The sequence below is a fragment of the Mesorhizobium sp. C399B genome (genome assembly GCF_030323185.1).
GTDB lineage: Bacteria > Pseudomonadota > Alphaproteobacteria > Rhizobiales > Rhizobiaceae > Mesorhizobium.
Genome location: NZ_CP100472.1, coordinates 2,100,028 through 2,155,768, shown reverse-complemented (window position 1 = coordinate 2,155,768; position 55,741 = coordinate 2,100,028). Strand labels below are relative to the sequence as shown.

Sequence of the window (55,741 nt, the reverse complement as noted above, 5' to 3'; positions counted from 1 at the left end):
AAGCCGACGCAGATCGAAACCGCGCTGGTTGGCCTGCGTTCCGTCGAGGACGCGATGGCACTCTATGCAAGGGCGCGGCGCGATTGCAGCGATTTGCTCACCGCCTTCGAACTGATCCTGCGCGGCGGCATCGAGATCACCATGCGCGAAGGCCAGGATTTTCCCGATCCGCTCAGCCAGCCCTATCCCGTCTATGTGCTGATCGAGGTGTCGTCGGGCGGGCTGATCGACCTCTCCAATATGCTGCTGGGGTTTCTCGGCAGCGTCGAGGACATCGTCGAGGACGGCGTCATCGCTTCGACCAGGGCTCAAGGTGAGCGGTTGTGGCTCTACCGCGAGATCATGGTCGAGCGGCAGGGCAGGGGCGGGCGCTACTTGCGCACCGATGTGTCGGTGCCGATCTCCAGGCTTGCCGATTTCGTCACCGATGCGCTGGCCGCCTTGGAGAAAGCCCGGCCCGACGCGCTGGCCGTCACCTACGGCCATGTCGGCGACGGCAACATCCACCTCAACGTCGTGCCGCCGGAAGGCATGGGCACCGAGGCGATGGAACATCTGTTCGAGCAGGCGGAAGCCGAGATCTTCACCGTCGTGGATCGCTATGGCGGCTCTATCAGCGCCGAGCACGGCATCGGCCGGGTCAAGCAGAAGGCGTTCCTCGAACGCATCGATCCGGTGACGCTCGACCTCGCCGCCGGCATCAAGGACGCATTCGACCCGCGCCACATTCTCAGCAACGGCCGCATTCTGGCGTCCGCACCCGCCGTCGACTATAGGTGAGCGATGACGCTGAAACTCGACAAGGTCAATCGCGGCCCACACCTCTCCACTCTGGTGGCCAGTTCCATCTCGCGCGAGATCGCGCAAGGCCGGCTGAAGCCGGGTGACCAGCTGCCGACCGAGGCGGCGCTGGCAACCACTTTCGGGGTCAGCCGCAACGTGGTGCGCGAGGCGATCGCGCGGCTGCGCTCGGAAGGCCGAATCTGGTCGCAGCAGGGGCGCGGCGCCTTCGTCGTCGAGAGCAACAACCCGACGGTGCTGACCATCGACCATGAGACGCTGCAGCGCGCCGACTCGTTTCGCAATCTGTTCGAACTGCGTGGCATCCTCGAAGTGCAGGCGGCGGCCCTTGCCGCAAAACGGCGCAGCGACGCCGATCTCAAAGCCATGGGCGATGCGCTGTCCGGCATGCGCGCCGCCCCCTATGGCAGCGTCGCCTGGCTGCGCAGCGACCTCGAATTCCACCGCACCGTCGCCGAGGCGACGCGCAATTCCTACATGGGCCAATTCCTGGTCTTCGTGTCCGAGCGGGTGCGCGAAAGCATTCTCGCCGCCGGCAACCAGCAAAAGTCGGACGACATGGCCCGCATCACGCTCGGCGAACATGAGCGCATCCTGAGAGCGATCCGTGCCGGCGACGCCGAAGGAGCGCAAGCGGCGATGCGCGACCACCTGGCGGGTGCGGCGTTGCGGGTGGGGTTGCATGAGGGGGAAGCTGCGGAGATAGCGCCGGGGCCCGAGGCAGCGTCTCCGGTACGGCATTCGCGGTTGCGGAAGGCTGTGCGCGGGCAGGCTTAGGGATAGCCTTGCCTTGTCCGCGCGCTGGGCCAATCGCCTATGGCAGCGCTGACCTCCACTCCGTCTCGGCTTCGCCGAGCCACCTTGCCGGGGCGAGCCACGGGTCTCGCCCGTCCTTCGGACCCCCCATTTCATGGGGGATGAGGAAATGCCAATCTCCGAGATCGCAGCCCTTCAAAAGCTTGGGTTTCCTCTCCCCCACGAATGTGGGGGTAGAGGTGGCTCGGCGAAGCCGAGACGGAGTGGGGAGCGCCATATCAGATTTCACTCGGTCGTCGGCTCAACCAGCTCAGGGCCGGAGATAGGCCGCCACCCCACCGCGCTATTTCAGCGGCAGAAACAGCTCAAGCACCACCTCACGCACCGGTCCGTTCGACGAAAAGTGCCGCTGGCAATAGATCGGAAAGTCGCGCGCCTCCTCGCCGCTGGCCGGAAGCCATTCGCGATAGAGGTAAAGCGCGGCCGGCTCGAGATTGTTGGTGTTGCCGGGGTAGCGCAGCACCGCGCAGCGTCCGCCGGGGATCACGCCGGCCTTCATCTGCGCGCCCTCGATCGGCCCATCCTCTACCGGCAGCTCGGTTCCGGCGCAGATGTCCATGCTGTAGTCGGCCGGGTTCGCCGGCTCCCTTTCGGAACGGAAGATGTTGAAGGTCGAGCTTGTCTCGGGCGACAGGCCGGCGGCCTTGCGCCAGGCGATGAAGCGCTGGATGGTGTCAGGAAGCGTCGCCCGATCGCCGCGATGCTCCAGGATCGCCACCGGCGTGGGCGGCACATCCCGGATCATCACGTCGCCGGGTTCAAAAATTATCTGCATGAGCGTGGTCCTTGCTTTGTCGAGCGGCCCGAAGGCCATGAGCCACGCCCCCCAGTCGGGAGACTTCCGGAACGACGAAGGCGATTGTCCGAACCGCTGCCGAAAAGCGCGGGCGAAGGCATCCGGTGCGTCGTAGCCGGCATCCATCGCTATGTCGGTGACGCTGTGGGCGTCGCTCTCGGCCAACCGGTACGAAGCGCGTTTCAGGCGGGCGAGCTGGACATAGCGATGCACGGACACCCCGAAGGTGGACGTGAACTGCCGGTGAAAATGGAATTTCGAGAACGCCGCAACGCCGCTCAACGCTTCCAGGCCCAGATCGTCGTCGAGATGCTGGTCGATATGATCCAGCACCCGCCGCATCCGGGCATGGTAGTTTTCAAGTGGCGTCATCAAACGTCTCGTCCTGCGTGGCGACACCAGATAGGCGCGTCAGGGCATTTCGCGCTCGACCGATATTGCGGTTTGACACGGATGGATGGCTGTTCGCTAGGCGGGTGCTTGGAGGTGCGCCAGGTCTGCTCGAGAGCGATGCGGCTGCGGAGTCGGCATCACGGGCGCGAGGGGCAGCGTCTCCGCTGCGGCATTCGAGATTGCGGAAGGCTGTGCGCGGGCGGGCTGACGGTCGAATTTCCGCCTTTGAATGTCCGGCGTTGAATGCCATATTCGTCGGATGGAAATGGATGCCTGCGAAATGAAGGTAGTCGATGGTTGGTCGTACCTCACGATCGACCAAGCGCTTGGTCTAAATCCCAAAATTCCGAAGCGTTGCCCAGAGTGCCATGGCGCTGTCCGTGCACACCGCGAAAGCAACAATGGGATGCGCGCTCATTTCGAACACATCGACGGCCATGATGGATGCTCACTGAAACCGCGAACCTTCTCAGGCAAACGGTCCATGCATCCTCACGCATTATCATGACCGATAAGCACCCGCACTGGCGACAGGTGAGACTGAGGATAAGAAGCTACTCGCCATACGCAACGCGCCGAAGCAGCTATCATAGACGCGACTGGCCAATGCCTGACCTATCAACAAACTAACCAAAACAAAGCAGTATGTTATACTTCGTGTACCCAAGACTCGATTCCGTTCGGGATGCGATGTATGCAATCCGAATTGGGATGGGTGGAGCATCATGGCTCTTGCATGTGGGGCGGTATGTCAGCCGGCGGAGGTGCGTCGGGAAATAGAGTCGTTTGGTTCAAGCACCAGCCCGATCCGGGTGGACACAGATTCAGGCGAGGGATTTCTCAAATCGATGGGAAATCCGATGGGTTCTGCGATACTTGTGTCGGAATTGGTGTCTGGAGAATTGGCTTCTTGGCTTGGCCTCAAGGTGCCGCCGTTTGCCATAGTCCACGACTGTCAAATAGACCTGACTATGGAAAGGAATGGGGCGCGCATGGTGCCGCCCATGTTCTTTTCACGCGCCGTTGATGGAACCCCACACGACGGAGGAGACACTTTTTTGTCTCGTCTCCGAGAGCCTGGTGACGTGGCGTTGCTGGTTGTTTTCGATACGTGGGTCCGCAATTGGGACCGGTTTTTTGATGGACAAGACAACGCCGACAACCTACTTTATGTGAAGGCTGAGGGGCGTCGTAAATACGATCTTGTCCCCATCGATCATTCAAGCTGTTTTATTGGGAATGACGTTGATTTTCCTATGGGGCCGGCCCCTGAGGCATGGGTCCTAGACCCAAATGTATATGGTAAGTTTCCGGCCTTCGATCCATATATCGACGCGAAGTCAGTCAAGCGCGCCGTCGAGAAGCTGTCTCAATTAAAGCGCGATTTCGTGGTTGAAGTCGTTAATTCTATTCCTGCACAATGGGGCTTTGGCCCCAACGCCGCGCTCTCGCTGGTCGATTTGATTTGTGAGCGCGGCCAATATGTGGTGAACACGATCTCAGGGCGATTGGTGGATGAACCGGAAATCCCGGGGTTGGTAAAATGATCCGAGAGTCACAAGGCTATTTTTCGCTCGTTCAATACTCAGAGTTCCCGGAGCGGGCTGAGTTTGTGAACATTGGCGTCATTGTGTTCGCTCATGCTTCGGTTTTTGTGAAGTTTAGCCATAGCCCGCGCCGCGCCGAGCAGGCGTTCAAAATCCATCTCGGTAACCATTTTCAGCACCTGAAAGAATCGATGGAAGGTCGATTGCGGTATGAATTTGGTAACGGCTGGGACAGGGAAAAGATCGAGAAATTTATAGGGCTTAGGTCTGGGAAGGTTCGCCTGTCCCCGGTTCGATCTGTGTTGGTTAAAGACCCCGAGAAGCTTGTCAGCGAACTGTTCGAAAAGCTGGTTGGTGAGGTACCCAGCTCGCCGCGCGGCCAAAGGCTGTCGACAAAACTGGCGCAAGCTTTTCGTTCTAATGGCGTCGAAGACTTCCTCGTGAAGCCTGACCCCGTCCATCTTTCCGGAGGCGTAAAGATCGAGGTTCCCTTTGCCTATCAGAATGGAGCCTTCAATCTGATTGACGCCGTGTCGCTTGCGGGTGACCCGGATAAGGCGCTCAACCGGGTCAGCCCGCATATGATAGAAGGCGAACTTCTTTACCAAGAAACCGCCCTTGATCGACCTGCTCGCTTAGTGGTGGTCGGGGACGATGCGCAGGCACAGGATGCGGAATTCGTAAACATGATTGCGGAGCAAATGGACCGCCACCATGTCCGATTCTATACCCTAAATGAGATCGAGCCGTTGGTTAGGGACATTCGCCAGAATTACGTCCTCCATCGCTAGTTCCGCGTTCGACGCCTTGCAATTTGTCAATCGCGGTTTCAAACCCCTTTCGCCTTCATATGCTTTAAGCTTCCGGGCGGCTCCGTTGAGCCGCTCGGATTTCACGCCAAGGGCTACAGGATGTAGGGACCGTTGGCTTGCGCCCGAATCCACCCGTTTTCTATTGGCCCGGTGATGTCGCCTCCACCAGCGACACCCCGTTCAACCCCGCAACAATATCCGACAGCGCCGGCACGAATTTCTCGCCGTGGCCGGTGGTGACCGCCGTGGCAAAGCCATTGCGCACCGCAGCGCCGATCGGGTTGGCGATGCCGGCTGCTTGCGCGAAGGAGGCGAGGTAGGTCATGTCCTTGAGCGCGTTGCCGATGGCGAAGCGCTGGGCGTTTTCGTTGCGGTTCAAGACGAAATCGAAGAAGGCCTGGTAGAAGCCGCAATCCATGCGGCTGCCGGAGATGACACTGTTGAAGACCTGCGGCGTCAGGCCGGCCTTGGCGCCGAGGCTAAGCGCTTCCGAATAGATCGCGGAATAGCCCATCGAGATGAAATTGTTGAGCAGCTTCATGGTGTGGCCGCTGCCGGTTGGGCCGGTGTGGACGATTCGAGCAGTGAAGGCTTCCAGCACCGGCCGTGCGCGGGCGACGATCTCGGCCGCACCGCCGACCATGACGTCGAGCTTGCCTTCCGTGGCTTCCTTGGGCGTGCGCGCCAGCGGCGCGTCGATCAGCGTTATGTCTTGCTGGGCGAGATCGGCGGCAAGCGCCGTCGTCGATGACGGGTTGGAGGTCGAGCAGTCGATGATCAGCAACGGCTTAGCTGCCGCAGCAAGGCCATCCTGGCCTTTGACCAGCGCTTCGACCTCGTGCGAGCCGGTGACGCACAGGATGACGATGTCGCAGGTAGCGGCCAGTTCGCGCGGGCTTGCCGCCTCGGTGGCGCCGGCCGCGATCAGCCGGTCGGCGGCCGTGCGGCTGCGGTGGACATGCACCGTCAGCGGCCAGCCCTTGCGCAGCAGATTGTCGGCCATGCCGGCGCCCATGCTGCCCAGGCCGATGAAGCCGATGCGTTCTTTCATGCAATCCTCCCATGGCTCGTGCCAGCGGGCCGAACTTTCGTCACCTTGCGGCGGGCACCCGTCGATGCAATTCTTTGAATAAGATTCGGCCTTCGAACAAGAATCGAACCGGAGTGCCACCGATGGCGGAGCCCATGACTTTCGACGCCATACCGCAGGCGCCCAACCTGCGGACGGGTCTGGTCAACACGCTGATTGCGCAGATCGAATCCGGTGACCTTGCGCCGGGGCAGCGGCTGCCGACCGAGCAGGAGATTGTTGCTGCCACAGGCGTCAGCCGCACCGTGGTGCGCGAGGCGCTGGCGGCGCTGCGTGCGCGCGGGCTGATTACCACGCGCCAGGGGCTCGGCGCCTTCGTCGCCAAGGATCCGCCGCCGAAGACGTTTTCCGTGCTGCCCGACGATCTCGAATCGATCGACGAGGTGCTGCGCGTGCTCGAACTGCGCATGGGCATCGAGGTGGAGGCGACCGGTCTCGCCGCCGAACGGCGCAGCGAGGCGGCGCTTCAACAGATGAGCGCTCGGCTCGACGCGCTGGAGGCGGCGGTGCGTGCCGGCGGCTCCGGCTCGGAAGAGGATTTCGGCTTCCACCGCGCCATTCTCGCCGCGACGCAGAACCCGAATTTCACCCGGCTGTTCGACACGTTCGGCAGCGCCATGGTCCCGCGCCATTGGACGCGGCTCGACCGGATGACGGAGGCCGAGCGGGAAAAATATCTCGACCGCATGCAGCGCGAGCACCGCGCCATTCTCGGGGCCATCGAAGCCAGGGACGTCAATGCCGCGCGGCGCGCCATGCGCAGCCATCTGACCAAAAGCTATGCCCGCTTCGAGGATCTGCGCAACAAGGCTGTTCACGATTAGGGGGCCAACCACGGTTGACGGACTGCTCATCCGGCGACCCCGCCGAGATAGAGTTCGTGCATCAGCGAAATGTTCCTCCCGGCTCCCACTGTTGCAGTCTTACCCCGTTGTCATACAACCCTGTAATCTGGTAAATCCAGGGAAGAGGGATGTCAATCGCGTTGCCATGCGGTATGAGGCTCCCGGAAAAATCGCAATCATGGAGCCGGCATTGCCGGCGAAGCCGCAAGTCAGGAACAGCGAGATGCATTCACGGAAATTTGGCCGTACCGGCAGATCAGTCAGCGAGATTGGCTTCGGCGCGTGGGCGATCGGCGCCGCCTGGGGCGAGGTCAATGATGACGATGCGGTCGCAGCCCTGCATGCCGCGCTTGATGCCGGCGTCAGCTTCCTCGACACCGCCGACGTCTATGGCGACGGCCGTTCGGAAAAGCTGATCGCGCGGGTGATGAAGGAACGCGGCGGCGCGCGCCCGTTCATCGCCACCAAGGCCGGACGGCGGCTGCCGAAGCAGACGGTCGAGGGCTACAGCGTCGAGAACCTCATCGGCTGGATCGACCGCAGCCTGAAATACCTCGAGACCGACACGCTCGACCTGGTGCAGCTGCATTGCCCGCCGACCGATCTCTATTACCACCCGGAAGTGTTCGAGCGTCTCGACAAGCTCACCGAGCAGGGCAAGATCCGCAATTACGGCGTCAGCGTCGAGCGTGTCGAAGAGGCGCTGAAGGCGATGCAATATCCCGGCGTCGTCAGCGTGCAGATCATCTTCAACGCCTTCCGCCAGCGCCCGGCGGAGCTGTTCTTCGACCAGGCGAAGAAGAACGACGTCGCCATCATCGCCCGCGTGCCGCTGGCCAGCGGCCTGCTGTCAGGCAAGTTCAAGGCGGACACCAAGTTCGAGAGCACCGATCATCGCCTGTTCAACAGGAATGGCGAAGCCTTCGATGTCGGCGAGACGTTTTCGGGCGTGCCCTATGAGGTCGGCCTGGCGGCCGTCGAGAAGGTGCGGCCGCTGGTGTCAGGCGACACCACGATGGCGAAATTCGCTCTGCGCTGGATCCTGATGTTCGACGCTGTGACGGTCGTCATCCCCGGCGCCCGCAATCCGGCGCAGGCGGTTTCCAATGCGGAAGCGGCGGAGCTTGCGCCGTTGTCCTCCGAGTTGATGGCCAAGGTGAAGGCGGTCTACGACGAGAACATCAAGCCCTACGTGCATCAGCGCTGGTAACCCGGCGCCTGCCGGCCTCGACCGGCTGACCGACCAGAGGTCAGCCGGGCGCAATTGCGCCCGTCGTTACAAGCTGCGCAGCGGATCCCCATGATCCACCGGGTCATTTAATCGGTCGCGCCGCTTGTTATTGTGCAGTGCAGCAACGATATTGCTGCGTGTGCGTTGTGTGCACGAGTCTGCCCATTCCGGCGCGCAAGGATACCGATTTGCGAGACATATCCGATACGATCGCCCGGCTGAGCGCGATGCGCGGCCGGCCAGCCGGTGCAGGACAGAGCAAGCACGATCACCTGTCCGAGATGACAGGGTTCGGGTCCAATCCCGGCGCCTTGCGCGCGCGGTTTTATCGTCCTGAAAACCTGCCGAAGCAGGCGGCGCTGGTCGTGGTGCTGCATGGCTGTACCCAGACTGCCGCCGGCTACGACCATGGCTCCGGCTGGACCGAACTTGCTGCCGATCAGGGTTTTGCCGTGCTTTTCCCCGAGCAGCAGCGCGCCAACAACGCCAATCTTTGCTTCAACTGGTTCGTGCCGGGCGATATAAGCCGCGACGGCGGCGAGGCGCTGTCCATCCGCCAGATGATCGAGGCGGCGGTGGTCACCCACGGTCTCGACCGCAAGCGGATATTCGTCACCGGCCTTTCCGCCGGCGGCGCCATGGCGGCGGTGATGCTGGCGACCTACCCGGACGTGTTTGCCGGTGGCGCGATCATTGCCGGGCTTGCCTATGGCAGCGCCTCGACCATCCCCGAAGCCTTCGACCGCATGCGTGGTCATGGCGGACCGTCCAGAAGCGACCTGCAGCGTCTGTTGCGGGAAGCTTCGCCGCACAAGGGGCCGTGGCCGAGGATTTCGGTCTGGCAGGGCTCGGCCGATACGACCGTGGTGCCTTCCAATGCCGACGCGGTGCTGGCGCAATGGCAGGGCGTGCACGGCCTCGCTCAAGCGCCGACACGCACGGAAAAGGTCGACGGTCAGAGCCGCAAAGTCTGGTCCGATGGCAAAGGCCGCGACGTGGTCGAGGCATACAGCATTGCCGGCATGGGCCATGGCACGCCATTGCAGGCGGGCGGCGACAATGCTCTCGGCAAAGCAGGGCCGTTCATGTTGGATGCCGGGATTTCCTCGACGCGCCACATCGCCCGTTTCTGGGGGCTGACGAAGCCAGAGGTACGACGCACGGCGAAAGCCGAGGCCGGTTCAGGCACTGCATTGCAGCCTTTCTCGCCGAAGGAAAAACCGCGAGCCGTCCGTGTCGATCCGGCCCCGGAGCCTGTCAATCCGCCAGGCGGTCCGGCGGGCGGGATTACCAAGGTCATCGAGGACGCGCTGCGGGCAGCGGGATTGATGCGCTGAGGCGGAGGCTCGCCCCGCACGAAGGACAAGGGCAAGCGCCAGCATCATTATCGCAGCAGGCCTTCGTCCTCGAACGCATCCCAGCCCTTCAATCCGGGCGCCGGGCCGTCCGTGTTCCGGGCCTTCCTCGCAGTGCGCGCCTGGCCGGTGCCCTTTCCCGCGCGCGTCAGCGCGGCCTTGCCCGCGCCGCGCCGCCTGTTCTCGGCGACTTCCTGGACATCCTGCTCTCTCCAGACGGTTGCCAAATCGCGGTCCAGGACGTCCTCGATGTGCCGCGGGTCGAAAACGTGGAAGGTGACAGACTTTGATCGACCACGCATCTTGACCGTGCGTGTGCCGGTGCTTTGCAGCCGACCGTCCTTGAGCCATTTGTGACGCTCGCGCGAAGAGATCGTAAGGATATCCTCGACCTCGCGCGGAAGCACAGGCAGCGCCTCCACTCCCTCCAGTGTTTTGGAGATACTGGCAGAGGCGGCCTTGAACGCTTCCGCTTCGGATCTCGACATTCGCAATGCGATGCGGCCCGTCTCGGCCTTGACGTGCTTCCTGACTGCCCATGGCAGCCGGGCTCTGACTTCACGTTCGATCCCCTTGGAGCGCACGGCGGACCCGAGTGTCGCTGACGGCGACAGCGGCCATTCGGCAATCAGTTGCGGGGACGGGCTCATGCTTTCCTGGGGCTGGTTTCGCTGGTTCGATGCTAACACGGCAAGAGCCGGTCAAGCCAAGGCAACAGCGAAAAGGGGCAGGTCCGAATAGAACCCGCCCCCTTACGGCCGAATCTGAACGTCGCTTGCAGCGCGCCGACAGCACCCTCGGCCCCGCCGCCGTACGGCGGCGGGGCTCGATGATCAGAGTGGGCTGGCGTTGCGCGTTTTGTCGCGCTCGGCCTCGATGTCGGTGTAGGGGTCGGCATTGGCATCGAAGCCGGTCCAGCCATCGGCTTCGTAGGCGCGTCGGCGGTCTTGCAGATCGACCGAGTTGGATTCGCCAAGAATACGCTCTGCCTCGTCGGCGAGTTCGTCGCTGACCCTGGCGGTCACCATCGTGCCACCGCGGCGAACGCCCTCCGCATAGACATGCGCATCCCTTTCGGGGACGCCTGACTCAGTCAGCGCCCCGACGATGCCGCCGGCAGCGCCACCGACGACCGCGCCGCCAACGGCGCCGACCGCGGTGGCGGCCAGCCATCCTGCGGCCACGACCGGACCGACGCCCGGAATGGCCATGATGCCGAGCCCTGTCAGAAGCCCGCCGGCGCCGCCAATGACGGCTCCGAGACCGGCGCCGCCGGCTGCATCCTCGGCGGCGTTGGAGGTGTCGCCATCGTCGTACCAGTCGTCCGAATTGTTGGCGACGATGCTGATGTCGGCCTGCGGCACGCCGATTGCCTCCAGTTCGCCGACGGCATCGGAGGCATCATCGTAGTTGTCGAAAAGTCCTGTTACGGTTTTCATGGTCTTGATCTCCTCGATCTGGTTCAGAGGTTCAGTTGGCGCCGGCAACGACGTTGCCCTGATAATCGAGCGCCACGGTCGTGGTCTTGCCATCCTTGGTGGCCTGACCGCGCCAGATGCCCTGGTCGTCTTTGGTCAGCTTGGACACGCCGGAGAAGCCGGCATCCTGAATGCGGCTCTTGGCCTGATCCTCGGTGAAGCTGTTGGCACCCGGGACCGGGGCGGCCGGATTGGTGGTGTCGGTCGTGCTCACGGCCGGGGTGGTGGAGCTGGTGGTCGACGATGCATTGTCGGTGGAAGCGATCTTCTCGACCATTTCCTGATGCATTTTGAGCGTCGGCAAGGTCTCGGAGGCGAAGGTCTTCAGCTGCGCGTTGTCGCCGTCCTTGGCATAGCTCTCGAACAGCGTGACCGCCTCCGAATGCGCATCGCGCTGCATCTGGACATAGGGCTTGTCGACGGCATCGTTGGCATTCTGCAGAGCCTCCAGATCGGCCTTGTGCTTGGCGTCCAGCTCCGTCGGCACTTTCAGCTTCTGTTCGCCGGCGATGGTCGCAAGCTTGGCGTTGGCGGCGCCGTGATCGTCGATCATCTTCTTGGCGAAATCCTTGACGCCTTGATCCTGGGCCTTGCCTTCTGCGATCTTGCTGGAGTCCACTTCGAACAGGCCGCCGATGGCAGCCTTGTCGACAAAGTCCTGAGCACTGTCGGCGGCGAAGGCGGGCAGGGCGAAGACCATGGCTGTGGCGGTGGCCAGCGAAGCTAGAAGAACACGTGTTTTCATGGACAGAGATCCTCGTTGGGGCACACATCGTGCTGTGAGCCTAACCAGTGCGGCCAAGCTTTGTTCCGCCGCCCAAGCGTTATAACCGGGAGGGCCGATGCCGCTATGGTGGCACCTCATCCTCGGAGTTTGCGCCTTTGCGATGTCGACGCGTGGCTCGGACGGCGACCCGCTCGATGGGCGCCTTGCAAGTCCATCGCAAAGGGAAACGAGGCCTTCGCCGCCCGCAATGAATAGCGCCCGCGGTGGCCTATCGAGGTTCAGCGATCGTTGCGTTCGAGGCGGCGCGCAACCTCTGTCTGGGCGACCTGCAGCAGCGTGTCTATTTCGAACATCGCCGCCGCATGGCCGCCGTCGCGAATGACACGGCGGGCGCGGTGTAGCAGATCGGAGACCGTCCGCAGCGTTTCAGCATGGCTCGATCGATTCGACAAATGCGTGCCCTCCATCAGCCACAACCGTTGGATCGGGAGAGTGTTCCCAAAGTTGGCGGCCGGCCGGGTGAATGACTGTGAGCGCAGGCAGCGGAACCATCCTTGTCCGTTGGCCGTTCCCCCTGCCTCAACGAAAGGAACAGCCATGGCCGACAACGACACCCCGAAGGACACCGCGAAGGACACCCCCAAGGACACCCCGAAGATGTCCGCCCAAGAGGCCCAGGAGGCCCTGGAGAAGCAGGTCGCATCGCTGAAGCGCGAGATCAGCAAGATCAACCGGACGCTTGCCGACCGCGCAGAAGATGCCGTCGGCGAAGCCGGCGGCTGGTACGGCAGCGCGACCGAGCGCGCGGCACGGGCAACGCAGCAGCTGAGATCGCAGGCGCAGACGGTGTCCGAAGCCGTCCAGCAAAATCCCGGCACCATCAGCAGCGCTTTCGTGCTTGGTGGCATTGCCGGGTTGTTGATCGGCATGCTGCTCGGGCAAAGCCAGGAACGCGACCGAAGCTGGTTCTAGCGGCGTATCTTATGAATATTGCGCCCGCCGGCTTTGCTGGCGGGCTTTGTATGGACGCCAGATCACTGTGGCTTTGAGTGAAAAACTCCCCGCTCGGGTAAACGGGATTTGTGGTCGGCGCCGCCTGCGCGGCGCCCTCGACAGGTGAGTTGAGTTTCCCTGCCGCGGTCGTATGTTGTTGACCGCAGTGGAGGATCACAAATGCCCATTCGACGCAAAGCCACGGAGGCCGGCGTTTTGCAGCCATCCGAACTCGAGCTGTTGGGCCGTGTATTCGAGCAGCTTAAGCGCGACGGTCAGTCGCCCGAAGCACGCGACGCCATCGCATCCCGGATTATCGCGAACTATATGGCCGGCGTGGTCGACGAAGCCGAGCTCGTCAGTCTTTCGAGGCAACCGCTGGGCCGGTAGTGCGCTTTTCATTCCGGGTTCAGAAGAGTTTCAGGTCGTCAAATCAGAGGGATAAGGCAATGCCGGCTGACCCACCGATAGAGCGACGGTCGCATATCCGTGATCTTGTTCTGAAGGAAGCGACAATCCGCGTTGGCGACGCCAGTATCAATTGTCTGGTTTGCAACCAGCACGCTCACGGTGCGGAGCTGCGGGTGAAGGCCGATATCGCAATCCCCGACCGTTTCGTCCTTCACGTGCCTGTCGATCATACCAGCTATCGCGCCGTGGTGCGGTGGAGACGGAACGAGCGACTTGGGGTGCAGCTTGATTCGGGAAGGCAGGCGTAGAGGGCGATAGCCGGGATGCAGGGTTGATGGGACAAGGCAGGGCTCGTTTGCGGAACGAACGCTTCCTTCCATGCTGCTTGCGACTTGCAATCAGTTGCTATAGCGTCTGACTGCTTGCAAATTACAAGCGGTTAATCCGTGAGCCGACTTATGTGAAGGCGCTGCTTATGGCCAAACTTATCTCGGGAATGAACGTTTCCATCGATGGCTATGTCGATGACCTTGCCGGAAATCTGGTCATGGGCGCACCAAGCCAGAAGCACTTCGAGTACTGGATCGAGACGATTCGCAACCATGCCGGCGCTGTGTATGGCCGCCGGATGTACGAGGTCATGCGCTATTGGGACGATGATCACGCGGAATGGGACGCTCCGCTTCGCCAGTTCGCGACACTCTGGCGCAAGCTGCCCAAATGGGTCGTTTCGCGCACACTTTCACGGGTAGGCCCCAACGCCACCCTCATCTCCGGCGATATTGAAACGCAGATTCGCGATATCGCGGCCCGCACGGAGGGTACCCTGAGCGTTTCCGGTCCGGAACTGGCCGGTCTTATGACCAGGCTGGGCCTGATCGAGGAATATCACCTGCACGTTAGGCCGTTCGTGCTCGGCAAGGGCAAGCCTTTCTTCCACGAGGCAAGGCCTCCGCTGCAACTGGTGTCGAGCACATTGATCGATGACGATACGGTTCATATGATCTATGTGCCGCGAGGTTGAACGATAAGGCGCTTCAGCGCCAACATGCGAACCAAGCGCGAGAGGGCGTGGTCCCGGCCTTCGCACCGAGGTCTCACATGTCAGCTTGCGTGCTGGGTACCCAAGCAGCAGAGGGTCTGCTGTCGGCCGAAAATCTGCCGGTCAGCAATGCGCCCCATGCCGGTCAAAGAGGCCTTGCCGCCGTTCCTCCATAAGCAGACATTGCAGACCTACAAGGACATCGCTTTTACGCCCGAAGCGCCGCTTCGGTTGGTCCTTCAGTGACCTGGCGGCCCAAGGGCGTCGTCCTCCACCGCCCGCCCTGGTCCGCAACTCACCGTTGCCAGCGGCTCTGCTCCTGGCCTTCCCGCGATGACCGAGCGGGTAGTGAAACATCATGGTCAAGCCTGAAAAGCAAGGTCCAACCTAGCCGCCTTTCCAGGCCTGCGTCATCATCGTCCAGCAGTTCAGGATCCTGCGTGCGCCAGCCGGGTCCGTCGGGTCGGCCGGCCGCACAGTTTTTTTCATCCCGCTGGAACATTGGCGAAGGAATGCAGTTGGTGTCGCTGCAGATGCCGCCGCGTGGTGCCTGTGGCGATTGGTGGCAACACCTGATCGGCCGCCGCTCCTTTACGAGGCGGCTTAGCGTGTGAGCCAATCCTGCAGCAAAGGCCTAGGGATTGGAACGGCCAACAGGAGGCAGTCATGAAGCACCAGACACTCGATCAACTCCAGTCAGTCGCGGACATCAGTCCACTATCGCCGGCTCTGCTGGCTACAAGGACGCAACGGATAGAGCGGTGGGCGGAACTGCTCTATCGAAATCCGACGCGCTCCCTTGTGGCTCTCACCGGGACTGAGCATCTGCATCCCTCTGTCCGCGGAGAAGCGCGCGCGGTCGCGATCAGTGTCGCCTTTGACGATCCACTGCTGCGTGCATCGGGCATGCAATCGGATACCTACGGGGAAGCCAGACGCTTCTTCGAACTCTCCGATTGGCAGTTGCATGAGATCGTCTGCAGTTGCCACACCGGCGCCACCATGCAGGCTGGCTGGGCCGCCGGACGTGTCCGCAGGGTCCTCAATGGGAGCAAGATATTGGCTTGGCTGAGAAAAGGATTCATGCCGCACTGAGACACAGCGCTTGCGCCTGAAGAAGCATGCAGGCTCCAGCAGAGATTGCGTCGGCTCCGCGAAGGCATGGCTGACCTCAATGGAGTAGGGCGGCCGAGTTGCTTGCGACTTCAGAAATGACGTTCACCATTGCTTAGTGGACCTCGTCAGGGTGATCGGCAATTTCGTGAATAGCGAGTACGAGCGCCAGTTTCGACCAACCGGTCGGCAGCGCCCGCGTGACCAAGCGGGGTTACTTATCCTCGGTGGGTCACATGTGCGCTTCGTCAGCGGTATAGCCTGCCAATCCCTCCACAGCCGTTTTGACGCTGCGAAAAGCTCGAGGCGTGAGGGGGCAATTTGACCCAGGAATCCCGACAACGGACCTTCCGCTTTCGGCCCCGAAATTGAAATTCGAGGCCCGCCCCATCACCCCGGAAAGATCGTAAACCCGCCATCGACGCGGAGCACCTGCCCATTGATAAACCGCGCCCGCGGGCCAGCCAGAAACGCCACCGCCTCGGCGATCTCTTCGGGCTCGGCATAGCGGTTCAGCGATTTCCTGCTCGAGTCCATGCGCTCGGGATCGACCACGCGGGTCGCCTGGAAGCGTGCCGTCTTCGTGGCGCCTGGGCTGACCGCATTGATGCGCACGCCGTCGTCGATCAGTTCCTTGGCGAGACAGCGCGTGTAATGCACGACCGCGGCCTTCAAGGTGGAGTAAACGACCTCGGGCGAGCAGCCGAGATGTGCCGCCGCGGAGGCGATGTTGATGACGGAGCCGCCGCCGCGCTGCTTCATCGGCGGCACGAAGGCCTGGCAGACCAGCATCGTGCCGATCAGATTGTTCTCGGTGAGCACGCGGATGTCGTCCAGTTCGATGTCGAGGGCGTTGTTCGGGTTCGGCTTGCCGCCCCTGGCGCCGATGTCGCCGCCAGCGCAATTGACCAGCACATGGACGTCGCCGAGATCGGCCTCGATCCTGCGCTTCATCTCGGCCACCGCCTTCTGGTCGCCAATGTTGCCGGTCACCGACGTGACCTTCGTGCCGTGCCGCTTCAGGCGCTCGACCACTTCGCCGAGATTGGCGAACTCGCCGTACTTCGCCGGCGCTTCCTCGTCCATGTCGTGGATCGCGACATTGGCGCCGAGTTCGGCCAGGCGCTCGGCCATCACGCGGCCGAGGCCACGGCCGGAGCCGGTTACGAAGGCGGTCAATCCATCGAGTTCACGTGCCGTCATCGGATATTCTCCATCAGTTTGCGCATGTTGGCGGCGCTGCGCCGGATCATGTCGAGCTCATAGGAAACCAGTGAGACGTCGGCTTCGCGCTCCCAAGGCGTGCGGTAGTCGGCATCTTCGGGCAGCCGGTTGCGCTGCGCGGCCGCCAGGCAGGCGGCAAATTCGCGTGCCGTCTTCTGCGGATAGCCGCGCCACCAGTCGTCGCTGAGATAGCGGACATGCCGGGCCTCCAAGGCGCCCGGTTCGAGAACGGCGGTCATGCGATCGTGGTGCTGGCCAAGAATGGCGAACAGCTCGGCAAACGGCACCGCACCGTCGCCGATGGCGCAGCGGATCAGCCGGTAACCTTCGGTCGTGAACTGCACGCGGTAATCCTTGAGGTGGACATGACGGACATAGGGGGCGATCACCTTCGTAAAATCGAGCGGCGCTTCGCCGACCGGGAACGTGTTGCCGGTGTCGAAGGTGACGCCCACACTGTCACCACCGAGGGCGCAGAAATCGACGAGTTCCCGGCTGGTAAAGTCCTGGTGGTTTTCGATCGCAAGGACATACCCTTCGGCATTCGCGCGGGGACCCCATTCCACCAATCGCTCTCGAATGATGCCGACGTACTCGCTCCATTTTTCGCCGGCCGCGTTGCGGTCGCCGCAGAGAATGGGCGTCAGCGCCGTCCGGATGATTTTGGCGTTGAGCAGGCGCGCGGCCCGAAACGCATCGTCGAGCGGTTCGCCCACCAGCAGGCCGCCGCTGACGACCGGCGCGATGCGAAGGCCGGCGAGCCGTTCGCGCAGCGCGATCACCGCGTCGTCGGAAAGCTCGGTCAGCCATGGCACCCAGATCTCCAGCACGCGCGCGCCGAGATCGGTCGCGAGCGCGATGAAACCTTCGAGCCCCGCAGGTCTAGGATTGGCGCGTGGCGTGCCGCGGCCCTGGAGGCCGAGATGATAGGTCAGGCCGTAGGGGTTCAGGCCGACCTCGAGCATGAAGCGATCCTTTGAGTCAGGTGTGGTCATCGCAGGCCGGCATCCACGGTGATCGACTGCTTGGTGATCATGCGGCTGTCGTCGGCGGCGAGGAACAGCACCGTGCGCGCGATCTCCTCGCCGAGCAGAACCTTGCGGATCACCTGGCGCTGCACGACCTGGTCGACCGAACCTTGGGTCTTGTACCAAAGCTCCCGCTGCCGGTCGGTGATGACGGCGCCCGGCTCGATGGCGTTGACGCGGATGTTGTCGGGGCCAAACGCCCGCGCCAGCGCGAAGGTCAGCCCGATAACGGCAGCCTTGGCCGCCGCATAGGGCGCCATCTCTGACGCGCCGAAACGCCAGGCGATCGAGGAAAAATTGACGATCGAACCGAAGCCCAGTTCCTGCATGTGCGGATGCACGGCCTGGGCGGCAAAGAAGTGGTGCCTGAGGTTCACATCCTGGGCGTGGTCCCAATATTCCTGCGTCACGTCGGCGACGGAGAGGCGATTGTCATCGGCGGCGTTGTTGACCAGCACCGCGACAGGCCCTAGGCGGTCGCGCACCGTGCCGATCGCGGCCTGGAGGGCGGGGATATCGGTCACATCGCAGCGCAGGAACAGGGGCGCGTGCGCTGCCGCGGCGGCGAGTTCCCGCGCGAGCGCCTCGCCGGCCTCCTGCTGCAGATCAAGAAACGCCACTCGTGCGCCATTGGCGCAGAAGGCGCGGACCGTGTCGGCGCCGATGCCCGACGCGCCGCCGGTGATCAGCACGACACGCTCGGACAGGCTCGGATAGGTGGCGAAGGACAAGGCGGAACTCTTTTCAGATCAAGCTTCGGGTCAGATCGGGTCAGATCAGGCGTCGGGTCGTCGGGTCGAACAGGCACGCCCGCGCCATGTCGATGCCGAGCGTCACCGTCTCGCCCATAAGCGGCGTGCCGTCGGGGTCGAAACGGCCGGTGATCTCCTTGCCGCCCAGGCGCAGGACGGCCATGGTCTCCGCGCCTGTCGGCTCGACCAGTTCGACCACTGCATCGATCTGCGCGATGCCCGGCTTGCGGCGCGCAAGATCCGGATCGAAGCGGTAGATATGCTCGGGACGGATGCCGAGCACGAGCTGTCGCGGCGTGTCGGATGGGAGCGCCTGGACGATGGGCAGGCTGGCCGTCTTGCCGTCGGCGGTCTGCAACACAACAGTGGCGCGACCGCCTTCCTGGCTCAGTTCGGCTGGCAGAAAATTCATCGCCGGCGACCCCATGAAGCCGGCGACGAACATGTTGGCCGGACGGTTGTAGATCGTGGCGGGATCGTCGAATTGCTGGACCTCGCCCTGGTGCATCACGGCGATGCGCGATGCCAGCGTCATCGCCTCGACCTGGTCGTGGGTGACGTAAACCGTGGTCTTGCCGACGCGGTGATGCAGCTTCTTGATTTCGGTACGCATGTCGACGCGCAGCTTGGCATCGAGATTGGAAAGCGGCTCGTCGAACAGGAACAGTTTGGGATCACGCACGAGCGCCCGGCCCATGGCGACGCGCTGGCGCTGGCCGCCCGAGAGCTGTCCGGGCTTGCGTCCAAGCAGCGGTTCGATCTGAAGGAAAGCGGCAACCCGTTTTACAGCCTCGTCCTGCTGCGGCTTCGGCACGCGGCGGCTTTCCATGCCGAAGGTGATGTTCTCGCGCACCGTCATCGTCGGGTAAAGCGCGTAGGACTGGAACACCATGGCGATGTCGCGGTCCTTCGGCGGCACCGAATTGACCAGCCTTCCGTCGATGCGGATCTCGCCGGAGGTAACAGATTCGAGCCCGGCGATCATCGCCAGCAGAGTGGACTTGCCGCAGCCGGACGGTCCGACCAGCGCGATGAACTCGCCGTTCCGCGCTTCGAGATCGATGCCCTTCAGCACCTCGACCGCGCCGAAGTTCTTGCGCAGCGATCGGATGATCAATGTCGACATGCGATGCCCCTCTTGGCGGACGGGACGATCGGCGACAGGAGACAGGCTCCGCTCACTGGATCGCGCCTCACTTGACGGCGCCTCACTTGATCGCCCCTTGGGTCAGGCCACGAACGAAATACTTGCCGCCGAAGAGATAGATCAGCAGCGGCGGCAGCGCGCCGATCAGCACGGCGGCGCTCATGACATCGTAGGCGCGCACATTGGTGCCGCTTGCCGTCAGCGCGACGAGCGCTGCCGTGATCGGCTGTTGCTGCCCGGAGGTGAAGACGACGCCGAACAGATATTCGTTCCAGATGCCGGTGAACTGCCAGATCACCGTGACGATCAGGATCGGTGAGGAGAGAGGCAGAATGATCTTGCGGAAGATGCGCCAGAAGCCGGCGCCGTCGATGCGCGCCGCCTTGATCAGGTCGTCGGGGATGCTGACGTAGTAGTTGCGACAGAACAAAGTGGTGAACGAAATGCCCTGGATGACGTGGATGAGGACGAGCCCGTAGACCGAATTGCTGAGGCCGAGATTGCCGAGGATGAACGCCCACGGCATCAACGAAATCTGGCCCGGAATGAAGACGCCGAGCAGCATGCAGGTGAACAAAGCTTCCGAACCTCTGAAGCGCCATTTCGACAGGATGTAACCGTTCATCGCGCCGACCGCCGTCGAGATGATCGTGGCCGGGATCGTCATCTTCAGGGAGTTGTAGAAGTTGCGCTGCATGCCCTCGCAGGTGCCGCCGATGCAATAGGTGCTCCAGGCCTGGCCCCAGGCATCGAGGCGGAAGCTGCGCGGCAGCGAGATCAACCCGTTGCGCGCGATCTCCTGCTGGTCGCGGAATGAATTCAGCACCACCACCAGCAACGGGACCAGGTAGATCGCCGCGAAGACGACCAGCAGCCCATAGATGGCGAAGCGGGTGAGAAAATGCCGGCGCGACGCGACTGCGGCAGCGCGACGGTCGAGCGACTGGTCCAGGGAGACGTCAGCCATGGCCGGCTTCCTTGCGCCGGCGCCAGACCACCCAGAATGAATAGGGCACCAGCACCACGGCAACAGCGGCAAGCATCATGATGGCGGCGGCCGCACCTTCGCCGATCTGGCCGCGTTGGAACATCAGGTCATAGACGTAGATGGCGGGGAAGGTGGTCGAGATCCCCGGGCCGCCTTTGGTCAGGGCCGCCACGAGGTCGAAGGTCTTGATGGCGAACTGGATCTGGATGACGGCGACCGCCAGGAAGATCGGCGCAATGGTTGGCAGAAGCACCTTGCGATAGATGCGGAACGTCGATGCGCCGTCGATCTGCGCGGCCTTGACGAGGTCCTGATCCACCGAGCGCAGGCCGGCCAGGAACAGCGCCATGGCAAAGCCCGAGGCCTGCCAGACACCGGTGATGATCACCGCGTAGATCGCATAGTGCCGGTCGCTGGCGAGTGCGAAACTGAAGCTCGCCCAGCCGAAACCGCGCACCATGGCCTGGATGCCGTCGGTCGGATTGTAGAGCCAGCTCCAGACCGTGCCGGTGACGATGAAGGAGACGGCCAGCGGATAGAGGAAGATCGTGCGCCAGGCCGCTTCGCCGCGCACGCGCTGGTCGATCAGGATCGCCAGCAGCAGTCCCACCGCCATCGAGCCGACGATGTAGAAAGCGCTGAAGAAAAACAGGTTGTTGTAGGCGATGTTCCAGCGCCGGTTCGCCCACAGCGACGCGTAGTTGTCCAGGCCGACGAAGCCGTAGGTCGGCAGCAGCGAGGAGTTGGACAGCGAGATATAGAGCGTCCAGCCGGTGAACACGAAGATGTAGACGAAGCTCGCCACGAGAGAGGGGCCGAGCACCAGCAAGGGCATCGCGGAGCCCAGCCGCTCGCGCCAGGGGCGGGCGGGCGCCGGTACCGACAGGATCAGGTCGTGATTTGACATTCAGAGCACGGAGATTGGCAGAGCACAGGACTGGCGGAGCGCGGGACCGGGATGGCGGATGGCCGGGTGCGGATGGCGCCCGGCCATTGCCATCTATTTCTGTGCTTCCGCCGCGTCGGCCATCGCGTTGGCGCCATCCTCCGGCGACATGTCCGGCGTCGCCACGAACTCGGTAATGGAGTCCATGATCGCGCCGCGCATCTTCTGCGGGATGGTCATGTTGTGGGCCATCGAGCGGACCAGCGTGCCGTCCTTGATCGAAGCCTGGAGATCCTTCTGCGAGAGCTGCTGGCACGGATTGAAGCCCTTCGACAGATCGATATCTAGGCGTGCGGGGATCGAGCCCTTGGCCTGGTTGAAGACCGTCTGGAAGTCGGGCGACAGGATCAGGCTGGCCAGCAGCTTCTGCCCGTCGATGTAATCCTGGTCCTTCTGCTTGAAGAACACGACCGAGTCCGAGTTGAGGATGAAGCCGGGTTTGCCCCAATCGGTCGGCGCCTGGGCGCAGACATAGTCGGTGCCTTCCTTGAAGCCGGCGGCGGTCAAAAGGCCGATCGTCCAGTCGCCCATGATGTGGAACGCCGCGTCGCCCTTGCCGACGAGCGCCGACATCGAATCCCAGTCGCGGCCGACCATGCCCGGATCCATGTACCTGCTCGTCATCAGGCGCATCTGCGTGAAGGCCTTGACCATCCCCGGGCTGCGCATGGACTCGACATCGCCTTCGACGAAGGCCTTGCGGTAGAGATCGATGTCCTGGCCGTAGAGCACGACCTCGAACACCGTCGAATCCGTCCAGTCGGCGGTCGAATGCGAGATGCAGATCTTGCCTGTGGCGACGATCTTGTCGCAGGCGGCATTGAACTCGGCCCAGGTCTTCGGCATTTCCGCCACGCCGGCCGCCTGCATGACCTTGGGCGAGGCCCAGAGCCAGTTGATGCGGTGGATGTTCATGGGCGCGGCGACCCATTTGCCGGTCGGCTTCATCACCGGAAGCAATTCCGGCGCCACCACTTTCTCCCACCCTTCCGAGGCCGCCAACTCGTCGAGATCGGCGGTCATGCCGGTCTCGTTCCATTCGGCGATCTCAGGGCCCTTGAGCTGCACGGCAGGCGGGGCATTGCCGGCGATCACGTCGGCGCGCAGCTTGGCCAGCGTATTGGCGGTGTGGCCGGCGATCGAGGTCTGTTCCCATTTGCCGCCCTTGGCAGTGAACATCTCGCCGAGCTTGGCGATCGCCTGGGCGTCCGATCCGGTCGCCCACTGGTGCAAAAGGTTCGTCTTGGGTTCGGCGAAGGCTGCCCCGGCGAAAAATGTGCACGCAGCAGCGGCCGCAAGCGCGGTCATGACGGACTTCATCGTTTCACTCCCATATCGTGTTGCACGGTTCGTCTCGACCGCTTATGGCCGCGGTTTGAAGCCGCCGCCGGCGAGATGCGTCAATCTCGAGTTCTTTCCAAGATGACATATTGGAGCTATCAGTCAACGATGTTTATGTTGAGCCATGACAAAACCTTCGCTTAGAACCTGGCTGATCGACAGACCCTCCGCGTCGCCGGAGAGCATGATCGTGCGCTGCCTGAGTGAGCGCGGTGCGCTCTCAGCCTTGCAGATCGCACGCGCCACCGGTCTGGCGCGCTCGACGGTGTCAACCGCGCTTAACGGCTTGAAAAAGTCTGGAATGGTGATCGAAGCCCCGACCAGCCGCGACGGCATCCGAGGCATCGGCAGGCCAGCCGCGGCGGTGACGCTCAATCCGACAGCGGGCACCTGCGTCGGCATTCACCTGGCTCTTCAGCAGATACGGCTCATCGTCGCCGATGTCTCGCATTCCGTCATTGCCGAACAAAATATTCCAATGGCGCTGGACTACCAGCCGCAACAGGCGGCCCAGGCGGTCAAATCGGCGATTGCCCAATCCTACAGGGAAAACGGTCTGCCGGTAGCGGGGCTCCTGGGGGTTGGTGTCTCCGTCTCCGGCCCTGTCAGCCGCGATGGAGTGGTGCTGCGCGCAAGCATGGTTCCAACATGGGCCGGCGTCAACATACGAGATGTGTTCGGACCCGTCCTGGAACAGCCGATCTTCGCCGACAACGAGAGCAACTGCGCGGCCATTGCCGAGCTGATGTGGGGTGCGGCCGTCGGCCAGGACGATTTCGTGCTGTTCAAGATCGATCTGGGTGTCGGCGGCGCCATTGTCCAGCATGGCCGGCTGGTGACGGGCGTCGCCGGCGGCGCCGGCGAATTCGGGCACATCAGCATCGATCCCGGCGGCGACCTTTGCCGCTGCGGCAATCGCGGCTGCCTGGAGCTCTACGCGAGTTTTACCCGGCCGCTGGAACAGATTTCGCGTGTCGTTGGGCGGCAAGTCACCATGGACGATGTCATCGCCATGGCCGAGCAGGGCGACGTCAGGGCGTTGCGGATGATCGAGGATACCGCCGAGATCGCCGGCCGGGGTCTCGGCCTCATCGGCTCGGTGCTCAATCCGCCGCTTATCATCATCGGCGGCCACATGGCTTTGGCAGGGGACATTCTGTTGACGCCGCTGATCGCGTCCTATGAACGCCATACGCTGATCAAGTCCCGCGATATCGCTCCCGCCCTGCGCACGCGCATCATCGTTGGCAGGCACACCGAGAACGATGCCTTGCTGGGCGCGGTCGGCCTCGTTTTGAGACACCAGACGAAGGAACTGTCTCCGGGGTGATCGTCAGGACCAGCCTGTGCTTGTTCAAGTCAATTGCATGTGCCCGCAGCCTTGAGCGCTTCGGCGCGGGACGATTTGGGCAAATCCGCGATCCGCCGGACAGAAGCGTAAAACCTCGGATAGTCGCCGGAACACAGGTCGAACAAGCGAAGAAAGGCCGGAACCTGTTCACCGTAGACAGAAGTTGCGGCGAGCTTGGCGTTGTTGATCGGGGCAGAGAACCAGGCGTCGTATCCCCGGTATCCCGCCCAGTGCCTGTCGCGCATCCGCCGGTAGCGCGCCCGCAACCGGTCGATGGTTGCTGCCTTGGCGGCCGCCATCTTTTCCGGGGTGCGGGGACTACCATAGACCTGCCTTAGCTCGTCGCGCGTCTTCGCCACCAGTCCGAGAAAATCGGCGCTGCGTTTGCGGTCGGCTTCGTATCGGCGCAATCCGGCCCGGTCGCCGGCGGCGCGGAGCCATTCCCTGACGCCGCTGGTTTCAACGGCAACGGCGAATGCCTCGTTGAATGCGGAATCGCCATCCACATAGAGGCGCTGATGCGCCAGTTCATGAAAAACAAGGCTTGCGAGATAGGTGTCGTCCTGACGCAGCATGGTGCTCAGCAGCGGGTCACTGGACCAGCCAAGCGTGGAATAGGCGGTGACGCCCGAGACATAGACGTCCAGCCCCTGTCTTTGAAGTTCGACTGCGTTCTCAGTCGCGGATTTCCGGGAGAAGTAACCCCGGTATGGAACGCAGCCGAAAACCGGAAAGCACCATGTTCGTGGCGCAAGCGAGAATTGCGGCGCGGCAAAAACGGCCCAGGTCACGGCATCGCGATGGATGTCGACATAGCTGCGGTAGCTGCTGTTCTCGGGCAATGCCAGTTCATCCGTCGCAAACCGTCTTATCGCGCTGGCCGACGTCAATTTCGCGCGCAATGCCTCGGGCGTCGAAGGGTCAAGGATGAGTTTCCCGACATTCCTGCGCGCGGCCATGATCTGCGCGTGACCCTGCAACGACTGCGCGTAGTAGGAAATGCTCGTGCAGCCGGTCGCCCCGGACGCGATGATCGCCGCGGCAAGCATCTGAAGAACGCGCTTCACTGTTTGCCCACCCTTGCCCATCTCCCCATGCAGCAAACGTCCTGGCCCACCTCAAACAGGAGGCACCGGTTTCCGTCAAGAGCTGCAGGGGCAGGGGGCGACACCGACCTGGGCAGGGCAATGCGGCCATTCGATCTAGGATTGACGAAAGTCCACCGCAGGGCGGAGCGGGCGAGATACGGACCGTCCGTCGAGACGCGGTTCCCCCAAGCTGCCGCGCGCTACTGGTCCGAAAACCTGACGCTCACGCCGCGCTGCCGAAAATAAGCCTGCATCAACTTACGGCCCGAGCGGTTGTTCTGGGCCAATTTGGCCGGATTGAACACCGCCTGTTTTGCGCCCTCTCGTGTCAGCGCAGCCTTGAGCTCCGCGATATGGGCGTCGATGTCGGCATTGTCCGCCCGCAGCGAGGCATAGATACTTTCGGTCGCTTCAGCCACAGTCGGTTCGCTCACAGATGTCGTCCTTTGGTTGGTTGGGCGGCGGCTTTACCACAGATTTGCGGCTCCGACGATATCGACTGAACCGTCAGAGCACAGCGCCCAGGGCGCAAAACCGCAAAACGTATGTATTCGGCCCTGCTAAACATTGCCCGGCAGGCGAATGGGTCTAACTATCGCTAGGAAACGGGGGGAATCACGTGGCTGCCAATCGTCGAAACGACATCTCATCGTCCGAGCGAGGGCTAGGACGGATTCTTGCGGCAGGCAATGCCCATCCGCGCACAGCTCTGCCTACCGTGGCAACCATCGTCACGACAGTAGCTGCGCTGTATTTCGGTCGTGAGGTGTTCCTTCCCATTGCCATCGCGCTGCTTTTGACCTTTGCGCTGGTGCCGATGGTCTCCGCACTGAAGCGTGTCGGCTTGCCTCGGCTGCCCGCAGTGCTTCTGAGCGTGATTGGCGCATTCGCGGCCCTGGGCCTGTTCAGCTTCATTGTTGCGACCCAGGTAAGCGAGCTTGCTCAGAACATTTCCGTCTACCAGACAAACATTCTGACCAAGGTACGTTCCCTCAAGGAGACGGGCGTTGGTGGCGGCATAATTGCCAGGCTGAGCGGGGTGATCGAGCGTGTCGGTCAGGAGATCGACAAGCAGGATGTGGCGCCGCCTGCGGCCGACAAGCCCCGGCGCGAGCCTGTTCCCGTCGAGATCGTCGCCCGCGAGAGACCTCTGGAGGTATTGCAGAACATCATCGGACCGTTGATCAGCCCGCTGGCATCAGCTGGCCTGATCATCATCGTCGTCATCTTCATGTTGCTTGAGCGCGAGGATCTGCGCGACCGGTTTATCCGCCTCGTCGGCTATGGCGACCTCCATCGCACAACGCAGGCATTGCAGGATGCCGGCAAACGGGTTGGCCGTTATCTGATCATGCAATTGGTGGTCAACATCGTCTACGCGATACCAATCGCAATTGGCCTTTGGGTGCTCGGCATTCCCAACGCGCTGCTGTGGGGGTTGCTGGCACTGGCGCTGCGCTTCGTTCCCTATATCGGCCCTGTTATCGGCATGCTGCTGCCCTTGTTTCTGGCCTTGGCGGTTGCGCCCGGCTGGTCGCTGGTGCTGTGGACCGCCGCACTGTTTGTCGTCATGGAATTGGTAACCGGCAACGTCATCGAACCGTGGCTCTATGGCTCGCGCACGGGACTTTCTCCTTTGGCAATCATCGTTGCGGCAATTTTCTGGACATGGTTGTGGGGGCCGCTCGGCCTGGTCCTTTCGACGCCGCTGACAGTTTGCCTCGTCGTCCTCGGGCGACATGTTCCGCAGTTCGAATTTCTCGACGTCCTGTTTGGCAACGAGCCCGTCCTTGAATCTCACGCCCGGCTCTATCAACGGCTCCTGGCCGGCGATCCCGACGAGGCCACTGACCATGCCGAGGAGATCCTCGAGGAGAAGTACCTGATCGATTTCTACGACACTGTCGCCATTCCTGCTCTCCTGTTGGGCGAGCAGGACCGCATGCGTGGCGTGATGGGCGATCAACAGCGAAGGCAGGTGGCGGCGAGCGCCCAAATTCTTGTGGCAAATCTTGCCGACGATGCACAGGAAGAGGCAAGCGAGGAAGATGCGCCGGCAACCACCGCGGAAGGGAGCGCGAGCAGGGAAACAGATGGCGTCGAAGAGGAAGAGATCGAGCTGCCCGACGGCAAGGACATGTCGGTGCTTTGTGCCGGCGGTCGCGGCGAACTCGACGATGCCGCTGCCGCCATGCTCGCTCAGGTGCTGGAGGTGCAAGGTGCTACGGTGGCGAAGGCCAGTTTTGTCGATATGGAGCCGGCAGGTATTCGTCGTCTCGAACTAGAGGCGATCGACACCGTCGTGGTCGGTTTCCTGAACCGGGATTCGCTCAAGCATGCCCGCTTTCTGGTCCGCAGACTGAAGCGCGCCAAGGCAGGTTTGAGAATTGGGATTGTGTTCTGGTCAGACGCGGAGCAGGGCGATGTCGGGCAAGAAAGGCAAGCTTTGGCCGCCGACATCAGCGCCGATTTCGTAGCCCACGGCATGGTCAACGCTGTGCTTGGCGCACTTTCTCCAGCGCCGGCCGTTCCCCTCAAAGTCGTTTCGAAACGCCGCGATCGACGCCGTCCGGCCCCTCGAAAACGGATCCCGGCCCAGGCAACGGCCGCAACAGCCTAGCCGCACCGCCATGTCTCAGATTGCCGCGCCGGCGCTGGAATGCCTGGTGCGACGGCAAGATCGTCCCCACTCGCAAACCAGGGAACAATCTCGCGGCCTTGCGGTTCCTACCATCGAAGGAGAACCCCCATGCTTAGATTACTTATCCGCCTCGGTGCGATCTACGCGGCGTTCCAGATCGGCCGAGAGTTCGGCCGCAAGGAGACCGAAATCATGCTCCTGCCGCCGCCCGTTGACTACGAGCGGCACCCGACGTCAAGAAATGAAACCGAGTTCGGAGAGGCATAGGACCGCTCAATCTGTCTGGTCGATTTGGCCCGTGCTGGCGCGCCGTCCCTGCGCGGGGCGCATTATCGTGCGAACGGACCGGCCACTTGGCTGTGCCAGGATAGATCCTGGCAACGCAATAAGCCGCTATCTCTGCCGTTCAAACGCGGCACAGCGAGGTTGACCGTGCGTCGAGGAATGAGTCTCTCGCAGATCTTGGCGTTGAGCCGATGGAGAAGGAATGATCAGCACGGGCAAGGCACGACCCTAAGAAAGTGGAAGGGGAGAAGCACTGGTGCTGTCAATTGCCAGGGAGACCGGCATCACCGAGGATCACGGGCGCGAACTTGTTCGCCTGATCGGCACCGGCCGCAATTCGCTGCTCCGTGAGGCGCGGCAGCTGCTCCGTGAGGCGCGGCAGCTGCTCCGGCAGCGCCTGGCTAATTTAGACCAAAGGTGCTCAGAGCACCGCTATCCCGTCATCTTCTGCTGCCCGGCGGTCATCGCTTTGAGAGCCCGGACCACCTCTGCCGGTCCGGCGGGTTTCATCACTCTTACGCCGGGCGAGAACGCTTCGTGGGTTTCCTCGACCCCCAGGCCGGAATAGACGACGAAAGGAACCGCCCGCGCTGCCAAGGTTTTTGCCGCGTCAACAGTCTCGCCGTCCGACAGCCTGACGTCCAGGATCGCTGCGGCGGGGGTATGGTCAGCAAGAAAACGTTTCGCCTGGGAACATGTCGCCGCTAATGCTACGGCAAAGCCCGCCTCCGAAAGAGTGGACTCCATATCCAGTGCTATCAAGGCTTCGTCGTCGACGACAAGGACCAAGGGTTTGCCCATGCGCGGATGATCGCACGTTTGTAGATGGAAGACGAGTCGAGGCTACGTCCCTTTTTAGGGTCCGGTTCCCGTACGCCGCGGGTCCAGACCCCGAGCGATGGGAACCAACTGATCCAAGCCGCATTATATTTGGTTGGACTGAAAAAGGTGTTTGGGATGCATGAAGCAACACAGGCGACTGTTGTCGCCTTCGAAAACCCGGGAGTGTCCAGCAATGACGGTCTGGATTTCGATTACAAGGATTTCTTCGAAAACGGCGCCGTTGCCCTGCATCTGGTGAACGCAGACGGCGTGATCGTGCATGCAAACCAGGCTGAGCTCGACCTTCTCGGCTATCCCGCAGAGGACTACCTCGGTTGCCACATCGCCGAGTTCTATCCCGACCGGGACGTCATAGAGGACATTTTGGGTCGCCTTGCCAATGGCGAGAAGATCGTAAGATATCCGGCGCGATTGAGGGCCAGCGATGGATCGATCAAGCACGTCGAAGTCACCTCAAGCGGACATTTCCGGGACGGCATGCTGATCAACACCCGGTGCTTCACGGTGGATGTAACCGACTTGGTGCACACCCGCTCGGAGCTCAGGCAGCATGACAGTACCTATCACCAGATACTCGACGGCCTACCCGTCGCCATCTACACGACCGATCAGGATGGGACGATCACCTACTACAACCGCGCCGCGGCCGATCTGGCAGGCAGGGAGCCTGAGGTCGGCAAGGATAAATGGTGTGTGACGTTCAAGCTGTTCACTGCCGACGGCAAGGAATTGCCGCACGATGAATGCCCGATGGCCATCGCGCTCAAGGAGAACAGGCCGGTCCGCAATCAGCAAGCTGTTGCGCAGCGTCCCGATGGATCGTTTTTTCCGTTCCTGCCCTACCCGACACCACTGCGGGACGAGCACGGCGCTCTGATTGGCGCCGTCAACATGCTGCTGGACCTGACGGACCGCCAACGCGCGGAAGAAACCAGGCAGCACCTCTCAGCGATCGTGGAATCCTCATTTGACGCGATCGTCAGCAAGGATCTCAACACCATCATAAAAAGCTGGAACCAGGGCGCCGAACGGCTTTTCGGCTATACCGCCGAGGAAGCGATTGGCCGGTCGGTGACCATGCTGATCCCCGAAAACCATCAGGACGAGGAACCCCGCATCCTCCAACGTATTCGCCGCGGCGAGCGCGTCGAACCATTCGAAACGACCCGCCAGCGCAAGGATGGCAGCCTGGTTCCGGTTTCACTGACGATATCGCCCGTGCGTAACGCAACCGGGCAGATCACCGGCGCATCGAAGATAGCGCGAGACATCACGTCGGCGAAGGAGAATGAATACCGCATCCGCATGCTGATGCGCGAGGTCAACCACCGGGTGAAAAACCAGTATTCGGTCATCCTGTCGATGATCCGGGAGACCAACAAGCGATCGGAGACGCCAAAACACTTTGAAACCCAGGTGCGCGAGCGCATCATGGCGTTGTCGCGATCTCACGACCTGCTTGTTTCGGCGGATTGGAAGGGTGCCACGATCAGCGACCTTTTGGCGGCCCAGGTCGAGCCTTTCCCGCGGGGGGATGTGATCGAAATGTCGGGCCCATCATTGGTGCTCAGTCCCAACGCAGTTCAGTATCTCGGGATTGCCTTCCACGAACTGGCGACCAACTCGGCCAAATACGGCGTGCTCTCAGGGGACAAGGGCCGGATTTCGGTCACATGGGGCATCACCGGTTCCGGTGCTTCGAGGCTCTTTCACCTCACCTGGGCCGAAACCGATGGTCCGCAGGTTCAGACTGTCGGACAAGGTGGCTTTGGAACCGTTGTGCTGAAGCGGGTTGCGCCCGCAGCGGTCAGTGGGCAGGGAATTCTCGAACACGGTCCGCATGGCATAACATGGAGCCTGGAAGCGCCTTTGGCTTCCGTGGCAGCTTCTGCCGTCCATGAAGCTTAGAAGCAGGAAGCAGCCCTGCAACGAGCATTCGTCAATTGGAAGCCCTTGATGCGGCCTTTGCCGAGCGAAAACCCCGTTTCCGCTAAAGATCGCCAGAGCCATTGCTAAAGTCGACAGAGCAAATCACCGGCAGAGGGCGCATTTCGTTGCACGGAACGGGACAGGACCGGCGTAGCCAGAGGCGAGGTAACTATGGACATCGACGAGTTCCGTGCGACCCTTCAGGGTGTAGAGCCCCCGGCGAATCTTGGGATGGCGCTCCACGCTCTATGGTGGGATAGACAGGGCGATTGGGAGCGGGCGCATGAGTGTGTGCAGGCCAACGAATCTGATCCGGCCTCTGTATGGGTTCATGCCTATCTGCACCGCAAAGAAGGCGACCTTTCTAATGCAGCCTACTGGTACCGCCGCGCCGGGCAGCCTGTGGCAACTGGCAAGCTAGACGCAGAGTGGGAGTCGATTACAGAATCACTTCTTGCAGGATAGTGAGGGTCGCCCAAGGGGCAGCCTAGCGCCTCATCGCCCCCGTAGAGGCGAAACTCACCTCCGCCCGATGGGATCGGCTGGGCCCAGGAGGTCCGAACGTTTCCGCATAAATTCATGCAGCGAGATTGTTCTCGCGATTCCGTAAGGTCTCTGTTTAATAAGCTATATCTAATATTGACTATTTTCTGTCGCTCAAAAGTCGCAGACTTCATTTTACTGATCACCGTTAGCTTCTTGGTAGCTCTCACGACTATAAACTTCTTGCGGGCGAATAGCTTTCATGCTGCCTTCGCGCACTCAGGAATCAGGGAGCTTAGGCATGGCGGAGCGGATTGCGCGTGATGGGTTTTGGGTTTTGCATCTCGCGCGCTTGCCGCAAGTCGTGTCGCTTCGCTCCGGCACTTCCGCCTTGACGATCCTAACTGTTGCCCTTGCGCTGAGCGCCGCGCCAGCTCGGGCCGATGGCGGCAATGGCAGCAGCGCAGGCGCTGGACAAGGTGGCGTTGACGGCGCGCTCGCGAGTGCCACGGGTCAGAATGCCGCCAATGGCGCGACCGCTGGTGGCGGTGGTGGCGGCATTGACCTCACGACGGGTGACGGGGCGCCAGGAGGATCGGGAGCGGTAAGTGGGACAGCCAACAACCCAAATGGCGTTGCCGGTGCCACTGGTGCTACGGGTCTGGTCATCTCGACAGACGGGACCATTGCAACCAGCATCAGCGGCGGGGCCGGCGCTTTGGGCTCCCCTGGCACGAATGGCGTCGTCAGGAGCGGCGGCGGTGGCGGTGGCGGTGTGGGCGTCAGTGCCACGGCCGACGTTACAGTCACTGGCACAGGATCGGTGAGTGGTGGCACTGGCGGCCGAGGTGGGACCAATGGCAACAGCGGCAGCGGTGGCGGCGGCGTCGGCATATTCTCGTCCGCAAACGTGTTTGTAGAGGCGGGCGGCAGCGTTACCGGCGGCACGAGTCTTTCCACAATTGGGGTCCAAGCAGGTGCTGGCGGCGGCGCAGCTGCCATCGTCCTGATGGGCGGCGGGACAATCCAGAACAGCGGGAATCTGCTCGGGGGTGCCGGTGGAAGAACAGTTCTCGGCGGCGGTGGGGACGGTGGCGCCGCTGTTCTGCTGCTTTCAGGTGGAACCGTCATCAACAAGCTAGGTGCGACGATCGTTGGCGGCAGTGGCGGTCAGGGCTCCTTGGCAGGCGGCGATGGCGCCGCAGGGATCAAGGGCGCCAACATCGCGGTCATCAATGCGGGTACGATCAGCGGCGGTGCCGTCGGCACCGGTGGCGGAACGCCGGCAGCCGGCAAAGCCATCCAGTTCACCGGCGGTGTCAATTCGCTGGAGATTCAGGCCGGCTCCACCATCACAGGCAATGTGGTCGCTTTCAGCGCCGCGGATACATTCAAGCTGGGTGGCGATATCAGCGCCAGTTTCGGTGTGTCGCAGATCGGCGCTGGCGCCAAATATGACGGGTTTGGGTTCTACGAGAAAACCGGAAACAGCACCTGGACCCTAACGGGGACGACAACTGCCGTCACGCCTTGGACCTTGTCCGGCGGGACCCTGCAAATTTCGAGTGACAACAATCTGGGCGCCCTCTCGGGCGGCTTGACCTTCGACGGCGGCACGTTGCGCACGACCACCAGCTTCGCCACCAATCGCAATGTCCTGATCAATTCGACCGGCGGGTTCGACACGGTGGCAGGCACGCAGTTGGACGTGTCAGGCCAGGTGACCGGCACCGGCACACTGGTCAAGAGCGGCGCCGGCACGCTCAACGTCAGCAATTTGTCCAACAACTATACGGGTGGCAACATCGTCAATGCAGGAACGCTTGCCGGCAACACCGTGGCGATCCGTGGCGACATCCTGGACAACGGCGCTGTCTCGTTTCTCGACCTCGGCCCCCACACCTTCGGCGGAAATATCTCCGGCTCGGGCAGCGTCGACATCGAAGGCTTCGGCACGCTGACGCTGACCGGTGCCAACACCCACAGCGGCGGCACCAAGGTCGGGACCGGCAAAAGCATCTCGGTCGCGTCGGACCAGAATCTGGGTGCCGCGACGGGCCTGCTGACACTCGACGGCGGCGAACTCGGCACGACAGCAAGCTTCGCCATGAGCCGCGATGTCAACCTCACTTCCGCCTATGGCTACTTCCGCGCGGCGGCGGGTACGACGCTGACCGCCAATGGCGAGCTGAGCGGCGTGGGCGGCGTCTACAAGGAGGGCGCCGGCACCCTGGTGCTCAAGGGCGACAGTACCTATTCCGGCCGCACCACCGTCGACAGCGGCAAGCTTATCGTCGAGGGCTCGCTCGGCAGCACCGAAACGACGGTAAACAGCGGCGGCACGCTGGGCGGCTCCGGCTCGATCGGCGGCGCGGTGATCGTCGCCGATGGCGGTGTGCTGGCGCCGGGGTCCAGCCCTGGCACGCTTACGGTCGGATCGCTCAGCCTGAGCTCCGGTTCTATGCTCGACTACGAGCTCGGCCAGGCGGGCATTGTCGGCGGCGGTGTCAACGACCTGATCGAGGTGACCGGCGCGCTGACGCTGGACGGCAGCCTCAACATCACCGATGTCGGCGGCTTCGGGCCTGGCGTCTACCGGCTCATCAATTATGGCGGCGCCCTCACCGACAATGGTCTCGAGCTCGGCAATCTGCCGGCCGGTGTCACGGCCGCCGACCTGACGGTGCAGACCTCCGTCGCCAACCAGGTCAATCTCGTCAGCAGCGTCGGCACCGACTTGCTCTTCTGGGATGGTGACGCGGCCGGCAACGCCAACAATGATCTGGTCGACGGCGGCAACGGCACGTGGACGGCGACAAGCCTGAACTGGACGACGAGCACCGGCCTGGTAACTGGCGCGATGAAGCCGCAGCCCGGCTTCGCCATCTTCCAGACGCTCGGCGGCACCGTCATCGCCGACGGCAGCGCCGGCGCGCTTGCGATTACGGGAATGCAATTCGCCGCCGATGGCTACCGCATCGAAGGCGACGCCATCACGCTTGATGGCGCTGGCGGCGAGAGCATCATTCGGGTCGGCGACGGCACGGTGGCCGGAGCAGGTTACACCGCCACCATCGCCTCCGTGCTAACCGGGACCAGCAGCCTGACCAAGACCGATGCGGGCACGCTGGTGCTGTCCGGCGCCAACACCTACACGGGCGGCACCTCCGTCCTGGGCGGCGTGCTATCTGTTTCAGCCGACAACAATCTTGGCGTTGCCGCTGGCGGCCTGACGCTCTCCGGCGGGACGCTGCGCAACACAGCGGCGTTCAGCTCGGCGCGCGACGTCACGCTTTCGTCGGCCGGCGGCACCTTCGACACTGTGGCCGACCTGACCTTGTCCGGTGCGATCTCTGGCGCTGGCAGCCTTGCCAAGACCGGCGCCGGCACGCTGACGCTTACGGGAACGAACAGCTATGGCGGCAACACGTTGGTCAGCGCTGGCACGCTGGTCGGCGATGCAACCTCGATTCGTGGCGACATCGGCAATTCCGGCACTGTCGTGTTCGACCAGGCGGCGGACGCCAGCTTCGCCGGCGATATCTCCGGCACCGGCGCAATGATGAAGGATGGCGCCGGCGTGCTGACGCTGTCAGGCACGTCGCTGCTGGACTGGACCGTCAATCAAGGCGGCCTCGTCTCGGCAGCCGAGCGCTTCGGTGGCGATGTCGCGATCGGCGCCGGCGCCTCCTTCACATTCGACCAAGTCGCCTCCGCCAGCTATGCCGGCGTGCTCTCGGGCGCCGGTACGTTCATCAAGGACGGCCAAGGCACGCTGCTGCTCGCGTTGGACAACTCAGGCTTTACCGGCGCCACTACGGTCAGCGGCGGCACCCTTGCCGCGGGCGCTGCGAACGCGTTCAGTTCCTCCTCGCAGTTTTCCGTCGCCTCGGGCGCCACGCTCGATCTTGCCGGCACGTCCCAGACGATTGCGGGGCTGAGCAACGCCGGAACGGTGCGCATCGCGGGTGGCGACCCAGGCGACACACTTACCGTCAGCGGCGACTATATCGGCAATGGCGGCGCCGTCATCCTCAACACGGCGCTCGGTGGTGACGGTTCGCCGACCAATATGCTGGTGATCGCCGGCAACACGTCAGGGACTGGTACCCTTCAGGTCGTCAATTTCGGCGGGTCGGGCGCCCAAACGGTCGGAGGCATCAAGATCGTCGACGTCGGCGGCGCCTCGAACGGCAGCTTCTCGCTCGACGGCAATTATACCTTCGAAGGCGATGCAGCGGTCGTCGCGGGCGCCTACGCATACAGGCTCTACAAGAACGGCGTCAGCACACCGGCCGATGGCGATTGGTATCTGCGCTCGGCCCTGGTCAACGGCGATCCCGATCCGCAGCCGCTCTATTCGCCCGGCGTGCCGCTGTACGAGGCCTATGAAGGGGTGCTGCAGGCGTTCAATGAACTGGGCACCATGCAGCAACGCATTGGCAATCGGTCGTGGGGCGAGGGTGCTACGCCGCAAGGTGCGGACCTGCCAGGCCAGGGCTCGGTCGACGGCAAGGCGATATGGGCGCGCATCGAAGCTGCCCATGCCGAGATCAAGCCGGAGACGTCGACCTCCGGCACGAACTATGACGTGACCACCTGGAAGCTGCAGGCCGGCGTCGATGGCCTGCTGCACGAAAGCGACGCCGGTACCCTGATCGGAGGGATTACGGCCCACTACGGAACCGCGTCGTCGGACGTCTCCTCGATCTTCGGGGCAGGGTCGATCGCTGCCACCGGCTACGGCGTCGGCAGCACGCTCACCTGGTTCGGCAGCGGTGGCTTCTACGTCGACGCGCAGGCCGAGGCGACATGGTATGACAGTGACATCCGGTCGGCCACGCTGGGCACCACGCTTGCGGACGGCAACAACGGTTTCGGCTACGGGCTGAGCGTGGAGACCGGACAGACGATCGCCCTCAACGGCAACTGGTCGCTGACGCCGCAGGCCCAGCTTGCCTATTCCTCGGTCGACTTCGACGCGTTCACCGACCCGTTTGGCGCCGTCGTGTCGCCCGGCAGCAGCAACAGTCTCGTCGGCCGCCTCGGCCTCTCCGCGGACTATGAAGACCAGTGGGTGGACGATGCGGGGCAAGTCAGCCGCACGCACATTTACGGGCTCGGCAACCTTTACTACGACTTCCTCGACGGAAATGATGTCGATGTCTCTGGCACGAAGCTGGTCAGCGAAAATCAGGCGCTGTGGGGCGGTGTCGGCCTTGGTGGCTCGTTGAGCTGGGCGGACGGCCGCTACGCAGTCTTCGGGGAAGGCACCGTGCGGACAAGTCTCAAGGATTTTGGCGACAGCCATGCCCTGGGCGCCAAGCTCGGGTTCGCTGTGAAATGGTAGCGGCGATCAAGATGGACATGTCGACCTTGGCTTGAGCGTCGTGTCCGGCACGGCTATGGAATCCGGACTAGCGGGCCACCCGGCTCGTCGGCCTCGGACGTTTCCTTACCGGCTGCCGGCATCAAGTACCAGGCTCGCATCCGAAGCACCCTGGCGCTCGATCACAGGGATGCCAGCGCGCTGGACATGCGCTCCAGCCCTTGGCGCAACAGAGCACGCGGGCAGCCGACATTCAGGCGAATGAAGCCTTCGCCGCCAGGCCCATAGACGCGGCCGTCATAGAGATTAACCCCGGCCCGATCGACAAAGAACTTCTGAATTCCACCCACTCGGCCATCGAGCGCGCACGCGTCCAACCACACCAGAAACGATGCGTCGGGCCGCATGGGCGTGATGCCTGGAAGGTGTTCACCGGCGAACTCGCAAACCAGATCGATGTTGCCGGCGATGTAGCGCGTGAGTTGGTCGAGCCACGGCGCGCCGCTGCTGTAAGCAACCTCCAGGGCCAGGCGGCCGAAAAAGTTCGCATTCACCATGAATGACGCCTGCATTGCGGCAAGAAGCGCCTCGCGGCGCTTTTTGCTGGCTACCGAAATGGTTGCCGAAGGAACCCCGGCAAGATTGAAAGTCTTCGTTGGAGCGGTGCAGATGAACGATTTCTCCGCAGCATCTTCCGAGATGGAGGAGAAGACGATGTGGGGCCGATCCGACAACCTTATGTCGCAGTGAATGTCGTCGGATATGACCAGGATGCCATGGCGCTCGCAGATGTCGTTGAGCGCCGCCAATTCTTCGAGGGTCCAGGCCATACCGGCAGGGTTGTGAGGATTGCACAGCAGGAATGCCTTGGCACCGCCGGCCGCCAGTTTCTCGAAATCCTCCAGATCAAGTTCATATCTGTTGTTCTGCAGCCTCAGCCGGTTCGTAAGCAGAACCCGCCCGTTTCCCTGAACAACTTCGAAATAGGGCGAGTACACGGGCGACTGCACAATGACGCCGTCACCGGGCTTGGTGAAGGTTCGCAGTATCGCAGCCACGGACGGCATGATCGCCGGCGCGGGAAGCAAGGTCTCCAGTTTCGGCGACCAGTTGTGCCGGTGCGCGAACCACGATTGCACGATCTCATAGTGGCGCGGATCGCGGCGTGTGTAGCCGTAAATGCCATGCTCCGCGGCCTCGCGCAGTCGCGCGATGACGGTTTCCGGAGCGCGGAAGTCCATATCCGCCGTCCACAGCGACAGCAGGTCCTGGCCCTCGACCTGGGGAGAGAACTCGTCCCACTGGTTGGCCCATTTGACGGATCCGAACTGCTGACGGTCGTGGATCTGGTCGAAATCTATTCCCGCGATATGTCGTTGCCCAAGCGCCGATGCGGGCGTGTCTGCACAAGCCATTTGATGGTCACCTTGCCGCGGGCATTGCTTGTGGCATCATCAGCGCCTCCTAGGATTTGTGGCCACGCGCCAATTGGCGCTCCATAGATTGCGAGTAACGCGACATGCCGAAGCAAAAGCTCCAGTAGACCAACCCCGCAAAGAGGTAGCCGGTTGATGAGATCGTCGGGCCTGCCCAGTTCGGATCGACGCGCGCCGTTTCAACGGCCTTCAGGAAATCCGCGATGCCGACGATGGCGACCAGAGTCGTGTCTTTGAACAGACCGATGAAGGTCGAGACGATGCTCGGTATGACGATCGTCAACGCCTGAGGGAGGACGATCAGGCGCATCATGTCGAAGTAGCCGATCCCGAGCGCCTTGGCCGCTTCGTGTTGGCCCTTCGGGATCGCCTGAAGGCCGGCTCTCACGACCTCGGCCATATAGACGGACGAGAACAACGCTATCGCGATGAGCGGGCGCAACAGTCGATCAGGCGTCAGATAATCCGGGACGAAGAGCGGCATCATGAAGTTCGCCATGAACAACACTGTGATAAACGGCACGCCGCGGACGACTTCGATGAACGTGACGCAAACCGTCTTGACGAAAGGGAGTTCCGACCTGCGTCCAAGCGCCAGGACAACCCCGATCGGAAGCGAGAAGACGATACCCACGATCGACATCAGCAACGTGATCAAGAGACCGCCCCAGAGCGTCGTATCGATGACAGGCAAATGAAGCCAGGCAACGCCGCGCACGAGAACGAACGCGGCCACGGGGTAGACGAGGAAGAACAGCAACGCCGCCACTTTGCGCCGCGGAGCCTTCGTCCACAGGAGCCAAACGATGAGGATGGCGCCGATCGCCTGCGCAAGGTCCACCCGCCACCGCTCGGAAACCGGATACGCGCCGTATCGCAGGTAGTCGAACTTCTCGGCGATGAAAGGCCAGCAAGCCCCCTGGCTGTTCGCACGGCAAGCTTCATGGCCGCCGCTCCAGACCGCGTTGAAGATCGCAAAGCTCAGGAAGTGATGCAGCAGCCACGTGGCGAGGAGGACAAAGCATATTGTCAGCGCGCCTGAAGACGGCGTCGAAAACAGGTTCTTTTTCATCCAGCTCACTGGACCCGGTCGAACGTCCGCGGGAGGCGCCATGGCTGGTATGAGCGCGCTGATCACAATTGGCGAACGCATGGACTGATCGCTCATCCGTCACCTTTCAACAATTGCAAAATGTTGGTTGCACGCGTTCATGACCAACGACGTGGCAAGGGAGGTGACGAGATAGACCGACAGAGTAATCGCCATGACCTGGACGGCGGCTCCGGTCTGATTGAGCACCGTGCCGGCAAAGATCTGAACGAGGTCGGGATAGCCGATGAACACGGCAAGCGACGAGTTCTTGATGAGGTTGAGATACTGGCTTGTCAAAGGGGGAATGATGATGCGCAGCGCCTGGGGAACGACGACCAGACGAAGCGTCTTGCCCGGCGCCAGCCCCAACGCATGCGCAGCCTCGGTCTGGCCCTTTGGCACTGCCTGAATTCCACCTCGCACGATCTCGGCGATGTATGAACCGGTGTAGACCGACAGACCGATCAGGAGAGCGGCAAACTCCGGATAGAGCTGATGCCCGCCTTGAAAATTGAAACCCCGTAGCTGCGGGGCGACGAACGAGACCGGCTCGCCAGCCGCCAGGAACACGACCAGCGGAAATCCTATCAAGGTCGCCAGACTGACCAGAAGCACCGGCAGCTGCCTGCCCGTCCGTCTCTGGATGCTCCTGGCGCGAAACCAGAACGCAACGCAGCAGGAAATGGCCGCAACGAATGCCAGGCCCACCAGACCCGCTCCCGGATGCAAATGAATCTCCGGAACGATGAGGCCGCGATTGTTGAGGTAGATGCCGCCGGGAATGGCGATGGACGCCTTCGGCGAGGGCAACGGCTTGAGGACGGCGTTGTACCAGAACAGCAGCTGCAGCAATAACGGAACATTGCGCACAAGCTCGACATAGGCGGTCGCCACCTTCGAAACGATCCAGTTCGGCGACAGGCGGGCAACGCCGATGACGAAGCCAAGCAACGTCGCAAACAGGATTGCGAGGAGACTGACGTAGAGGGTGTTGACCACTCCCACCCAGAACGCCTGACCGTAGCTGGACAATGCATCGTACGGTATCAGGGTTTGATTGATGTCGAAGCCGGCAGACTCATTCCAAAAGTCGAATGAGAGCGGAATCCCCCGGACCCGCATATTCGATGCAGTCTGCATGCCGATGCCCAGCGCCAAGGCCAGCAGGCAGCCGGCGAGCAAGAGCTGGTAGAGGATGCCCCGCACCTTCGTATCGTGCAGCGACAACCTCCTGCGCGACGGCGCGGGAAGCGACAAATGGGACATGGGCTGTTCCTATCGGGTCCGTGCAAGGCGCTGACGGTAACACGCCAGCGCCTTGCAACCATGCCTTTGCCTAAAGCGCGTCGGGTTTGAACGGACTCAGGCGACGCGCTTTAGGGTCTTCGTTATGCATGTCGTTGTCTCAAAACCGGGGCCATTTTTGAGCGACATGCATTAGCGGATCGGCGGAGCGTACTGAACGCCGCCTTGGTTCCAGAGCGCGTTCATGCCACGCTCCATTTTCAGCGGCGAATCCTTGCCGACATTGCGTTCGAACACTTCGCCGTAATTGCCGACCTGCTTGATCACCTCGACCGGCCAGTTATCGCCGAGCCCGATGTCCTTGCCTATGCTGCCTTCCACGCCAAGCAGGCGGCGGATGCTGGGATTGTCAGACGATTTCATGGCATCGACGTTCTTGGAGGTGACCCCGTATTCCTCCGCGGCCACCATGACGTAGAGCGTCCACTTCGCCACATTGAACCACTGGTCGTCACCCTGCCGCACCGCCGGGCCAAGCGGCTCCTTGGAGATCAGCTCGGGAAGAACAATGCTGTCGTCCGGCTTGGCCATGCGAAGCCGCGACGCGTTCAAGGTGGAGGTGTCTGCGGACAAGACGTCGCAACGTCCCTCCTCATAAGCCTTCACGACAGCTTCCTCGTCTGCGAAACCAACCGTCGTGTACTTGATCGACTGCGAGCGAAAATAGTCGGCAAGGTTCAACTCGGTCGTGGTGCCCTGGGTGACGCATATCGATGCGCCGTCAAGTCCCTTGGCTGACGTGATATTGTCCGCCTTGCGCACCATGAACCCCTGGCCGTCATAGAAATACGTGCCGGCAAACAGTATGCCTAGCGACGTATCGCGGGACGATGTCCAGGTTGCGTTGTGGGCGAGAATGTCGATCTCTCCCGACTGCAAGGCGGTGAAGCGATCCTTTGGCGTCAATGGGATGAACTTGACCTTTTGCGCGTCCCCGAGCACGGCAGCGGCCACGGCGCGACAATAATCGACGACAAATCCGGTCCATTTGCCTTCATTGTCGGGAAGGCTGAAGCCAGCCGTGGCCGAATTCGTGCCACAGGTCAGCACGCCATTTTTCTTGACATTATCGAGGGTTGCGGACCACGCCGAGGAGGCGGTGCACGCGATGGCGAGGGCAAGTAGGCCCTTGAACGTTGATCTCATTTCGGCATTCCCCTGTTATTGTTGAAAGGGAATGTGCTCTCCAGGTAAACTATTCGTCAAATCGATTGTCCTCATGGTCAAAATGAGCGCCCCTCATAATTGCGCAGCACCCGCTCGCAGGTAAAAAGGCGCTCGAGTGTTGAAACAGACGACAGCGCGCGCGACCTATTTTACGGCCGACCCAGGTCTCCGACGGTCGACCCTTGGTCTCTTGGTCCGCGACTCGTTGTAGATGCCCACGATGATTTCCCGGAGCCACCTGGTTCCCGGGTCATTCGCCATCTGGCGGTGAACAATAAGCCAGGCATTCACATTCGATATCGGAATGGGTGGCGGGACCAACGTCACCTCACTCCTCTCGTCCAGCATTTGCAGGATGGCATCACCGCAATGGGTAATCAGTTCAGTGCCGCGAAGCGCCCAGGGCAGCACCGGATAGTTCGAGATGGTCGCAACGACATTGCGGCGAAGACCCATCTGTTTGAGGGCGGCATCCGCGAGGCCTTCCGCCAGGCCATCTGCGGAAATCTGGAGGTGAGAACTGGCCAAATAGGTTTCCAGCGTCATAGCGCTTCTGGCGATCTTGCTTCCACTCCACACCGCGCAAAACAATCGGTCCTGGCCAAGCTCCACCTTCAAGAGACCTGGGTCGTCGCGTATCGCTGCTCCCGTCAGCGCACAGTCAACTTGTCTCAAATAGACCGATGAACCGATTTCGGGTCCGTTTGCGGGAATGACGTTCAGCGTCGCGCCAGGAGCTTGCCTGGAAAATTCTCGAATGAGGCCCGGGATGAAAACCATGGCATGATAATCTGTAAGCCCAACTCGAAAGTTGCGTCGCGTCGTTGCTGGATTGAAGATCTGATGCCGGTCGATCGATGCGCGGATCGTCGCGAGTGCGGCGGAAATATTCGACAGCAGCTCAACTGCCCGGGGAGTTGGCCGCATCTCGCCGCCATCTCTGGTGAACAATTCATCCTGCAATAGATACCGAAGCTTCGACAGGGAGTGGCTTACAGCTGATTGTGTTCTGCCCAATTCGGTAGCCGCCCGCGTCACGCTCCTTTCCCGCATCATCACGTCAAAGACCCGCAATAGATTGAGGTCGATATCGTTATAATTCATGGAATTACCTCATCTGCGACCTGAGACCGCACCAGGCGGCACTACCGCGTTGGTTGCGACGGTGACAGATGGGGCACGAAGAGTGAAGACAGAGGTTCGGCGCTACGCCTTTGAAACTCTGGCGGACCAGGTGACGGCGACCGCCGGATGGCTCCGCGGCATTTCTGCGCCTGGCTTGGCGAGCAAGCCGGCAATCCGCCATGAACCCAGGGCGAGCATGTGAAGTAAAGTCAGCCGCACCCGCTGGGTGGGAAATCGCAGGCGGTTTCATTGGCTTGATAATGGCGGAGAGAGCGGGATTCGAACCCGCGTTACGGTCTCCCGTAAACACACTTTCCAGGCGTGCGCCTTCAACCACTCGGCCACCTCTCCGTCCTTGCATTCGCGCCGGCCGGTTTTGCCACGCGGGTTGGGGAGATGCATCCCTTTGGGATTTGCGGGAAGACCCGCTTGATGGACACCGCCAACCAGCGGATGCCCTTCCCGGCGCCCGTCAATCAAACAGGCGCGGGGCTCATCTAGTCGATCCGGCGCCGAATGCCAAGCCATAACGGCAGTCTATTCGCTTTGCCGGCCATGCATCGTTTCGCGGGGCGTTGAACGGCTCCGCTTCTAAGGCGCTTCGGTTCTGAATGGTGTGCACGGGCAAGGCGGCAGGGCCGGCCGCGCTTGACTTCGCCCCTCGCCACCTGTCGAGTGCGGCGGAGGCTTTGCGGGGGCAACGTCCAGACATGACCTCGAGCAATGAACAGCCGGCCAGCGGAACGCCGGCCGGAGGCATTCCAGGCGGGCTGACGCCCGCAGGGCCTCCGGACAGCGGGCTGTCCTTCGTGCCCGTGGTCTGGCTCCTCTTCGTCATGGCATGGTCGGTCTACTGGCTGGTCTCGGCGCGGTGGCTGTTGGAGAGTTCCAGCGTGCCGGACAGGGTCTTCTATTTCGTGCTTGGCGGACTGGCCTTCGACATCGTCACCATCGTGTGGGGGCTTTATCTGCTCGGCCTCGCCTTCAGCCGTTCCGCGCGCTTTCCGCGTCATTTCACCATCTGGCAGATCACCACCATCGCCTGGCGGCTGGCCGAGCAGGTCTATGCGCTGACCGTGCCCGATTTCACCGTCTCCGCCAGGGAGCTTGCGATCGCCGCCACCGAAATCGTCATCGGCCTTTTTTGCATTTACTTGCTGCGCCGCCGCGACGAGGCCAAGGCCTTTTATGCAAGGCCGGAAGCGCAGGCACCGTCAGCCTTTGGTTCGATCGTCGCCGCGCTGGCCGGCATCATCCTCGGCGCCGTCGTCGGCACTGTCGCCGGCTTCGCGCTTGGCGCGGGGATCGCCGAAGCCACCGACATCAGCTGTTTCGAAGGCGGCTGCGGCTACTTCGCCGTGTTCATCGGCCTTGCCGGGCTGGTGGTCGGGGCCATTGGCGGCGGCGTCCTCGGCGTCTGGCTCGTCCATCGGCGGAGCCGAAAAGTGGCCATAGGCGGGCGATAGGCTTCAAATTCGCATATGGCGATTGCACGCCGGGCGTGCGCATTCTATTCCTCGCCTTTGACCGGAAGGTCCTCGGGAGGAACTTGAGGATCGGGGAAGATTTCGATGTTGCGTTTTTTGTTTCGCCTCGCGGCCATGATCGCACTCTCGGTCGCCGTCATCATGGCCGTGCTCGACGCGACGCGCTCGGTGGCGGCTTCCACATTGGTCATGACGCCGCTGAATTCGAGCTGGCTGGCGGTTTCGCCCGACACCCGCGCGGCCTTCGAGACCTTCGTGCGCGCCAAGGTCAATCCGATGATATGGGATGGCGGCATCGCCTGGGTGCTTGCCCAGCCGGGGTTTGCCGTGTTCGCGGTGCTTGCCTTCATCCTCTATGCGATCGGCTACCGGCGCCGGCGGCGCGGCGGAGAATTCGCGCCGGGCTGATGGGTTGTCCCAGCGGACTTGCGACGACAACGCGGCAATCGTCCACAGCTGTCACCGCATTGGGCATGTTTTTCCAACGGGGGGCATGCTTTTCCAAAAGGTCAAAATTCCGCGTGAATTTTGTTTCGGGCCGTGCCAGATTGCCTTGAGCGGGAGGGGAGTACACTCCTGGCTGATGCCGCATGCCTGCCGGAGAACCGGGCAGGCGGGCGGCGCGTAACGGAAAAAAATAACCGACAGGGTGTGGATCAAATGAAACGTATCGTTCTCGGCCTCCTGGCCGCAACCGCAATGGTTCTTCCGGCTTTCGCCGCGGATGTCCAGCCGGCCATCCTCTACGATCTCGGCGGCAAGTTCGACAAATCCTTCAACGAGGCTGCCTATCACGGCGCCGAAAAGTTCAAGACCGAGACCGGCACCGCCTATGTCGAGTTCGAAGTGTCGAACGCCTCGCAACGCGAGCAGGCGCTGCGCCGCTTCGCCGAGGACGGCCGCAACCCGATCGTCATGGCCGGCTTTGCCTGGGAGGATGCGCTGAAGGTGGTCGCGAAGGAATATCCCGATCTCAACTTCGCCATCATCGACGATGCCGTCGATATGCCCAATGTCCGCTCGCTTGTGTTCAAGGAAAACGAAGGCTCCTATCTCGTCGGCATCCTGGCGGCGATGGCCTCGAAGTCCAAGAAGGTCTCCTTCATCGGCGGCATGGACATTCCGCTGATCCGCAAGTTCGAATGCGGCTATGTCGGCGGCGCCAAGGCGGCCGGTGCGACCGATGTCATCCAGAACATGACCGGTGACACGCCCGCGGCGTGGAACGATCCGGCCAAGGGCGGCGAGATCGCCAAGACGCAGATCGACCAGGGCTCCGACGTCGTCTATGCCGCGGCCGGCGGCACCGGCGTCGGCGTGCTGCAGGCGGCGGCGGATGCCGGCAAGCTCGGCATCGGCGTCGATTCCAACCAGAACGGCCTGCAGCCCGGCAAGGTGCTGACCTCGATGCTGAAGCGCGTCGACGTTGCGGTCTACACCGCCTTCATGGACGGCAAGAACGGCACCTTCAAGGGCGGCCTGCAAAATCTCGGCCTCAAGGAAGGCGGCGTCGACTACGCCATGGACGACAACAACAAGGCGCTGGTCACCGACGAGATGAAGGCTGCCGTCGAAAAGGCCAAGGCCGACATCATCGCCGGCACGATCCAGGTGCACGACTACACCGCCGACAACGCCTGCCCGTATTGATCTGTATCCATTAGAGTTGAAACCGCCGGGCGAGAGTCCGGCGGTTTTGTTTTTGGGTCTTGAAGGGGGCCGCAACTTGAGAGGCGAGAGTGAAGCCGACCATCGGACCGATGACGGAACGCGATGTTGATGCAGTGGCGCGACTGCGCATCGCCGCCTTTTTCGAGGGCAGCGCAAGAACGTTGAATGAGGACGTCGCCGGGCTTCGCGAGTTGCTCAATGGAGATGGCTTCGAGGCGGCGCTTGTGGCGCGGATAGGGGACGTCCCGGTCGGGACCTGCCTGCTGGTTCGCCACGAACTTGAACCCGCGCATGAGCTGACGCCTTGGCTGGCGGGATTGGTCGTCGATAGCGACCACCGCGGCAAAGGGATCGGCCGCGCGCTGGTTGCAGCCATCGAAGCGCATGCAACCGCGATCGGTGTGGAGAGGACCTACCTCTATACGTGGGTGGCGCGAGACTTCTATGCCGGGCTCGGTTGGGCAGTGGTCGAGTCGTTTGAGCAGGACGGCTACCCGATGCTGCTGATGTCGCGCGAACTCGGCCTATAGCTGTCCGACGAGATAACCCAGCGCAAACACCACCATCAGCGTAATGGCGATAGCGAAGCCGCGTCGGCCACCGAGCGAATGCACGCCGACGCCATAGGGCTTCCGCTCCAGTCTGCCGATCACCGGCTTCGCTTCGTCCTGGCCAACCACACGCATCTGCGGCAGTTCGGCGATGCGTTGCGAGATCAGCCGCCAGCGATCGCTGCCGCCCGATGGCGCACCACGGTCGAGGACATGCATGCGCTCGGCCAGCCGCATCACCGTGTCGCGGAAGGCGGGATCGATCTCCAGGTCGCGCTCGGCACGTTCGCGGTCGCGATCGTTCATCAGGCCAAGCACATAATCGCCCGCCCGCGCAACGCGGTCGCTTTCACCGGCCATAGGCTTCTCCTTGCTACCAGTGCGGCGGTTTGGTTATCGGCACGTCGGGTGCCGATTGTTCCTCCAGAGCCATGAAGCGCCCGGTCAGGGCATCGAGCTTGCGCTGCATGCGTTCGATCGCCGTCCACTGTTCGGCGATCTGGCCCGACAGTTCCTCGATGGTCTTTTCCTGCTCGGCGGCGCGGATTTCCAGCGTCGTCAGCCGGTCGACAGGCATGATCATTCGAAACTCCCCAGGTCCTGGTGCACGCAGTTGCAGCATGATGCGACTGTTGAGCCTTGCATATTAGTGAATGTGAAGGTCTGCGGCCACGTTCGAAATTGACAAGCGCACCGGGATTTGTCGAGAGTGGCCACTGCGCCGCCAATTGGCACGGGTGGGGCATCATGCTAGGCGTTTTGACCAAGCGATAAAAAAATAAGAGTGGGACAGGCTGCATGGCGCAAGCCGCAATCGAACTGATCGGCATCAACAAGAGTTTTGGCGCCGTTCGCGCCAATCGCGACATCAATCTGGAGATCGCACGCGGCACCATCCATGGCATCGTCGGCGAGAACGGCGCCGGCAAGTCGACGCTGATGTCGATCCTCTATGGCTTCTATCAGGCCGACAGCGGCGAGATCCGCGTCGGCGGCAAGCCGGCGTCGATCAAGACCTCCAACGACGCCATCGCGCTCGGCATCGGCATGGTGCATCAGCACTTCATGCTGGTCGACAATTTCACCGTGCTGGAAAACATCATCCTCGGCGCCGAAAGCGATGCGCTGTTGAAAAAGAGCATCGCCAAGGCGCGCTCCGAACTGGAGCGGCTCGAGCGCGAATACGGGCTGGAAGTCGATCCCGACGCCATCATCGAGGAATTGCCGGTCGGCCTGCAGCAGCGTGTGGAAATCCTCAAGGCGCTTTATCGCGGTGCCGAAATCCTGATTCTCGACGAGCCGACGGGCGTGTTGACGCCGGCCGAGGCCGACCATCTGTTCCGCATCCTCAGGCAATTGAAGGACCAGGGGAAAACGGTGGTGCTGATCACCCACAAGCTGCGCGAGATCATGGCCATCACCGACAATGTCTCGGTCATGCGCCAGGGCACGATGGTGGCGACGCGCGAGACCAGCAAGACGACAGTCGGCGAACTGGCCGAACTGATGGTCGGACGGCGCGTGCTGCTGCGGGTCGAAAAGGGCGAGACGGAGGCCGGCGCGGTCAAGCTCGCGGTCAAGAACCTGACGGTGAAAGACCAGCGCGGCGTCACCATGGTCGACGACATCTCCTTCGATATCCACGCCGGCGAGATCGTCGGCATTGCCGGTGTCGCCGGCAACGGCCAGTCCGAACTGCTCGAGGCGATTTCCGGCATCAGGCGCGCGGTTTCCGGCTCGGTGATGCTCGATGGCAAGCCGATCGACCTGACCGGGGCCGCCGATCCCGGCGAGTTGCGCGACCGTGGGCTCGCCCATGTGCCGGAGGACCGCCATCATGTCGGCCTGGTGCTGGCCTTCGAGGAGAACGAGAATTCGATCCTCGGCTACCATGACGACCCGCGCTACCTCAAAGGGCCGTTCCTCAACATCGACGCCATCATGACCGATGCCAAGGACAAGATCGAGAAATACGACATCCGTCCCGGCAATCCGCGTCTGAAGACGGCGAATTTCTCCGGCGGCAACCAGCAGAAGATCGTGCTGGCGCGAGAAATGGAGCAGGACCCCGGTGTTCTGATCGTCGGCCAGCCGACACGCGGCGTCGATGTCGGCGCCATAGAATTCATCCACAAGCGGCTGATTGCCATGCGCGACCAGGGCAAGGCGGTGCTGGTGGTGTCGGTCGAGCTCGACGAGATCCGTTCGCTGTCCGACCGCATCCTGGTGATGTTTGCCGGGCGCATCGTCGGCGAACGCGGCCCGGAGGCGACCGAAGGCGAGCTTGGTCTGCTGATGGCAGGCGTCGATCGCCAGGAGGCGGCAGAGTGAGCACGCCTTACGCCAAGCTGCCGGCCTGGGCCGATTATGGGCTGATCCCGCTGATCAATCTGTCAGTGGCCTTCATCGTTGCCGGTTTCGTCGTCATGCTGGTCGGCGAAAACCCGTTTCGTGCCGCCGTCATCCTGGTCGAGGGCGCTTTCGGCAAGGGAACCGGCATTGCCTTCACGCTGTTCTATGCCACCACCTTCATCTTCACCGGCCTGTCTGTGGCGGTGGCCGCGCATTGCGGCCTGTTCAACATCGGGACCGAGGGCCAGGCCTATATTGCCGGCCTTGGCGTGGGCGTGGTCTGCCTCGCCTTCGACACTGTGCTGCCGTGGTGGCTGACCTTTCCGCTGGCGATCGTCGCCGGAGCCGCCGTCGGTGCGCTGTGGGCGCTGATCCCGGCCTATCTGCAGGCCAAGCGCGGGTCGCACATCGTCATCACCACCATCATGTTCAACTTCATCGCGGCCTCGATCATGGTCTACCTCCTGGTTGGGCCGTTGAAGCCGGCGGCGTCGCAGGCGCCGCAGACGCGCAACTTCCTCGCCGGCGCCGAACTGCCCAAACTCAACTGGATCATCGAACTGTTCGGCGCCAAGATCCGCTCGGCGCCGTTCAACATCTGCTTCCTGCTGGCGCTGCTCATGGCATTCCTGGTCTGGCTGCTGATCTGGCGCACCAAGCTCGGCTACGAGATGCGCACCTATGGCCACAGCCCGAAAGCGGCGCGCTATGCCGGCATTTCGGAGACCCGCATCATCATTATCGCGATGATGATTTCGGGCGCGCTGGCCGGCATGATGACGCTGAACCCGGTGATGGGCGACCAGCACAATGTGGCGATCGATTTCGTCTCCGGCGCCGGCTTCGTCGGCATTGCCGTGGCGCTGATGGGCCGTCTGCATCCGGTCGGCATCGTGCTGGCGGCGATCCTGTTTGGCATGCTCTACCAGGGCGGCGCCGAACTTGCCTTCGAAATGCCGGCGATTTCCCGCGACATGATCGTCATCATCCAAGGCCTGGTCATCCTGTTTGCCGGTGCGCTGGAGCACATGTTCCGGCCCTACGTCCAGGCGCTGTTCGCCTCGTTCAGTCCAAGGTCGGTCGGCATCGAAGCGGTCAAAGGGAAGGGCGCCTGAGATGGACGTCTTCATCGCCATCGTGCAGATCCTGGACTCGACCATACGCCTGTCGGTGCCGCTGCTGCTCGCTTGCCTCGCCGGCCTCTATTCGGAACGCGCAGGCGTTTTCGACATCGGGCTGGAAGGCAAGATGCTGGTCGGCGCCTTTGCAGGTGCGGCCGCCGCTTCGGTCTTCCATTCGGCCTTCCTCGGTCTCGGCATGGCGATCGTGATGTCGGTCGCCTTTGCCCTGGTGCACGGCTTCGCCTCGATCACCCATCGCGGCAACCAGATCGTCTCCGGTGTGGCCATCAACTTCGTCGCCGCCGGCTCGACCATCATTCTGGGCCAGGCCTGGTTCCAGCAGGGCGGGCGCACGCCGGCGCTGCAGCCGGGCGAGCGTTTCGAGGCCATCACTCTGCCAGGTGCTGCCGCGATCCATGATGTGCCCATCATCGGGCCGATCTATTCCGAGCTGCTCTCGGGCCATTCGATTCTGGTGTATCTCGCTTTCGCCATGGTGCCGTTCACCTGGTGGGTGTTGTTTCGCACCCGCTTCGGCCTGCGCCTGCGCGCCGTCGGCGAGAACCCGGCCGCCGTCGACACCGCCGGCATCTCGGTCGCCTGGCTGCGCTACCGGGCGCTGATCTGCACCGGTGTGCTGACCGGCATTGCCGGCGCCTACCTCTCGATGGTGCAGAATGGCGGCTTCGTGAAGGACATGACCGCGGGCAAGGGCTACATCGCACTGGCGGCGCTGATCTTTGCCAAATGGCGACCGGTGAACGCCATGTTCGCCTGTCTTCTGTTCGGCTTCCTCGACGCGGCGGCGATCCGCCTACAGGGTTCGCCGCTGCCGTTGATCGGCAAGGTGCCGGTGCAGTTCATGCAGGCGCTGCCCTATGTGCTGACCGTGATCCTGCTTGCCGGCTTCATCGGCAAGGCGATCCCGCCGCGCGCCGGCGGCGTGCCTTATGTCAAGGAACGTTGATCCGGGCGCCCAGGAGCACTGTGTCGAACATGCGGCTGGTGCTCGAAAGGCGCCAGGAAAACGCAAATGGCCGGGTTTTGACCACGATCGTCGGAGAGAACGTCTAGATGTCGCATGATCTGTTCGAAGCCGCGCAGGAGGCCATGGCCAAGGCCTACGCGCCCTATTCGAAGTTTCCGGTGGGTGCGGCGTTGCGCACCGAAGACGGCCGTGTCTTCACCGGCGCCAACATCGAGGTCGCGTCCTATCCGGAAGGCTGGTGCGCCGAGACCACGGCGCTCGGCCATTACATCATGGGCGGCGGCGGCAAGATTGTGGAAATCGCCGTCATTGCCTCGCGCATGGCCAAATGCTCGCCCTGTGGCGGCTGCCGGCAAAGGCTGGCGGAATTCTGCCGGCCGGACACAAAGCTCTATCTTTGCGACAACACCGGCGTGGTCGAGACCGTGACCATGGGCGACATGCTGCCCTACGGGTTTCGTGGCGACATTTTGAAGTGAGAGTTGGCTGATATGAAGGAAGCTCTGGACCACCTCGTTGAAAGGCTGGACGGGTTGGCGCCGACAACGGCGATGGTGCTGGGGTCGGGCCTTGGCGGGCTTGTCGACCAGGTCGAAAATGCCGTGCGCATCTCTTATGCCGACCTGCCGGGTTTCCCCCGCAGCGGGGTGACTGGCCATGCCGGCGAGGTGGTCGCGGGGCTTTTCGCCGGCACGCCGGTGCTGATGCTGTCCGGCCGCGCCCATTATTACGAGCACGGCGTTGCTGCGGCGATGCGGCCGGCGCTGGAGGTGCTTGCCGGCATCGGCATCACCAAGCTGATCCTTACCAATGCCGCCGGCTCGGTCGATCCCGACATGCTGCCTGGATCGGTGATGCTGATCACCGACCACATCAATTTCTCCGGCTCCAACCCGCTGATCGGCGAGCCTAGCGACCGCCGCTTCGTCGGCCTGACCGAAGCCTATGATGCCGGCCTGCGCGCGGCGATCGAACGGGCGGCGAAGGCGACAGGGACGGCGCTGCACAAGGGCGTCTATATGTGGTTTTCCGGTCCGTGTTTCGAAACCCCTGCTGAAATCCGCATGGCCCGCGTCATGGGCGCCAAAGCGGTAGGGATGTCGACCGTACCGGAGGTCATTCTCGCCCGCTTCTTTGGGCTTCGCGTAGCCGCCTGTTCGGTGATCACCAATCTCGCCGCCGGGATGACCGGGGCGGAACTGTCGCACCAGGAGACCAAGGACATGGCGCCGATCGGCGGCGCACGGCTGGCGACGATCCTTGCGCATGTGTTCCAGGATGGGTTGCCGGAGCCAAAGGGCACCTGATGCTTCCGCAGGAAATCATCCGCCGCAAGCGCGACGGCCAGAAACTGTCCGCGCAGGAGATTTCGGCCTTTGTCGCCGGCGTCACTTCGGGCAGCGTCTCGGACGGCCAGGTCGGCGCCTTTGCCATGGCGGTGTTCTTCAACGGCATGAACCGCGACGAGGCGGTGGCGCTGACGCTCGCCATGCGCGATTCCGGCGATGTGCTCGACTGGTCGGACCTGCCGGGTCCGGTCACCGACAAACATTCGACCGGCGGCGTCGGCGACAATGTCTCGCTGATGCTGGCGCCGATCGTCGCCGCTTGCGGCGCCTATGTGCCGATGATCTCCGGCAGGGGCCTTGGGCATACCGGCGGCACGCTGGACAAGATGGACGCCATCCCAGGCTATATCAGCCAGCCGGATATCGCGCGCTTCCGCAAGACGGTGCTCGAGACCGGCTGTGCCATCATCGGACAGACCGCCGATCTCGCGCCCGCCGACCGTCGCCTCTATGCGATCCGCGATGTGACCGGAACGGTGGAATCGGTGCCGCTGATCACTGCCTCTATCCTGTCGAAGAAACTCGCGGCCGGCCTGCGGTCGCTGGTGCTCGACGTCAAGGTCGGCAATGGCGCCTTCATGGAGAAGTCGCGCGACGCGACAGCACTGGCCAACAGCCTGGTCGAGATCGCCAACGGCGCCGGCCTGAAGGCCTCGGCGCTGGTCACCGGTATGAACGAGCCGCTGGCGTCGGCGGCCGGCAACGCGGTCGAGGTGCGCAACGCCGTCGATTTCCTCACCGGAAGGTTCCGCGACAAGCGACTGGAGGATGTGACGCTGGCGCTGGCCGCCGAGATGCTGCAATCGGCAGGGCTGGCGTCGTCCAATCAGGACGGTCTCAGGCGCGCGGCCGAGACGCTGGCCGGCGGCCGCGCGGCAGCCGCCTTCGCGCGTATGGTCGCAGCCCTTGGCGGTCCCGCCGATTTCGTCGAGAAGCCGGAAAAATACCTGCCGAAAGCGGCGGTGGAGTTTGCGGTCAAGGCGACAGGCAACGGTTTTGCCACCGCTATTGCCACCCGCGATATCGGCCTTGCCGTGGTCGGGCTCGGTGGCGGGCGCACGCGGCCGGACGACAGGATCGACCATGCGGTCGGCATCACCAGGCTGCTGCCGCTCGGCGCCGAGGTGCGGGCCGGCGAGCCGCTGGCGCTGGTCCACGCCCGCACGCAAGTGGAGGCCGAAGCGGCCGCAGCCGCCGTGCTTTCGGCCTATACGATCGGGGCGTCGAAACCAGCCGCCGACAAGACTGTCATCCGGCGCGTGCTGCCGCGCGGGTAGCGGAACGCGCTACTGCACCAGCAACAGTGTGCCGTTTTCGACCTGGTATTTTGCCAGCCGCTGCAAAAAGCTCATGCCAATGAGGTTGGTGCGCAGAGCCTTGTCGTCGAGCACTACCGCCTGGACGTTGTCGACGCTGATCTTGCCGATCTGCAGGCGATCGATGTTGACCACGGCGGCCCTGATCGCGCCATTGGCGGTGTTGACCTGCTGGTTGAAGTCCGACGGGTTGAGCGAGATGCCGATGCGGCGCGCCGTCGAGGTGTTGATGGCGACCAAAGTGGCGCCGGTGTCGATCATGCCGTCGACCTGGCGGCCGTTGAGCTTGAAGGCGGAGGTGAAATGGCCGCGCTCGTCAGCCGCCACCAATACTTTGCGCCCAGTGGGCAGCGGTGCGGCCGGCTTGCCGGGAACCGAGGCCATGTTCAGTTCGGGCTGAGGCTGCGCGGACGGCTTGCCGGCGACGGTCGACTTCAACAGGTTGTCGAGAATCTGCGGATTCGACTGATAGACGATCGGGATCGATGCCGACGTTCCGGCGAACACGCCCAGAATGACAAGCTTGCGCAGCATGAATGGACCTTCGTGAAGGCCCATTCTTGCCCACGTATGGTGTGTGCCGCTTTAACGCCAACCCGAAACCGCGGCTTTGCGTAAACGGGCGGTAAACGACTGGATGTCAGCTGGCCTTGCCAGCCGCCGTCATTTGGTTCCGTACATGCGGTCGCCGGCATCGCCGAGGCCGGGCATGATGTAGCCCTTCTCGTTGAGCTGGCGGTCGATGGAAGCGGTGAACACGGGAACATCCGGATGCGCCTTGGTGAAGCGCTCGATGCCTTCTGGCGCCGCCAGCAGGCAAAGGAAACGGATGTTGGTGGCGCCGCGCTCCTTCAGCTTGTCGATGGCCGCGATGGCCGAGTTCGCGGTCGCCAGCATCGGATCGACGACGATCACCAGCCGGTCGGCGAGATCGCTCGGCGCCTTGAAGAAATATTCCACCGCCTCCAGCGTTTCGTGATCGCGGTAGAGGCCGACATGCGCGACGCGGGCCGCCGGGACCAGGTCGAGCAGGCCTTCGAGCAGGCCATTGCCGGCGCGCAGCACCGAGGCGAAGACCAGCTTCTTGCCCTCCAGCGTCGGCGCTTCCATGGTTTCCATCGGCGTTTCGATGGTCGTCGTCGTCAGTTCGAGGTTGCGGGTGACCTCGTAGCCGAGCAGGAGCGAGATCTCGCGCAGCAGCCGCCGGAAACCAGCGGTCGACGTCTCCTTCTTGCGCATGATGGTGAGCTTGTGCTGGACAAGCGGGTGGTCGACGACGGTGACGCCCTGCATGGGTTGCTCCAGTGAATGGTGAATAGTGAATAGTGAATAGTGAGCAGGTTTGCGAGTCCCGATGGATCGATCATTGCCGTTGACAGGCCGAAGCGCCGGCAAACCAATCACCAATCACCAATCACCAATCACCAGTCACCTCTTCGCATCGAGCCGGGCAAGCAGCGCGCTTTTCGTCTTCCTGTCGACGAAAGCCGCCTCGATCGCGGTTCGGGTGATGGCGGCCAGCGCCTTTTCGTTCATGGCGAAATGCTCGGCGGCGATGTCGTATTCGCGCTTCAGCGAAGTCCAGAAATAGGGCGGGTCGTCAGAATTCAGCGTCACCTTGCAGCCGGCTGCCTGCAGCGCAGGGAAAGGGTGATCGGCGAAACTGTCGTAGACCTTGAGCGCGATGTTGGAGCCGGGGCAGCATTCCAGCACGATGCCCTCATCGGCGATGCGCCGCACCAGATCGGGGTTTTCGATGGCGCGCACGCCATGGCCGATGCGCGACGGGCGGATATGGTCGAGTGCGGCCTGCACCGTCTCCCATCCGGTCAGCTCGCCGGCATGGATGGTGATGCCGAGGCCGGCTTCGCGGGCGATCTCGAAGGCCCTGACATAATCCTCCATCTCGCCCATGCGCTCGTCGCCGGCGACGCCGAAGCCGGTGACCAGCGGAT

General features: G+C 62.5%; 55 protein-coding genes and 1 tRNA gene (2 of these 56 running past the window's edge). 29 read left to right on the top strand and 27 right to left on the bottom strand.

Annotated features, from left to right (window positions below; translation table 11 throughout):
• Together NLY36_RS10165 and NLY36_RS10160 are read left to right on the top strand one after the other, a co-directional pair.
• On the top strand, positions 1–780 hold the 3' portion of the coding sequence (locus NLY36_RS10165; protein WP_023735081.1) for an FAD-binding oxidoreductase. Its footprint begins 663 nt before the window's first position; only the last 780 of its 1,443 coding nucleotides appear in the window; its start codon lies off the left edge, out of view; its stop codon occupies positions 778–780.
• A gap of 3 nt (positions 781–783) precedes the next feature.
• A complete protein-coding gene (locus NLY36_RS10160; protein WP_023671079.1) occupies positions 784–1,578 on the top strand; it encodes a FadR/GntR family transcriptional regulator in 795 nt (264 codons plus the stop codon).
• Between the two features lie 322 nt (positions 1,579–1,900).
• Here NLY36_RS10160 and NLY36_RS10155 read toward each other — a convergent pair whose 3' ends face one another.
• Positions 1,901–2,785, bottom strand: coding sequence for an AraC family transcriptional regulator (locus NLY36_RS10155; protein ID WP_031197736.1), 885 nt, complete (start codon positions 2,783–2,785; stop codon positions 1,901–1,903).
• 250 nt (positions 2,786–3,035) lie between these two features.
• Between NLY36_RS10155 and NLY36_RS31725 the strand changes: the two genes are divergently transcribed.
• The 3 genes from NLY36_RS31725 (at position 3,036) to NLY36_RS10145 (ending at position 5,144) form a co-directional block, all read left to right on the top strand.
• A complete protein-coding gene (locus tag NLY36_RS31725) occupies positions 3,036–3,314 on the top strand; it encodes a hypothetical protein (protein ID WP_488492020.1) in 279 nt (92 codons plus the stop codon).
• Positions 3,315–3,531: 217 nt separating this feature from the next.
• Positions 3,532–4,353, top strand: coding sequence for a HipA family kinase (locus NLY36_RS10150; RefSeq protein WP_156931487.1), 822 nt, complete (start codon positions 3,532–3,534; stop codon positions 4,351–4,353).
• The gene (locus NLY36_RS10145) at positions 4,350–5,144 is read left to right on the top strand and encodes a DUF3037 domain-containing protein (RefSeq protein ID WP_023735078.1); all 795 of its coding nucleotides are present in this window, start codon (positions 4,350–4,352) and stop codon (positions 5,142–5,144) included. Before NLY36_RS10150 ends, NLY36_RS10145 begins: the two co-directional genes overlap by 4 nt.
• A 160-nt stretch (positions 5,145–5,304) precedes the next feature.
• Here the strand turns inward: NLY36_RS10145 and NLY36_RS10140 are convergent, their stop codons facing one another.
• Positions 5,305–6,216: an NAD(P)-dependent oxidoreductase gene (locus NLY36_RS10140; RefSeq protein ID WP_023735077.1), complete on the bottom strand. Its 912-nt coding sequence runs from the start codon at positions 6,214–6,216 to the stop codon at positions 5,305–5,307.
• Positions 6,217–6,338: 122 nt separating this feature from the next.
• On the opposite strand from NLY36_RS10140, the gene NLY36_RS10135 reads away from it, so the two are divergent.
• The 3 genes from NLY36_RS10135 (at position 6,339) to NLY36_RS10125 (ending at position 9,668) form a co-directional block, all read left to right on the top strand.
• Positions 6,339–7,079, top strand: coding sequence for a FadR/GntR family transcriptional regulator (locus NLY36_RS10135; RefSeq protein WP_023710865.1), 741 nt, complete (start codon positions 6,339–6,341; stop codon positions 7,077–7,079).
• 244 nt (positions 7,080–7,323) lie between these two features.
• Positions 7,324–8,310: an aldo/keto reductase gene (locus NLY36_RS10130; RefSeq protein ID WP_023735076.1), complete on the top strand. Its 987-nt coding sequence runs from the start codon at positions 7,324–7,326 to the stop codon at positions 8,308–8,310.
• A gap of 209 nt (positions 8,311–8,519) precedes the next feature.
• The gene (locus tag NLY36_RS10125; RefSeq protein WP_023735075.1) at positions 8,520–9,668 is read left to right on the top strand and encodes an extracellular catalytic domain type 1 short-chain-length polyhydroxyalkanoate depolymerase; all 1,149 of its coding nucleotides are present in this window, start codon (positions 8,520–8,522) and stop codon (positions 9,666–9,668) included.
• A gap of 47 nt (positions 9,669–9,715) precedes the next feature.
• On the opposite strand, the gene NLY36_RS10120 is transcribed toward NLY36_RS10125, so the two are convergent.
• The 4 genes from NLY36_RS10120 to NLY36_RS10105 all read right to left on the bottom strand — a co-directional run bounded on the left by NLY36_RS10120 (position 9,716) and on the right by NLY36_RS10105 (position 12,490).
• Positions 9,716–10,336, bottom strand: coding sequence for a hypothetical protein (locus NLY36_RS10120; RefSeq protein WP_031249027.1), 621 nt, complete (start codon positions 10,334–10,336; stop codon positions 9,716–9,718).
• Between the two features lie 183 nt (positions 10,337–10,519).
• Positions 10,520–11,125, bottom strand: coding sequence for a general stress protein (locus tag NLY36_RS10115; protein ID WP_023698781.1), 606 nt, complete (start codon positions 11,123–11,125; stop codon positions 10,520–10,522).
• A 31-nt stretch (positions 11,126–11,156) separates the two neighbouring features.
• The gene (locus NLY36_RS10110) at positions 11,157–11,909 is read right to left on the bottom strand and encodes a DUF4142 domain-containing protein (protein WP_023728480.1); all 753 of its coding nucleotides are present in this window, start codon (positions 11,907–11,909) and stop codon (positions 11,157–11,159) included.
• 260 nt (positions 11,910–12,169) lie between these two features.
• Positions 12,170–12,490, bottom strand: coding sequence for a hypothetical protein (locus NLY36_RS10105; RefSeq protein WP_155923737.1), 321 nt, complete (start codon positions 12,488–12,490; stop codon positions 12,170–12,172).
• Between NLY36_RS10105 and NLY36_RS10100 the strand changes: the two genes are divergently transcribed.
• The 5 genes from NLY36_RS10100 (at position 12,489) to NLY36_RS10080 (ending at position 15,432) form a co-directional block, all read left to right on the top strand.
• The gene (locus NLY36_RS10100; protein ID WP_023735073.1) at positions 12,489–12,863 is read left to right on the top strand and encodes a hypothetical protein; all 375 of its coding nucleotides are present in this window, start codon (positions 12,489–12,491) and stop codon (positions 12,861–12,863) included. The genes NLY36_RS10105 and NLY36_RS10100 overlap by 2 nt on opposite strands.
• A gap of 201 nt (positions 12,864–13,064) precedes the next feature.
• Entirely contained in the window at positions 13,065–13,274 is a 210-nt protein-coding gene (locus tag NLY36_RS10095; RefSeq protein WP_023671091.1) for a hypothetical protein, read from the top strand.
• 59 nt (positions 13,275–13,333) lie between these two features.
• Positions 13,334–13,603 carry a PilZ domain-containing protein gene (locus tag NLY36_RS10090; RefSeq protein WP_023726509.1) on the top strand — a complete coding sequence of 90 codons (270 nt, stop codon included), beginning with the start codon at positions 13,334–13,336 and terminating at the stop codon, positions 13,601–13,603.
• A 167-nt stretch (positions 13,604–13,770) separates the two neighbouring features.
• Positions 13,771–14,319, top strand: coding sequence for a dihydrofolate reductase family protein (locus tag NLY36_RS10085; protein WP_023735072.1), 549 nt, complete (start codon positions 13,771–13,773; stop codon positions 14,317–14,319).
• A gap of 684 nt (positions 14,320–15,003) precedes the next feature.
• Complete coding sequence (locus tag NLY36_RS10080) at positions 15,004–15,432, top strand: hypothetical protein (RefSeq protein ID WP_023735071.1); 429 nt, start codon at positions 15,004–15,006, stop codon at positions 15,430–15,432.
• A 408-nt stretch (positions 15,433–15,840) separates the two neighbouring features.
• Here the strand turns inward: NLY36_RS10080 and NLY36_RS10075 are convergent, their stop codons facing one another.
• From NLY36_RS10075 to NLY36_RS10045, 7 genes are all read right to left on the bottom strand, one after another.
• The gene (locus NLY36_RS10075) at positions 15,841–16,653 is read right to left on the bottom strand and encodes an SDR family NAD(P)-dependent oxidoreductase (RefSeq protein ID WP_023735070.1); all 813 of its coding nucleotides are present in this window, start codon (positions 16,651–16,653) and stop codon (positions 15,841–15,843) included.
• Positions 16,650–17,669, bottom strand: a complete 1,020-nt coding sequence (locus NLY36_RS10070) for a sugar phosphate isomerase/epimerase family protein (RefSeq protein ID WP_286461858.1) — start codon at positions 17,667–17,669, stop codon at positions 16,650–16,652. Before NLY36_RS10070 ends, NLY36_RS10075 begins: the two co-directional genes overlap by 4 nt.
• Positions 17,666–18,433 (bottom strand): SDR family NAD(P)-dependent oxidoreductase, encoded by a 768-nt coding sequence (locus tag NLY36_RS10065; RefSeq protein ID WP_023735068.1) that lies wholly within the window; start codon positions 18,431–18,433, stop codon positions 17,666–17,668. Before NLY36_RS10065 ends, NLY36_RS10070 begins: the two co-directional genes overlap by 4 nt.
• 40 nt (positions 18,434–18,473) lie before the next feature.
• Positions 18,474–19,580 carry an ABC transporter ATP-binding protein gene (locus NLY36_RS10060; RefSeq protein WP_023735067.1) on the bottom strand — a complete coding sequence of 369 codons (1,107 nt, stop codon included), beginning with the start codon at positions 19,578–19,580 and terminating at the stop codon, positions 18,474–18,476.
• 82 nt (positions 19,581–19,662) lie between these two features.
• Positions 19,663–20,568, bottom strand: coding sequence for a carbohydrate ABC transporter permease (locus NLY36_RS10055; protein WP_023671100.1), 906 nt, complete (start codon positions 20,566–20,568; stop codon positions 19,663–19,665).
• Positions 20,561–21,496 carry a carbohydrate ABC transporter permease gene (locus tag NLY36_RS10050; RefSeq protein ID WP_023735066.1) on the bottom strand — a complete coding sequence of 312 codons (936 nt, stop codon included), beginning with the start codon at positions 21,494–21,496 and terminating at the stop codon, positions 20,561–20,563. Before NLY36_RS10050 ends, NLY36_RS10055 begins: the two co-directional genes overlap by 8 nt.
• Before the next feature lie 93 nt (positions 21,497–21,589).
• A complete protein-coding gene (locus NLY36_RS10045; protein ID WP_023735065.1) occupies positions 21,590–22,855 on the bottom strand; it encodes an ABC transporter substrate-binding protein in 1,266 nt (421 codons plus the stop codon).
• 145 nt (positions 22,856–23,000) lie between these two features.
• On the opposite strand from NLY36_RS10045, the gene NLY36_RS10040 reads away from it, so the two are divergent.
• The gene (locus tag NLY36_RS10040) at positions 23,001–24,206 is read left to right on the top strand and encodes an ROK family transcriptional regulator (protein WP_023754312.1); all 1,206 of its coding nucleotides are present in this window, start codon (positions 23,001–23,003) and stop codon (positions 24,204–24,206) included.
• A gap of 29 nt (positions 24,207–24,235) precedes the next feature.
• Here NLY36_RS10040 and NLY36_RS10035 read toward each other — a convergent pair whose 3' ends face one another.
• The gene (locus NLY36_RS10035; protein ID WP_031249025.1) at positions 24,236–25,276 is read right to left on the bottom strand and encodes an aminopeptidase; all 1,041 of its coding nucleotides are present in this window, start codon (positions 25,274–25,276) and stop codon (positions 24,236–24,238) included.
• 239 nt (positions 25,277–25,515) lie between these two features.
• Positions 25,516–25,749 carry a hypothetical protein gene (locus NLY36_RS10030; RefSeq protein WP_023683168.1) on the bottom strand — a complete coding sequence of 78 codons (234 nt, stop codon included), beginning with the start codon at positions 25,747–25,749 and terminating at the stop codon, positions 25,516–25,518.
• Positions 25,750–25,934: 185 nt separating this feature from the next.
• On the opposite strand from NLY36_RS10030, the gene NLY36_RS10025 reads away from it, so the two are divergent.
• Together NLY36_RS10025 and NLY36_RS10020 are read left to right on the top strand one after the other, a co-directional pair.
• Entirely contained in the window at positions 25,935–27,935 is a 2,001-nt protein-coding gene (locus tag NLY36_RS10025) for an AI-2E family transporter (RefSeq protein WP_023686481.1), read from the top strand.
• A gap of 129 nt (positions 27,936–28,064) precedes the next feature.
• Positions 28,065–28,223 carry a hypothetical protein gene (locus NLY36_RS10020; protein WP_023735062.1) on the top strand — a complete coding sequence of 53 codons (159 nt, stop codon included), beginning with the start codon at positions 28,065–28,067 and terminating at the stop codon, positions 28,221–28,223.
• 450 nt (positions 28,224–28,673) lie between these two features.
• On the opposite strand, the gene NLY36_RS10015 is transcribed toward NLY36_RS10020, so the two are convergent.
• Complete coding sequence (locus tag NLY36_RS10015) at positions 28,674–29,042, bottom strand: response regulator (RefSeq protein ID WP_023735061.1); 369 nt, start codon at positions 29,040–29,042, stop codon at positions 28,674–28,676.
• Between the two features lie 156 nt (positions 29,043–29,198).
• On the opposite strand from NLY36_RS10015, the gene NLY36_RS10010 reads away from it, so the two are divergent.
• The 3 genes from NLY36_RS10010 (at position 29,199) to NLY36_RS10000 (ending at position 36,846) form a co-directional block, all read left to right on the top strand.
• A complete protein-coding gene (locus NLY36_RS10010) occupies positions 29,199–30,992 on the top strand; it encodes a PAS domain S-box protein (protein WP_023735060.1) in 1,794 nt (597 codons plus the stop codon).
• Positions 30,993–31,184: 192 nt separating this feature from the next.
• Positions 31,185–31,478, top strand: coding sequence for a hypothetical protein (locus NLY36_RS10005; protein WP_023704064.1), 294 nt, complete (start codon positions 31,185–31,187; stop codon positions 31,476–31,478).
• Between the two features lie 319 nt (positions 31,479–31,797).
• Positions 31,798–36,846, top strand: a complete 5,049-nt coding sequence (locus NLY36_RS10000) for an autotransporter outer membrane beta-barrel domain-containing protein (RefSeq protein ID WP_156933160.1) — start codon at positions 31,798–31,800, stop codon at positions 36,844–36,846.
• A 161-nt stretch (positions 36,847–37,007) separates the two neighbouring features.
• Here NLY36_RS10000 and NLY36_RS09995 read toward each other — a convergent pair whose 3' ends face one another.
• The 6 genes from NLY36_RS09995 to NLY36_RS09970 form a co-directional block, all read right to left on the bottom strand.
• Positions 37,008–38,240 (bottom strand): MalY/PatB family protein, encoded by a 1,233-nt coding sequence (locus NLY36_RS09995; protein ID WP_050591485.1) that lies wholly within the window; start codon positions 38,238–38,240, stop codon positions 37,008–37,010.
• Between the two features lie 49 nt (positions 38,241–38,289).
• Positions 38,290–39,414 (bottom strand): amino acid ABC transporter permease, encoded by a 1,125-nt coding sequence (locus NLY36_RS09990; protein ID WP_502882036.1) that lies wholly within the window; start codon positions 39,412–39,414, stop codon positions 38,290–38,292.
• 18 nt (positions 39,415–39,432) lie between these two features.
• A complete protein-coding gene (locus NLY36_RS09985; protein ID WP_023735056.1) occupies positions 39,433–40,620 on the bottom strand; it encodes an amino acid ABC transporter permease in 1,188 nt (395 codons plus the stop codon).
• Between the two features lie 171 nt (positions 40,621–40,791).
• Positions 40,792–41,805: an amino acid ABC transporter substrate-binding protein gene (locus NLY36_RS09980; protein WP_023735055.1), complete on the bottom strand. Its 1,014-nt coding sequence runs from the start codon at positions 41,803–41,805 to the stop codon at positions 40,792–40,794.
• A gap of 165 nt (positions 41,806–41,970) precedes the next feature.
• Complete coding sequence (locus NLY36_RS09975) at positions 41,971–42,930, bottom strand: LysR family transcriptional regulator (protein WP_023671116.1); 960 nt, start codon at positions 42,928–42,930, stop codon at positions 41,971–41,973.
• A 282-nt stretch (positions 42,931–43,212) separates the two neighbouring features.
• Positions 43,213–43,302: transfer RNA gene (locus NLY36_RS09970), tRNA-Ser, on the bottom strand.
• A gap of 359 nt (positions 43,303–43,661) precedes the next feature.
• Between NLY36_RS09970 and NLY36_RS09965 the strand changes: the two genes are divergently transcribed.
• The 4 genes from NLY36_RS09965 (at position 43,662) to NLY36_RS09950 (ending at position 46,639) form a co-directional block, all read left to right on the top strand.
• On the top strand, positions 43,662–44,417 hold the full coding sequence (locus tag NLY36_RS09965; RefSeq protein WP_023735054.1) for a DUF2569 family protein: 756 nt from the start codon (positions 43,662–43,664) through the stop codon (positions 44,415–44,417).
• Between the two features lie 105 nt (positions 44,418–44,522).
• Positions 44,523–44,846 carry a hypothetical protein gene (locus NLY36_RS09960; RefSeq protein WP_023683176.1) on the top strand — a complete coding sequence of 108 codons (324 nt, stop codon included), beginning with the start codon at positions 44,523–44,525 and terminating at the stop codon, positions 44,844–44,846.
• A gap of 252 nt (positions 44,847–45,098) precedes the next feature.
• Positions 45,099–46,088 carry a BMP family lipoprotein gene (locus tag NLY36_RS09955; protein WP_023683177.1) on the top strand — a complete coding sequence of 330 codons (990 nt, stop codon included), beginning with the start codon at positions 45,099–45,101 and terminating at the stop codon, positions 46,086–46,088.
• An 89-nt stretch (positions 46,089–46,177) separates the two neighbouring features.
• Complete coding sequence (locus NLY36_RS09950; protein ID WP_023691864.1) at positions 46,178–46,639, top strand: GNAT family N-acetyltransferase; 462 nt, start codon at positions 46,178–46,180, stop codon at positions 46,637–46,639.
• On the opposite strand, the gene NLY36_RS09945 is transcribed toward NLY36_RS09950, so the two are convergent.
• Together NLY36_RS09945 and NLY36_RS09940 are read right to left on the bottom strand one after the other, a co-directional pair.
• Positions 46,634–47,020 carry a hypothetical protein gene (locus NLY36_RS09945; protein WP_023735053.1) on the bottom strand — a complete coding sequence of 129 codons (387 nt, stop codon included), beginning with the start codon at positions 47,018–47,020 and terminating at the stop codon, positions 46,634–46,636. The two genes, NLY36_RS09950 and NLY36_RS09945, sit on opposite strands and share 6 nt — an antisense overlap.
• 13 nt (positions 47,021–47,033) lie before the next feature.
• The gene (locus NLY36_RS09940) at positions 47,034–47,240 is read right to left on the bottom strand and encodes a SlyX family protein (protein ID WP_196813821.1); all 207 of its coding nucleotides are present in this window, start codon (positions 47,238–47,240) and stop codon (positions 47,034–47,036) included.
• 218 nt (positions 47,241–47,458) lie between these two features.
• On the opposite strand from NLY36_RS09940, the gene NLY36_RS09935 reads away from it, so the two are divergent.
• From NLY36_RS09935 to deoA, 6 genes are all read left to right on the top strand, one after another.
• Entirely contained in the window at positions 47,459–48,991 is a 1,533-nt protein-coding gene (locus tag NLY36_RS09935; protein WP_023698756.1) for an ABC transporter ATP-binding protein, read from the top strand.
• Positions 48,988–50,127 carry an ABC transporter permease gene (locus tag NLY36_RS09930; RefSeq protein ID WP_023686470.1) on the top strand — a complete coding sequence of 380 codons (1,140 nt, stop codon included), beginning with the start codon at positions 48,988–48,990 and terminating at the stop codon, positions 50,125–50,127. The genes NLY36_RS09935 and NLY36_RS09930 overlap by 4 nt, the downstream gene beginning before the upstream one ends.
• Before the next feature lies 1 nt (position 50,128).
• Complete coding sequence (locus tag NLY36_RS09925; RefSeq protein WP_023683182.1) at positions 50,129–51,100, top strand: ABC transporter permease; 972 nt, start codon at positions 50,129–50,131, stop codon at positions 51,098–51,100.
• 107 nt (positions 51,101–51,207) lie between these two features.
• Complete coding sequence (cdd, locus tag NLY36_RS09920; RefSeq protein ID WP_023683183.1) at positions 51,208–51,600, top strand: cytidine deaminase; 393 nt, start codon at positions 51,208–51,210, stop codon at positions 51,598–51,600.
• A 12-nt stretch (positions 51,601–51,612) separates the two neighbouring features.
• Positions 51,613–52,428 (top strand): purine-nucleoside phosphorylase, encoded by an 816-nt coding sequence (locus NLY36_RS09915; RefSeq protein ID WP_023735052.1) that lies wholly within the window; start codon positions 51,613–51,615, stop codon positions 52,426–52,428.
• The gene (gene deoA / locus NLY36_RS09910; RefSeq protein WP_023733522.1) at positions 52,428–53,747 is read left to right on the top strand and encodes a thymidine phosphorylase; all 1,320 of its coding nucleotides are present in this window, start codon (positions 52,428–52,430) and stop codon (positions 53,745–53,747) included. Before NLY36_RS09915 ends, deoA begins: the two co-directional genes overlap by 1 nt.
• A 9-nt stretch (positions 53,748–53,756) precedes the next feature.
• Here the strand turns inward: deoA and NLY36_RS09905 are convergent, their stop codons facing one another.
• The 3 genes from NLY36_RS09905 to NLY36_RS09895 all read right to left on the bottom strand — a co-directional run.
• A complete protein-coding gene (locus NLY36_RS09905; RefSeq protein WP_023695614.1) occupies positions 53,757–54,320 on the bottom strand; it encodes a TIGR02281 family clan AA aspartic protease in 564 nt (187 codons plus the stop codon).
• A 129-nt stretch (positions 54,321–54,449) separates the two neighbouring features.
• Complete coding sequence (gene upp / locus NLY36_RS09900; RefSeq protein ID WP_023671129.1) at positions 54,450–55,079, bottom strand: uracil phosphoribosyltransferase; 630 nt, start codon at positions 55,077–55,079, stop codon at positions 54,450–54,452.
• A 135-nt stretch (positions 55,080–55,214) separates the two neighbouring features.
• A protein-coding gene (locus NLY36_RS09895; protein WP_023695615.1) for an adenosine deaminase crosses the window boundary here: on the bottom strand, positions 55,215–55,741 show its 3' portion. It continues 445 nt past the right edge of the window; the window shows 527 of its 972 coding nt (coding positions 446–972); its start codon lies off the right edge, out of view — the gene reads right to left on this strand; it ends in the stop codon at positions 55,215–55,217.

What these genes read in the sequence shown, in the direction of transcription:
- NLY36_RS09975 (WP_023671116.1), bottom strand. Translation starts at nt 42,930, where the DNA reads ATGAATTATAACGATATCGACCTCAATCTATTGCGGGTCTTTGACGTG.
- NLY36_RS10005 (WP_023704064.1), top strand. Translation starts at nt 31,185, where the DNA reads ATGGACATCGACGAGTTCCGTGCGACCCTTCAGGGTGTAGAGCCCCCG.
- NLY36_RS10035 (WP_031249025.1), bottom strand. Translation starts at nt 25,276, where the DNA reads ATGCTTGCCGCGGCGATCATCGCGTCCGGGGCGACCGGCTGCACGAGC.
- NLY36_RS10080 (WP_023735071.1), top strand. Translation starts at nt 15,004, where the DNA reads ATGAAGCACCAGACACTCGATCAACTCCAGTCAGTCGCGGACATCAGT.
- NLY36_RS10075 (WP_023735070.1), bottom strand. Translation starts at nt 16,653, where the DNA reads ATGACGGCACGTGAACTCGATGGATTGACCGCCTTCGTAACCGGCTCC.
- NLY36_RS10015 (WP_023735061.1), bottom strand. Translation starts at nt 29,042, where the DNA reads ATGGGCAAACCCTTGGTCCTTGTCGTCGACGACGAAGCCTTGATAGCA.
- NLY36_RS10135 (WP_023710865.1), top strand. Translation starts at nt 6,339, where the DNA reads ATGGCGGAGCCCATGACTTTCGACGCCATACCGCAGGCGCCCAACCTG.
- NLY36_RS10010 (WP_023735060.1), top strand. Translation starts at nt 29,199, where the DNA reads ATGCATGAAGCAACACAGGCGACTGTTGTCGCCTTCGAAAACCCGGGA.
- NLY36_RS09915 (WP_023735052.1), top strand. Translation starts at nt 51,613, where the DNA reads ATGAAGGAAGCTCTGGACCACCTCGTTGAAAGGCTGGACGGGTTGGCG.
- NLY36_RS10085 (WP_023735072.1), top strand. Translation starts at nt 13,771, where the DNA reads ATGGCCAAACTTATCTCGGGAATGAACGTTTCCATCGATGGCTATGTC.
- NLY36_RS10060 (WP_023735067.1), bottom strand. Translation starts at nt 19,580, where the DNA reads ATGTCGACATTGATCATCCGATCGCTGCGCAAGAACTTCGGCGCGGTC.
- NLY36_RS10130 (WP_023735076.1), top strand. Translation starts at nt 7,324, where the DNA reads ATGCATTCACGGAAATTTGGCCGTACCGGCAGATCAGTCAGCGAGATT.
- deoA (WP_023733522.1), top strand. Translation starts at nt 52,428, where the DNA reads ATGCTTCCGCAGGAAATCATCCGCCGCAAGCGCGACGGCCAGAAACTG.
- NLY36_RS09945 (WP_023735053.1), bottom strand. Translation starts at nt 47,020, where the DNA reads ATGGCCGGTGAAAGCGACCGCGTTGCGCGGGCGGGCGATTATGTGCTT.
- NLY36_RS10120 (WP_031249027.1), bottom strand. Translation starts at nt 10,336, where the DNA reads ATGAGCCCGTCCCCGCAACTGATTGCCGAATGGCCGCTGTCGCCGTCA.
- NLY36_RS10155 (WP_031197736.1), bottom strand. Translation starts at nt 2,785, where the DNA reads ATGACGCCACTTGAAAACTACCATGCCCGGATGCGGCGGGTGCTGGAT.
- cdd (WP_023683183.1), top strand. Translation starts at nt 51,208, where the DNA reads ATGTCGCATGATCTGTTCGAAGCCGCGCAGGAGGCCATGGCCAAGGCC.
- NLY36_RS10145 (WP_023735078.1), top strand. Translation starts at nt 4,350, where the DNA reads ATGATCCGAGAGTCACAAGGCTATTTTTCGCTCGTTCAATACTCAGAG.
- NLY36_RS09925 (WP_023683182.1), top strand. Translation starts at nt 50,129, where the DNA reads ATGGACGTCTTCATCGCCATCGTGCAGATCCTGGACTCGACCATACGC.
- NLY36_RS10045 (WP_023735065.1), bottom strand. Translation starts at nt 22,855, where the DNA reads ATGAAGTCCGTCATGACCGCGCTTGCGGCCGCTGCTGCGTGCACATTT.
- NLY36_RS10070 (WP_286461858.1), bottom strand. Translation starts at nt 17,669, where the DNA reads ATGACCACACCTGACTCAAAGGATCGCTTCATGCTCGAGGTCGGCCTG.
- NLY36_RS10140 (WP_023735077.1), bottom strand. Translation starts at nt 6,216, where the DNA reads ATGAAAGAACGCATCGGCTTCATCGGCCTGGGCAGCATGGGCGCCGGC.
- NLY36_RS10110 (WP_023728480.1), bottom strand. Translation starts at nt 11,909, where the DNA reads ATGAAAACACGTGTTCTTCTAGCTTCGCTGGCCACCGCCACAGCCATG.
- NLY36_RS09995 (WP_050591485.1), bottom strand. Translation starts at nt 38,240, where the DNA reads ATGGCTTGTGCAGACACGCCCGCATCGGCGCTTGGGCAACGACATATC.
- NLY36_RS09935 (WP_023698756.1), top strand. Translation starts at nt 47,459, where the DNA reads ATGGCGCAAGCCGCAATCGAACTGATCGGCATCAACAAGAGTTTTGGC.
- NLY36_RS10095 (WP_023671091.1), top strand. Translation starts at nt 13,065, where the DNA reads ATGCCCATTCGACGCAAAGCCACGGAGGCCGGCGTTTTGCAGCCATCC.
- NLY36_RS10020 (WP_023735062.1), top strand. Translation starts at nt 28,065, where the DNA reads ATGCTTAGATTACTTATCCGCCTCGGTGCGATCTACGCGGCGTTCCAG.
- NLY36_RS09965 (WP_023735054.1), top strand. Translation starts at nt 43,662, where the DNA reads ATGACCTCGAGCAATGAACAGCCGGCCAGCGGAACGCCGGCCGGAGGC.
- NLY36_RS10040 (WP_023754312.1), top strand. Translation starts at nt 23,001, where the DNA reads ATGACAAAACCTTCGCTTAGAACCTGGCTGATCGACAGACCCTCCGCG.
- NLY36_RS09980 (WP_023735055.1), bottom strand. Translation starts at nt 41,805, where the DNA reads ATGAGATCAACGTTCAAGGGCCTACTTGCCCTCGCCATCGCGTGCACC.
- NLY36_RS09955 (WP_023683177.1), top strand. Translation starts at nt 45,099, where the DNA reads ATGAAACGTATCGTTCTCGGCCTCCTGGCCGCAACCGCAATGGTTCTT.
- NLY36_RS10100 (WP_023735073.1), top strand. Translation starts at nt 12,489, where the DNA reads ATGGCCGACAACGACACCCCGAAGGACACCGCGAAGGACACCCCCAAG.
- NLY36_RS10090 (WP_023726509.1), top strand. Translation starts at nt 13,334, where the DNA reads ATGCCGGCTGACCCACCGATAGAGCGACGGTCGCATATCCGTGATCTT.
- NLY36_RS09905 (WP_023695614.1), bottom strand. Translation starts at nt 54,320, where the DNA reads ATGCTGCGCAAGCTTGTCATTCTGGGCGTGTTCGCCGGAACGTCGGCA.
- NLY36_RS10105 (WP_155923737.1), bottom strand. Translation starts at nt 12,490, where the DNA reads ATGGCTGTTCCTTTCGTTGAGGCAGGGGGAACGGCCAACGGACAAGGA.
- NLY36_RS10150 (WP_156931487.1), top strand. Translation starts at nt 3,532, where the DNA reads ATGGCTCTTGCATGTGGGGCGGTATGTCAGCCGGCGGAGGTGCGTCGG.
- NLY36_RS10000 (WP_156933160.1), top strand. Translation starts at nt 31,798, where the DNA reads ATGGCGGAGCGGATTGCGCGTGATGGGTTTTGGGTTTTGCATCTCGCG.
- NLY36_RS09985 (WP_023735056.1), bottom strand. Translation starts at nt 40,620, where the DNA reads ATGTCCCATTTGTCGCTTCCCGCGCCGTCGCGCAGGAGGTTGTCGCTG.
- NLY36_RS09960 (WP_023683176.1), top strand. Translation starts at nt 44,523, where the DNA reads ATGTTGCGTTTTTTGTTTCGCCTCGCGGCCATGATCGCACTCTCGGTC.
- NLY36_RS10160 (WP_023671079.1), top strand. Translation starts at nt 784, where the DNA reads ATGACGCTGAAACTCGACAAGGTCAATCGCGGCCCACACCTCTCCACT.
- NLY36_RS09990 (WP_502882036.1), bottom strand. Translation starts at nt 39,414, where the DNA reads ATGCGTTCGCCAATTGTGATCAGCGCGCTCATACCAGCCATGGCGCCT.
- NLY36_RS10055 (WP_023671100.1), bottom strand. Translation starts at nt 20,568, where the DNA reads ATGGCTGACGTCTCCCTGGACCAGTCGCTCGACCGTCGCGCTGCCGCA.
- NLY36_RS31725 (WP_488492020.1), top strand. Translation starts at nt 3,036, where the DNA reads ATGTCCGGCGTTGAATGCCATATTCGTCGGATGGAAATGGATGCCTGC.
- upp (WP_023671129.1), bottom strand. Translation starts at nt 55,079, where the DNA reads ATGCAGGGCGTCACCGTCGTCGACCACCCGCTTGTCCAGCACAAGCTC.
- NLY36_RS10115 (WP_023698781.1), bottom strand. Translation starts at nt 11,125, where the DNA reads ATGAAAACCGTAACAGGACTTTTCGACAACTACGATGATGCCTCCGAT.
- NLY36_RS10050 (WP_023735066.1), bottom strand. Translation starts at nt 21,496, where the DNA reads ATGTCAAATCACGACCTGATCCTGTCGGTACCGGCGCCCGCCCGCCCC.